50 protein-coding genes and 1 pseudogene (1 of these 51 cut by a window edge) are annotated in these 57,671 nt (G+C 58.2%); 31 read left to right on the top strand and 20 right to left on the bottom strand.

From position 1 onward, the window contains the following. Positions 1–5 precede the first annotated feature (5 nt). Positions 6–536 carry a chorismate lyase gene (locus QCD60_RS09640; RefSeq protein ID WP_279784676.1) on the top strand — a complete coding sequence of 177 codons (531 nt, stop codon included), beginning with the start codon at positions 6–8 and terminating at the stop codon, positions 534–536. A 79-nt stretch (positions 537–615) separates the two neighbouring features. Then, a complete protein-coding gene (gene ubiA / locus QCD60_RS09635; RefSeq protein WP_279784674.1) occupies positions 616–1,476 on the top strand; it encodes a 4-hydroxybenzoate octaprenyltransferase in 861 nt (286 codons plus the stop codon). Between the two features lie 84 nt (positions 1,477–1,560). Here ubiA and cysQ read toward each other — a convergent pair whose 3' ends face one another. Both cysQ and QCD60_RS09625 read right to left on the bottom strand, forming a co-directional pair. Next, a complete protein-coding gene (cysQ, locus tag QCD60_RS09630; RefSeq protein ID WP_279784672.1) occupies positions 1,561–2,427 on the bottom strand; it encodes a 3'(2'),5'-bisphosphate nucleotidase CysQ in 867 nt (288 codons plus the stop codon). Positions 2,428–2,466: 39 nt separating this feature from the next. Next, the gene (locus tag QCD60_RS09625) at positions 2,467–2,949 is read right to left on the bottom strand and encodes a GNAT family N-acetyltransferase (RefSeq protein WP_279784670.1); all 483 of its coding nucleotides are present in this window, start codon (positions 2,947–2,949) and stop codon (positions 2,467–2,469) included. Between the two features lie 229 nt (positions 2,950–3,178). Between QCD60_RS09625 and yrfG the strand changes: the two genes are divergently transcribed. The 10 genes from yrfG to QCD60_RS09575 all read left to right on the top strand — a co-directional run bounded on the left by yrfG (position 3,179) and on the right by QCD60_RS09575 (position 14,693). Then, on the top strand, positions 3,179–3,841 hold the full coding sequence (gene yrfG / locus QCD60_RS09620; RefSeq protein WP_279784668.1) for a GMP/IMP nucleotidase: 663 nt from the start codon (positions 3,179–3,181) through the stop codon (positions 3,839–3,841). An 88-nt stretch (positions 3,842–3,929) separates the two neighbouring features. Next, positions 3,930–4,343: a ribosome-associated heat shock protein Hsp15 gene (hslR, locus tag QCD60_RS09615; protein WP_104155473.1), complete on the top strand. Its 414-nt coding sequence runs from the start codon at positions 3,930–3,932 to the stop codon at positions 4,341–4,343. Positions 4,344–4,479: 136 nt separating this feature from the next. Continuing rightward, positions 4,480–5,370, top strand: coding sequence for an Hsp33 family molecular chaperone HslO (gene hslO, locus QCD60_RS09610; protein ID WP_279784665.1), 891 nt, complete (start codon positions 4,480–4,482; stop codon positions 5,368–5,370). Between the two features lie 303 nt (positions 5,371–5,673). Further along, positions 5,674–7,236, top strand: coding sequence for a phosphoenolpyruvate carboxykinase (locus tag QCD60_RS09605; protein WP_279784663.1), 1,563 nt, complete (start codon positions 5,674–5,676; stop codon positions 7,234–7,236). A 202-nt stretch (positions 7,237–7,438) separates the two neighbouring features. Beyond that, positions 7,439–7,918 carry a hypothetical protein gene (locus tag QCD60_RS09600; protein WP_279784661.1) on the top strand — a complete coding sequence of 160 codons (480 nt, stop codon included), beginning with the start codon at positions 7,439–7,441 and terminating at the stop codon, positions 7,916–7,918. A gap of 377 nt (positions 7,919–8,295) precedes the next feature. Then, positions 8,296–9,942, top strand: a complete 1,647-nt coding sequence (locus QCD60_RS09595; RefSeq protein ID WP_279784659.1) for a methyl-accepting chemotaxis protein — start codon at positions 8,296–8,298, stop codon at positions 9,940–9,942. 371 nt (positions 9,943–10,313) lie between these two features. Next, positions 10,314–11,576 carry an ABC transporter substrate-binding protein gene (locus tag QCD60_RS09590; RefSeq protein ID WP_279784657.1) on the top strand — a complete coding sequence of 421 codons (1,263 nt, stop codon included), beginning with the start codon at positions 10,314–10,316 and terminating at the stop codon, positions 11,574–11,576. Between the two features lie 94 nt (positions 11,577–11,670). Beyond that, the gene (locus QCD60_RS09585) at positions 11,671–12,621 is read left to right on the top strand and encodes a sugar ABC transporter permease (RefSeq protein WP_279784655.1); all 951 of its coding nucleotides are present in this window, start codon (positions 11,671–11,673) and stop codon (positions 12,619–12,621) included. Beyond that, entirely contained in the window at positions 12,614–13,489 is an 876-nt protein-coding gene (locus QCD60_RS09580) for a carbohydrate ABC transporter permease (protein WP_279784653.1), read from the top strand. Before QCD60_RS09585 ends, QCD60_RS09580 begins: the two co-directional genes overlap by 8 nt. Positions 13,490–13,574: 85 nt before the next feature. After that, positions 13,575–14,693 carry an ABC transporter ATP-binding protein gene (locus QCD60_RS09575; protein ID WP_279784651.1) on the top strand — a complete coding sequence of 373 codons (1,119 nt, stop codon included), beginning with the start codon at positions 13,575–13,577 and terminating at the stop codon, positions 14,691–14,693. A 126-nt stretch (positions 14,694–14,819) separates the two neighbouring features. Here QCD60_RS09575 and QCD60_RS09570 read toward each other — a convergent pair whose 3' ends face one another. Then, on the bottom strand, positions 14,820–15,827 hold the full coding sequence (locus QCD60_RS09570) for a bile acid:sodium symporter (protein ID WP_279784649.1): 1,008 nt from the start codon (positions 15,825–15,827) through the stop codon (positions 14,820–14,822). A 171-nt stretch (positions 15,828–15,998) separates the two neighbouring features. On the opposite strand from QCD60_RS09570, the gene QCD60_RS09565 reads away from it, so the two are divergent. The 3 genes from QCD60_RS09565 (at position 15,999) to QCD60_RS09555 (ending at position 18,423) form a co-directional block, all read left to right on the top strand. Beyond that, complete coding sequence (locus QCD60_RS09565; RefSeq protein WP_279784647.1) at positions 15,999–16,778, top strand: helix-turn-helix transcriptional regulator; 780 nt, start codon at positions 15,999–16,001, stop codon at positions 16,776–16,778. A 106-nt stretch (positions 16,779–16,884) separates the two neighbouring features. After that, positions 16,885–17,244, top strand: a complete 360-nt coding sequence (locus tag QCD60_RS09560) for a glutaredoxin (protein ID WP_279787904.1) — start codon at positions 16,885–16,887, stop codon at positions 17,242–17,244. Between the two features lie 192 nt (positions 17,245–17,436). Continuing rightward, positions 17,437–18,423, top strand: a complete 987-nt coding sequence (locus tag QCD60_RS09555; protein WP_279784645.1) for a hypothetical protein — start codon at positions 17,437–17,439, stop codon at positions 18,421–18,423. Here QCD60_RS09555 and QCD60_RS09550 read toward each other — a convergent pair. Next, the gene (locus QCD60_RS09550) at positions 18,420–19,241 is read right to left on the bottom strand and encodes a transporter substrate-binding domain-containing protein (RefSeq protein ID WP_279784643.1); all 822 of its coding nucleotides are present in this window, start codon (positions 19,239–19,241) and stop codon (positions 18,420–18,422) included. The genes QCD60_RS09555 and QCD60_RS09550 overlap by 4 nt on opposite strands. Positions 19,242–19,551: 310 nt before the next feature. Between QCD60_RS09550 and QCD60_RS09545 the strand changes: the two genes are divergently transcribed. Beyond that, positions 19,552–20,382 (top strand): S1-like domain-containing RNA-binding protein, encoded by an 831-nt coding sequence (locus QCD60_RS09545; protein WP_279784641.1) that lies wholly within the window; start codon positions 19,552–19,554, stop codon positions 20,380–20,382. 60 nt (positions 20,383–20,442) lie between these two features. On the opposite strand, the gene QCD60_RS09540 is transcribed toward QCD60_RS09545, so the two are convergent. Both QCD60_RS09540 and QCD60_RS09535 read right to left on the bottom strand, forming a co-directional pair. Next, complete coding sequence (locus QCD60_RS09540; protein WP_279784639.1) at positions 20,443–20,739, bottom strand: hypothetical protein; 297 nt, start codon at positions 20,737–20,739, stop codon at positions 20,443–20,445. 316 nt (positions 20,740–21,055) lie between these two features. Then, positions 21,056–22,171, bottom strand: a complete 1,116-nt coding sequence (locus QCD60_RS09535; protein ID WP_279784637.1) for a sensor domain-containing diguanylate cyclase — start codon at positions 22,169–22,171, stop codon at positions 21,056–21,058. A gap of 236 nt (positions 22,172–22,407) precedes the next feature. Between QCD60_RS09535 and QCD60_RS09530 the strand changes: the two genes are divergently transcribed. The 3 genes from QCD60_RS09530 to leuE all read left to right on the top strand — a co-directional run bounded on the left by QCD60_RS09530 (position 22,408) and on the right by leuE (position 25,295). Then, complete coding sequence (locus QCD60_RS09530; protein ID WP_279784635.1) at positions 22,408–23,376, top strand: carbohydrate kinase; 969 nt, start codon at positions 22,408–22,410, stop codon at positions 23,374–23,376. 84 nt (positions 23,377–23,460) lie between these two features. Next, positions 23,461–24,660, top strand: a complete 1,200-nt coding sequence (locus QCD60_RS09525) for an AGE family epimerase/isomerase (protein ID WP_279784633.1) — start codon at positions 23,461–23,463, stop codon at positions 24,658–24,660. Between the two features lie 14 nt (positions 24,661–24,674). Next, positions 24,675–25,295, top strand: a complete 621-nt coding sequence (gene leuE / locus QCD60_RS09520; RefSeq protein WP_279784631.1) for a leucine efflux protein LeuE — start codon at positions 24,675–24,677, stop codon at positions 25,293–25,295. A 51-nt stretch (positions 25,296–25,346) separates the two neighbouring features. Here the strand turns inward: leuE and QCD60_RS09515 are convergent. From QCD60_RS09515 to QCD60_RS09495, 5 genes and pseudogenes are all read right to left on the bottom strand, one after another. Continuing rightward, a pseudogene (locus QCD60_RS09515) lies at positions 25,347–26,677 on the bottom strand (IS4 family transposase). 134 nt (positions 26,678–26,811) lie between these two features. After that, positions 26,812–27,060 (bottom strand): YfhL family 4Fe-4S dicluster ferredoxin, encoded by a 249-nt coding sequence (locus QCD60_RS09510; RefSeq protein WP_104155492.1) that lies wholly within the window; start codon positions 27,058–27,060, stop codon positions 26,812–26,814. Positions 27,061–27,206: 146 nt separating this feature from the next. Next, positions 27,207–27,695 carry a pantetheine-phosphate adenylyltransferase gene (gene coaD, locus QCD60_RS09505; protein WP_104155493.1) on the bottom strand — a complete coding sequence of 163 codons (489 nt, stop codon included), beginning with the start codon at positions 27,693–27,695 and terminating at the stop codon, positions 27,207–27,209. A gap of 237 nt (positions 27,696–27,932) precedes the next feature. Beyond that, the gene (gene rsmD / locus QCD60_RS09500; protein ID WP_279784626.1) at positions 27,933–28,562 is read right to left on the bottom strand and encodes a 16S rRNA (guanine(966)-N(2))-methyltransferase RsmD; all 630 of its coding nucleotides are present in this window, start codon (positions 28,560–28,562) and stop codon (positions 27,933–27,935) included. Positions 28,563–28,610: 48 nt separating this feature from the next. Next, on the bottom strand, positions 28,611–29,864 hold the full coding sequence (locus QCD60_RS09495; protein ID WP_279784624.1) for a hypothetical protein: 1,254 nt from the start codon (positions 29,862–29,864) through the stop codon (positions 28,611–28,613). A gap of 245 nt (positions 29,865–30,109) precedes the next feature. On the opposite strand from QCD60_RS09495, the gene ftsY reads away from it, so the two are divergent. The 5 genes from ftsY to QCD60_RS09470 all read left to right on the top strand — a co-directional run bounded on the left by ftsY (position 30,110) and on the right by QCD60_RS09470 (position 35,348). Then, a complete protein-coding gene (gene ftsY / locus QCD60_RS09490) occupies positions 30,110–31,528 on the top strand; it encodes a signal recognition particle-docking protein FtsY (RefSeq protein ID WP_279784622.1) in 1,419 nt (472 codons plus the stop codon). Next, positions 31,525–32,190, top strand: a complete 666-nt coding sequence (gene ftsE / locus QCD60_RS09485) for a cell division ATP-binding protein FtsE (RefSeq protein ID WP_104155497.1) — start codon at positions 31,525–31,527, stop codon at positions 32,188–32,190. The genes ftsY and ftsE overlap by 4 nt, the downstream gene beginning before the upstream one ends. Further along, positions 32,177–33,187, top strand: coding sequence for a permease-like cell division protein FtsX (gene ftsX, locus QCD60_RS09480; RefSeq protein WP_104155498.1), 1,011 nt, complete (start codon positions 32,177–32,179; stop codon positions 33,185–33,187). The genes ftsE and ftsX overlap by 14 nt, the downstream gene beginning before the upstream one ends. Before the next feature lie 332 nt (positions 33,188–33,519). Then, a complete protein-coding gene (rpoH, locus tag QCD60_RS09475) occupies positions 33,520–34,386 on the top strand; it encodes an RNA polymerase sigma factor RpoH (RefSeq protein ID WP_279784617.1) in 867 nt (288 codons plus the stop codon). A 104-nt stretch (positions 34,387–34,490) separates the two neighbouring features. Beyond that, the gene (locus tag QCD60_RS09470; RefSeq protein ID WP_279784615.1) at positions 34,491–35,348 is read left to right on the top strand and encodes a DNA ligase; all 858 of its coding nucleotides are present in this window, start codon (positions 34,491–34,493) and stop codon (positions 35,346–35,348) included. Between the two features lie 32 nt (positions 35,349–35,380). Here the strand turns inward: QCD60_RS09470 and QCD60_RS09465 are convergent, their stop codons facing one another. From QCD60_RS09465 to QCD60_RS09435, 7 genes are all read right to left on the bottom strand, one after another. Continuing rightward, on the bottom strand, positions 35,381–35,731 hold the full coding sequence (locus tag QCD60_RS09465) for a carboxymuconolactone decarboxylase family protein (protein ID WP_279784613.1): 351 nt from the start codon (positions 35,729–35,731) through the stop codon (positions 35,381–35,383). 122 nt (positions 35,732–35,853) lie between these two features. Next, a complete protein-coding gene (locus QCD60_RS09460) occupies positions 35,854–36,486 on the bottom strand; it encodes an exopolysaccharide biosynthesis protein (protein ID WP_279784611.1) in 633 nt (210 codons plus the stop codon). Between the two features lie 123 nt (positions 36,487–36,609). Beyond that, positions 36,610–37,251: a hypothetical protein gene (locus QCD60_RS09455; protein ID WP_279784609.1), complete on the bottom strand. Its 642-nt coding sequence runs from the start codon at positions 37,249–37,251 to the stop codon at positions 36,610–36,612. Positions 37,252–37,317: 66 nt separating this feature from the next. Further along, entirely contained in the window at positions 37,318–38,307 is a 990-nt protein-coding gene (locus tag QCD60_RS09450; protein ID WP_279784607.1) for an MBL fold metallo-hydrolase, read from the bottom strand. Between the two features lie 32 nt (positions 38,308–38,339). After that, positions 38,340–39,899, bottom strand: a complete 1,560-nt coding sequence (locus QCD60_RS09445; protein ID WP_279784605.1) for a PAS domain-containing methyl-accepting chemotaxis protein — start codon at positions 39,897–39,899, stop codon at positions 38,340–38,342. Positions 39,900–40,429: 530 nt separating this feature from the next. Then, positions 40,430–41,746, bottom strand: a complete 1,317-nt coding sequence (xylA, locus tag QCD60_RS09440) for a xylose isomerase (RefSeq protein ID WP_279784604.1) — start codon at positions 41,744–41,746, stop codon at positions 40,430–40,432. Positions 41,747–41,804: 58 nt separating this feature from the next. Continuing rightward, entirely contained in the window at positions 41,805–42,842 is a 1,038-nt protein-coding gene (locus tag QCD60_RS09435; RefSeq protein ID WP_279784602.1) for a galactose mutarotase, read from the bottom strand. 399 nt (positions 42,843–43,241) lie between these two features. On the opposite strand from QCD60_RS09435, the gene xylF reads away from it, so the two are divergent. From xylF to QCD60_RS09410, 5 genes are all read left to right on the top strand, one after another. After that, complete coding sequence (gene xylF, locus QCD60_RS09430; protein WP_279784600.1) at positions 43,242–44,258, top strand: D-xylose ABC transporter substrate-binding protein; 1,017 nt, start codon at positions 43,242–43,244, stop codon at positions 44,256–44,258. A gap of 89 nt (positions 44,259–44,347) precedes the next feature. Further along, positions 44,348–45,877, top strand: coding sequence for a xylose ABC transporter ATP-binding protein (locus QCD60_RS09425; protein WP_279784598.1), 1,530 nt, complete (start codon positions 44,348–44,350; stop codon positions 45,875–45,877). Next, positions 45,867–47,066, top strand: a complete 1,200-nt coding sequence (locus tag QCD60_RS09420; RefSeq protein WP_279784596.1) for a sugar ABC transporter permease — start codon at positions 45,867–45,869, stop codon at positions 47,064–47,066. The genes QCD60_RS09425 and QCD60_RS09420 overlap by 11 nt, the downstream gene beginning before the upstream one ends. 98 nt (positions 47,067–47,164) lie before the next feature. Beyond that, a complete protein-coding gene (locus tag QCD60_RS09415) occupies positions 47,165–48,370 on the top strand; it encodes a DNA-binding transcriptional regulator (RefSeq protein WP_279784594.1) in 1,206 nt (401 codons plus the stop codon). A gap of 212 nt (positions 48,371–48,582) precedes the next feature. Continuing rightward, positions 48,583–50,178 carry a PAS domain-containing methyl-accepting chemotaxis protein gene (locus tag QCD60_RS09410; RefSeq protein ID WP_279784591.1) on the top strand — a complete coding sequence of 532 codons (1,596 nt, stop codon included), beginning with the start codon at positions 48,583–48,585 and terminating at the stop codon, positions 50,176–50,178. A gap of 68 nt (positions 50,179–50,246) precedes the next feature. On the opposite strand, the gene QCD60_RS09405 is transcribed toward QCD60_RS09410, so the two are convergent. Further along, the gene (locus tag QCD60_RS09405) at positions 50,247–53,840 is read right to left on the bottom strand and encodes an EAL domain-containing protein (protein WP_279784589.1); all 3,594 of its coding nucleotides are present in this window, start codon (positions 53,838–53,840) and stop codon (positions 50,247–50,249) included. A gap of 286 nt (positions 53,841–54,126) precedes the next feature. Here QCD60_RS09405 and QCD60_RS09400 point away from each other — a divergent pair, with 286 nt between their 5' ends. After that, the gene (locus QCD60_RS09400) at positions 54,127–55,767 is read left to right on the top strand and encodes a PAS domain-containing sensor histidine kinase (protein ID WP_279784587.1); all 1,641 of its coding nucleotides are present in this window, start codon (positions 54,127–54,129) and stop codon (positions 55,765–55,767) included. Next, positions 55,764–56,417: a response regulator transcription factor gene (locus tag QCD60_RS09395; RefSeq protein WP_279784585.1), complete on the top strand. Its 654-nt coding sequence runs from the start codon at positions 55,764–55,766 to the stop codon at positions 56,415–56,417. The genes QCD60_RS09400 and QCD60_RS09395 overlap by 4 nt, the downstream gene beginning before the upstream one ends. Before the next feature lie 178 nt (positions 56,418–56,595). On the opposite strand, the gene QCD60_RS09390 is transcribed toward QCD60_RS09395, so the two are convergent. After that, positions 56,596–57,671: the 3' portion of an L-lactate permease gene (locus QCD60_RS09390; RefSeq protein WP_279784583.1), read on the bottom strand. The gene runs 601 nt beyond the window's last position; 1,076 of the gene's 1,677 nt are visible here — the last part of the coding sequence; its start codon lies off the right edge, out of view; its stop codon occupies positions 56,596–56,598.

The raw sequence follows: 57,671 nt of genomic DNA, 5'->3' as shown, positions 1-57,671 counted from the left end.
TTACCGTGTCTGATGCCCCCCCTACCTTTCTGGCTGAAGTCAGCTGGTTCGCTGAATCTCCCGCTGATCTGTCCCCGCCCCTACTGGACTGGCTCTGTGATCAGGGTTCCCTGACACGACGTCTGCAGGCGGTTGATCTCGATAGTTTTACCGTGGAAGTGGTGGCGGAGGCATGGCAGCCGCTGGATGCTGAAAGCGCCAGCTATATGGTGACCGCTGCAGAGCAGCGGGTCTGGGTCAGGGATGTCTATCTGCATCTGTTCGGTCAGCCCTGGGTTCAGGCCCGCACGCTGGTCCCGGCTTCTACCCTTGCCGGTCCGGGTCAGCACTTGCAGCGGCTGGGTGATAAACCATTGGGTGCGGCGTTGTTTCGTCATGGTCAGCCGGACCGCACTCCCTTGCAGCTAGGGCGAGCCAAAGCGACGGAGCAGGGGGAAGATTGGCTTTGGGGACGACGTTCGACATTTTTTCTGCAGCAGCATCCGTTGGTGGTGATGGAGTTCTTTTTGCCGCCGCTGCTGGAGCATCTACAATAGCCCGCGCTTCCCTCTCTGCCCGGCCCAGTCTTCATCGCTATCGTGGTCGGGCGGTATCGTCACCGCTGGAGATGTTTCCATGACTGACCGCCTGCATGCCTATATCCAACTGATGCGCGCCGACCGCCCGATCGGTACTTATCTGCTGCTCTGGCCCACCCTCTGTGCCCTCTGGCTGGCAGCGGAGGGCATCCCGCAGCGAGCCAATCTGCTGATCTTTGTGCTGGGGGTATGGCTGATGCGCTCGGCCGGTTGTGTTATCAATGACTTTGCTGATCGGCGGGTAGACGGCCATGTGGAGCGTACCCGAAATCGGCCACTGGCAACGGGGCGGGTATCCGGCAAGGAAGCAGTGATCCTGTTTGTGGTGCTGTCCCTGATAGCGTTCGGTCTGGTGTTGCAGACCAACAGCTATACCATCGAGCTGTCATTCGTCGCCCTCGGGCTGGCGTTCTGTTATCCCTTCATGAAGCGCTTTACTCATCTACCTCAGGTGGTGCTGGGCGCCGCCTTTGGCTGGGGGATTCCCATGGCGTTTGCCGCGGAAAGTAACCATGTACCCTTGATCGGCTGGTTGCTGTTCCTGGCCAATCTGACCTGGACGGTCGCTTACGACACCTTCTATGCCATGGTGGATCGTAATGATGATGAGCTGATTGGAGTGAAATCCACCGCTATCCTGTTTGGCCGCTATGACCGTCTGATCATTGCCGTGCTGCAGGGCATTACCATCTGGTTGCTGGCGGTGATTGGTGAGCTGGCGGGGCTGGGGAGCTGGTACGGCTGGGGGCTGGTGATTGCCATCATATTGTTTGTCTGGCAGCACTGGCACACCCGTCATCGTGAGCGTCAGGCCTGCTTTCACGCTTTCCTGCATAACCACTGGGTAGGCATGGTGATCTTCGTGGGGCTGCTGCTGGATACCTGGCCGACGCCGTAACCCCGTCAGACAGGCTCCTTCCTCCTGATCAGCAGACACCACTTCCGGTGGTGTCTGTTTTCCCTGATTCGCCGGGCTGGCCCGTTACTGACGGTGCTGATGGTCAGGATGCTGCCCGGTAATGCCGGCCAGAATCTCCTGCCAGGGCCGTTGCGTGTCGCCAACAGCGATAAACGACGGGTTAGTCAGGTGTGAGCGCTGATTGTAGCGGAGCGCCTCGAAGTGAAAATCCATCAGGCGACCGCCCGCGGCCTCCAGCACTGCCTGGGCGGCTGCCGTGTCCCATTCGGATGTCGGTTTACCGCGGACATAGACATCCGCCAGCCCCTCGGCAATCAGGCAGAGCTTGAGTGAGCTGCCCATGGTCGTCAGGGTGACCGGCGCCAGCTTTTCCAGCCGCTCTGTTACCCAACTGTCCAGCGTATCCTGATGATGGCGGCTACCCAGCTGGGTCAGGGCCTTGTAACCCAGAATGGGTCTGACACTCAGCGGGTGTTGCTTACCCTGACGGGTCTGCTTGTAGGCGCAGAGGGCAGGTGAACCGGCTACGCCGGGTGCCCCCACATAGGTGCTGCCGCTAACCGGCACATGCACCACGCCCAGCACCGGGCGCCCGGCATCAATCAGGGCAATGTTGACGGTAAATTCGTCATTGCGCTTGAGAAACTCCCTGGTGCCGTCCAGCGGGTCGATCAGCCAGTAGCGTTGCCAGCGCTGGCGTTGTTCTGCCTCGGGCAACCGCTGTTCTTCACTGAGCAGCGGGATGTCGGGGGTCAGCCGTTGCAGGTTAGCCTTGATCAGGTCATGAGCAGCGACATCGGCTTCGGTCACGGGGGACTGGTCATCCTTGTGCTGCACCTGCACATCGGCCCGCTGGTACACCGCCATGATGGCCTTACCGGCCTCGCGGCTGATGCTGAGCAGGTGGGGGATGAGCTCCAGTACGTCCATAACAGTCTCCCTGGCAGTGAAAAAGGTAAGGCAGTGGCTTCAGCTGTTGGCAAAGTTGAGCAGTGCATCGCCCGTCAAACGGTACAGCACCCATTCATTCTGGGGCTCGGCGCCAATGGATTCATAAAAGCCGATGGCCGGGGTATTCCAGTCCAGGACTGACCACTCGAAGCGGCCACAGCCACGGGCGACCGCCTGTTGGGCCAGATGCTTGAGCAGTGCCTTGCCTGCGCCCACCTGACGATAGGCCGGAGAAATATACAGATCTTCCAGATACAGGCCATTGCGACCGAGCCAGGTGGAGAAGTTGAAGAAGTACACAGCATAGCCAACGGGCTCGCCATCCACTTCACAGATCAGGCCGTGGGCGGTGGCGTCGTCAGCAAACAGACTGGCTCGCAACTGCGCTTCGTCGGTCAGTACTTTGTCTTCGGCTTTTTCATAGATCGCCAGCTCGGTAATCAGCTGCAGAATGGTGGCGGAATCGTCAGGAAGTGCCTCGCGGATGTGAATACGGCGCATTCGATTTTCCTAAGGGCTGTGGGAAAATAGCGGAGGTCTGCTCCTGCAGGCAGGGTGACCACGATGGGGGGAATTATCCCATGCGACTAAAGTGCAGGGGAACCCTTTGCCGGTGCGCTGTAAATGCAGGTCGCACCGTTTTACAGTGAATACGCTAACGATGACGTCTAACAACAGTGCTGATTCGCGAGGTTAACCGCCGTGGACAGTCCTGGGGAACCCTTGATTTATGCTTGACTGGACGACCATTGATACGGTGCTGCTGGACATGGATGGCACCTTGCTGGATCTGCACTTTGACAGCTATTTCTGGCTGGAGCATCTGCCCAGACGCTATGCCGAAATTCACCGGCTGTCGTCTGAAGAGGCGGCCTCCATTCTGAATGAGCAGATCATGGCACAGCAGGGCACGCTGAACTGGTACTGCGTCGACTACTGGAGCCGCGAGCTCAATCTGGATGTAATGGCTCTCAAACAGGAAGTGCAGGACAAGATTGGCTTTCGCCCGCACGTGCAGGGCTTTTTGCGCGCGCTGCGCTGTGCCGGAGTGCGGTCGGTCATTGTCACTAACTGCCATCCCGATCTGGTGCTGATGAAGTTCGGCAAGACCGGGCTGGATCAGCTGGTGGATGAAGTGCTGATCTCCCACTCCTTCGGCAAGCCCAAGGAAGACCCCTCGTTCTGGCGTGATCTGCAGCAGGTCGAGCCGTTCAACCCGCTGCGTACGCTGCTGATTGATGACAGTCTGCCGGTGCTGCGTTCGGCCGCGACCTTCGGCATCGCCCATTTGCTGACGATCGGACAGCCAGACAGCCAGCAGCCGGTGCGCAAGATTGATGAGTTTCCGGTGCTGCATTCCTTCCGTGATATTCAGCCCAGTAATGATGAGTAAGTAGGCTGGTCGTCAGCCTGTTTTTTGCTCGCTTTGCCCCCATTTATAGCGGCATACGGCAGTTTTCCTATTTACATAACGAGGCACGATGAGCAAGAAAGATATTGCCCAGGATGATGAGGGCGTTCGTCTGGACAAATGGCTGTGGGCCGCCCGCTTCTTCAAAACCCGTAATCTGGCCAAGGAGGCCATTGAGGGGGGCAAAGTGCACTATAACGGGGCAAAGGGGAAGCCAAGCCGACTGGTGGAAGTGGGGGCACAGATTAATCTGCGTCAGGGCTGGGACGAAAAGACAATCGAAGTGCTGGTACTGTCTGACCAGCGGCGGCCTGCGCCAGAGGCGCAACTGTTGTATCAGGAAACGGCAGACAGCGTCGAGCGCCGTGAGCGTGAAACGGCACAGCGCAAGGCCAACTCGGGGGCGCTGGTCAGCGACCACCGTCCGAGCAAGAAAGAGCGGCGGCAGATTGTACGGTTCAAGTCCGACGTCTTCTCTGGCTGATGCCGGGCAACGGCGAGCCATGCCGGCGGGCATGGTATACTGCGGCCTTTATCTAACGACACCAGGCTCCAGACCTGGAACCTGAAGGAAAGCCGCCAGCCTAATCAGGCTGAATGGCTTTCAAGCGAGACTGTGCATGAGTAATCCCGATCAGATTCAACGTTTTCTGTTTGATGACACCCAGGTGCGTGGCGTCGTCACCGGCCTGCAGCAAAGCTATCAGGCGATACTGGCGCGCGATAGTTATCCACGTCCGGTGCAGTTGCTGCTGGGTGAAATGATGGCCGCCTGTGCTGCCATCAGCACCATGATGAAGTTCGACGGACGGTTGTCGATCCAGGCCCGTGGAGAAGGGGCGCTGAGTATCATTCAGGCAGAATGTGATAATCAGGCCGATATTCGCGCTATTGCCCGCTGGCAGGGTGACATCAGTGATGAGCTGCCACCGCTGCAGCTGCTGGCTGAAGGCGGGCGTATGGCGATCACCATTGAGCCTGCCAATGGTAAACGCTACCAGGGTGTCGTAGCGCTGGAGGGGGATACTCTGGCGGCCTGCCTCGAAGGCTATTTCAGCCGTTCCGAACAGTTGCCAACCCGCTTCTATCTGACTGCTGATGGCAAGGATGCAGCGGCCGTGATGCTGCAGGCTCTGCCTGAACAGAGTCATCAGAGCCGCGAAGAATATCAGGAAGACTGGGCACGTCTGACGACACTGGCAGATACCCTGACGCCAGAAGAAATGCTGGGCCTCGACAATGAGACCCTGCTGACCCGCCTCTATCATGAAGAAACCGTGCGTACTTTCCCGGCCATGGATATGCGCTTCTACTGCGATTGCAGCAAGGAGCGATGTGGTGCGGCTCTTGCAACCCTGGCTCGTCAGGAGCTGGATGAAATCTTTGAAGATGAGCCACTGATCCGCGTGCACTGTCAGTTCTGTAACGAAGAATACTGCTTCGATCAGGCCGACATAGAAACGTTGTTCAACCCCAACGCCAGCCAGGGCGATCCGGGTGTGCTGCACTAATCCCTTCAGCTGACCCGTCTGGCCGCTCTTTGGTGTTTTGGGTGAGTGGTGGGCGGATCACTTCAGCACCTGTTTACTCTGTGGAAAGCCTATGTGGTGCTGTAGCGATGCAGCACCACAACGGCAAAAATGGGCAAGTATTACCACTTTATTGCGGCATATTTGCTCAACCTTAATACAAAGAATTGTGGCATAATGCCGCACCAAAGCCCTAACTGACGCCAAATAATGGCAAGCAGCCGTCAGGCTGACTTAAAAAACACAGGGCAAAAAAGGCACTCAACACCTAGGGAAGTCACTAGCATGTCAAAAACGCTTGATGAGACCAACAAGCTCATTCACTGTAATCTTGCGCCTGCCAAACTGATCGAATTCGCCCTGCGTCGTGGCGAAGGTCGTCTGTCCCACTCCGGTGCTCTGGTAGTGGAAACCGGTAAGCGTACTGGCCGTTCGCCGATGGATCGCTTCATCGTAGACGAACCTTCCACCAGCGATCTGATCCACTGGGGGGCGGTCAACCGTCCTTTCCCTGCCGATAAATTCGATGCGCTGTGGGAGCGGGTTGAAGAGTATCTGGCGGATCATGAGCGTTTTGTTTCCTATGTGCATGTGGGTGCCGGTGAACAGCACTACCTGCCCGTGAAGATGACCACCGAGACAGCCTGGCAGAACCTGTTTGGCCGTTGCCTGTTCATCAACCCTGACAACTACAACCCCAAGACCAAGGAAGAGTGGCAGATCATCAATGCCGCTGGTTTTGAGTGCGTGCCCGAGCGTGATGGCACCAACTCCGATGGTACCGTCATCATCAACTTTGCCAAGCGCAAGGTGCTGATCGCCGGTATGCGTTACGCCGGAGAAATGAAGAAAGCCATGTTCTCGGTGCAGAACTTCCTGCTGCCAGAAAAAGACGTGCTGCCCATGCACTGTTCTGCCAACGTCAGCGACGATAACGAAGTAACCCTGTTCTTCGGTCTGTCCGGCACCGGAAAAACCACCCTGTCTGCTGATCCAAGCCGCTACCTGATTGGCGATGACGAGCACGGCTGGGGCAAGGGCGTGGTATTCAATCTGGAAGGCGGTTGCTATGCCAAGTGCATCGACCTGTCCGAAAAGAACGAGCCTATCATCTGGAATGCTATCCGGTTCGGTACCGTTCTTGAGAACGTTGTGCTGGATGACGACCATGCGCCTGACTATGCCGACAGTTCACTGACACAGAACAGCCGTGCCGCCTACCCGCTGGAGCATGTCGACAAGCGCACCGAGACCAACATGGCCGGTGAGCCCAAGCACATTATCTTTCTGACCTGCGACCTGACCGGTGTCCTGCCTCCGGTATCGGTGTTGTCTAAGGAAGCGGCTGCCTATCACTTCCTGTCCGGGTACACCGCACTGGTCGGTTCTACCGAAATGGGATCAGGCGGTGGCATCAAGTCCACTTTCTCTACCTGCTTTGGTGCGCCCTTCTTCCCACGTCCTGCCGGTGAGTACGCTGAGCTGCTGATGAAACGCATTGAAGAGTTCGGATCGAAAGTGTATCTGGTCAACACAGGTTGGACTGGTGGCTCTTACGGTACCGGCAAACGTTTCAGCATTCCGACTACCCGCGCCATTATCAACGCGATCCAGACCGGCAAGCTTGACGGCGTTGAAACCCGCCGCCTGCCTGGCATCAACCTGGATGTACCGGTTGCGGTTGAAGGCGTGGAAACCCGTCTGCTGAACCCCAAAGATACCTGGGAAGACGCTGGTAAATATGACGAAACTGCAGCAGGTCTGATCAAGCAGTTTGTGGATAACTTCGTTGCCAAGGGCTTTGAAGTGTCTGCCGAGGTGCTGGCGGCTGGTCCTCAGCTGGACTAACGCGCAGCCCTGTGGCACAAAGAAAAGGCTTCCTTCGGGAAGCCTTTTTTGTTTATGCCGTGCGTCAGTCTGCGTGCGCTAAACACTGAGCCGGAAGGAGGGCGTATGTACAGGCCCCTTCGGTATCCATGGTCTGATCGAAAGTCTGTTGCCGGTCTGCCTGGTTGTGGATCATCCCGCACAGACTCAGAGGAGTCCTGAAATGAAATTAGCTCTGGGGTTTGTCACCCTGATATTGAGTGCCAGTGCGCTGGCCGCTCCGTCCACACCTCATTGGCCCGCCCGGCCTGCCTCTATCGAGCACAACGCGATGGATCAGGGCTGGGAAGCAACCAGCGAACAGCTGGAGCAGCAGTGGCAGCAACAACGTGAAGCCCGCTTATGGATTCCCGGTAAAGCCGGTCGTCTGGGGCGTGATCTGGCTGCTAAGGTCGAATCGCTTGGCGAGCATATCCATCTGGCCAGTTCTGCCGCAACAATGGGCACTCCGTCGACGGGTAAGACCAAGATCACGGCAGGGAAAAGCAGCACTAGTGACAATTCCGCATCCGATGACAGCAGTGCTGCCCCTGTACCACCGCCTCAGGAAGGCAAGTCCACCAGTTCCGGCAGTGATGGCAGTTCGTCCAGCCAGTCTACCGGGGAGAAAATGCCGACGTTTTCCATACCGGTTAATTCGTGAGACGCCGGCGCAACCGCCCGGCCTGCTCGTAGCAGACCCATCCTCTGTCATTCTCTGTGGGGGTCCCCAAGACCGTGAGGGCACCCCTGGCTCATCTTCCAGTGTGTCGTCAGGACGGCACAGATTGGCGTCGCTGTGGTCGTACACCCCGTGGACTTTTTTACAGGTAGCAGAGTGCTGTTACTGAAGCTGTGGGTTGGCGCCATTGGAGTGGTAATTGTCTGTTGATTCAGGGCCCGGGTAATTGGCGTAGACAGCGCCAGCCCCTATAACGATGAGATAGTAGCTGCTATATGAAGGGCTGCTTTGTCCTGAACAACGTATTGACGTATCACAACAGGGATGTACCTCAACACACAATAACAAGGGTGGCTGTCATGTCCTGGTTTACCAATCTGCGTATTCGCTGGAAGATTTCTATTCCACTGTTTGTCACATTACTGATTTCCCTCGCGATCACTTTTCAAAATAGTCTGGCCTTCCGTGATCTGACGGACAGGGTGTATCACAGCACGGTCGAGTTTCTGCCGGCGGTGCAGCTGCTGCTGAACGCTGACCGCGACATGTATCAGGCGCTGGAAGGCGAGCGGGGCGCGATTGTTGCTGAGCCGGGGTCCGACACCTACAACGCCTTCATCAAAGAATTCAAAGAAAATGTCGGGCAGGTCAAAAAGCGCACCGATCAGTTCGGCGAGCTGATCAAGGATCCGGACGCGCGTCAGCAGCTTAAACACTTCCAGACAGAACTGCAGCGCTGGCAAAAACAGGCGGAACAGATCATCAGTCTGTCTGCCAGTAGTGATGCCGCCAGTCGCCAGCAGGCGGTTGCGCTGAGTTTCGGCGACGGCCGGGCGCTGTTCGACAGCACCCGCGACTTACTCGATAAACTGGTGGACTGGACGTCAGAAAATGCCGACTTTATCGGCCAGAACGCCATGATTCAGGCGCAGTCGTCGAGCACCAATCAGCTGGTGGGCGGCCTGATCATCTGTGCGCTGCTGCTGATCATCAGCATCTTTTTACCGCCCATGGTGACCCGTCCTCTGCAGAAGGTGCAGCAACGTATTGATGATATCAGTCAGGGTGAAGGGGATCTGACCGCTCGTGTTGAAGTGCGTAGTGGCGACGAAGTGGGCCAGCTGGCCAGTGCGTTTAACCAGTTCGTTGGCAAGCTGCACGGCATTGTCAGCGAGGTGGTCAGTCAGACTGGCAGACTGACACAGGCAGCGGAAGAGTTGCGCCAGACGGCGGGCAAGGCCAGCAGCATTTCGGTAGAGCAGAATGCGGCAGTGGAGTCCATTGTTGCCGCGGCGACTGAGATGAATGCGGTGGTGACCCACGTAGCGCAGAGTACTCAGGCAGCTTCCGATGAGGCGAATCAGGCGGACAGTCATTCTCAGCATGGTCAGAAGGTGGCCAAGTCGACCCTCGACAGCATGCAGCAGCTGCTGGGGAATGTAGAGAACGCGGGTTCGCAGATTCGCAATCTGTCCAACGATGTCGCACAGATTTCGTCTATCCTGGGCATCATCCAGAGTATTGCCGAGCAAACCAACCTGCTGGCGCTCAATGCCGCCATTGAGGCAGCCAGGGCTGGTGAGCAGGGACGTGGCTTTGCGGTGGTGGCCGATGAGGTGCGCTCGCTGGCCAGTCGTACCCAGCAATCGACACAGGATATCCACGCCATGATCGAGCGCCTGCAGGTGGGTGTGCAGGGAGCGGTCAATGCCATGGAGCAGGGCTCGCATCAGGCACAGGGCACCGCAGGACATGCGGGAGAGATGGAGCAGGCGCTGCAGGCTATCGCGCAGGCCATTCGCCATATTCGGGATATGAGCCTGCAGATTTCCACCGCTTCCGAGCAGCAGAGCAGCACCACGGACGATATTACCAAGCACATCACCCATATTGGTGATCTGTCCCGTGACAATGCCCGCGAAGCGGAAAATGTGGCCAGTGCCAGCCAGCATCTGACCGAGCTGTCGACGGATTTAAGCCGGGTATTGGGGCAGTTCCGTCTTTGAAACACAGGCGCGGGTATATCAGAGATACATGCTGATCAGCCAGAAGCCGACCGCTGACCCGCCGTTCCAGACAGCCGCCATCGCGCGGCTGTTTGTATTTGTGTGTATGGAAGGGGGTTATCCGGCAGGGCTAACAGGGCGCTTTCCCTAGTGATATCAGTGTTTTTCTGAAATATTACATGCTCGTAATATTTGGATAATGTTATGTAGGGTTATATAACTCGAGTTCTCTCAGTGCCTTGTCTACCTTCTACTGACGCTCTCTCACATCGACTTTGCCGCATGACACCCAAGTGCCTGCAGGCAGGGCAGAGCGAAGTAAAAGCAAATCAAAAAATCGTTCCCGACAAGAATAACACAGGGGTAAAACCATGATTCGATTGAAGCCTGTCGCCCTGGCTATGGCTCTGGGTCTGTCTTCTCTGTCTGCCGTCTCCGCTTTCGCTGGTGAAGTAGAAGTACTGCACTGGTGGACTTCCGGTGGCGAAGCCAAATCGGTTGCCGTACTGAAACAGCTGCTGGAAAAAGAAGGCCATACCTGGAAAGACTTTGCCGTAGCAGGGGGGGGCGGTGATAGCGCCATGACCGTACTGAAGTCTCGCGCTGTGTCTGGCAATCCTCCTACTGCCGCCCAGATCAAAGGTCCTGAAATTCAGGAATGGGGCGAGCTGGGATTCCTTGCTGATCTGGATGACGTGGCCAAGGCCAACCATTGGGATGAGCTGCTGCCCAAAGTGGTTGCCGATGGTATGAAGTACGACGGCCACTACGTGGCAGTCCCTGTCAACGTTCACCGCGTGAACTGGGTCTGGGGTAATCCGGAAGTGCTGAAAGCCGCCGGTATTGACCACATGCCGACGACCTGGGATGAGTTCTTCGCTGACGGCGACAAGATCAAAGCCGCTGGCTATATCCCGCTGGCCCACGGTGGTCAGGACTGGCAGGACGCTACCATTTTTGAAGCGGTCGCCCTCTCTCTGGGGGGTGCTGATTTCTACCGTAAAGCCTTCGTTGATCTGGATGACGATGCACTGGGCGGAGAGACCATGGTCAAGGTGCTGGCTACCTACAAGCGCCTGAAAGACTACATGGATCCTGACGCACCCGGTCGTGACTGGAACCTGGCCACCGCCATGGTGATCAATGGCAAAGCGGCCTTCCAGATCATGGGTGACTGGGCCAAGGGTGAGTTCGTCAGCGCCGGTAAAGTGGCAGGCAAGGACTTCCTGTGTTCAGCCGTTCCCGGTACTGCCGATGCCTACACCTACAACATCGACTCCTTTGCCATGTTCCACGTGAACAGCAACTCTCAGGAAGAAGCACAGAAGGCGCTGGCCCGTATCATCATGGAGCCGACCTTCCAGGAAGTCTTCAACCTGAACAAAGGTTCGATCCCCGTCCGTCCTGATATTCCCCGTGACAAGTTCGACAGCTGCGCCATCAAGTCGATGGACGACTTCGCTGCCGATGCCAAATCCGGCACCCTGGTACCTTCCATGGCCCACGGTATGTCCACCACCTCCTACGTCAAAGGCGCTATCTATGACGTAGTGACCAACTACTTTAACGACGCCAACATGACTGCCCAGCAGGCAGCTGAGCGTCTGGTTAAAGCGGTTAAAGCAGCGGGCTAAGCCAGCGCACGAACCGTGGTGTTTGTGCACCACGGTTCGGATCTCTGCTACCGGGCCTGCCCAGGCCCGGTTTCCGAAGTAAAAGGTGACTCCTATGTCAAATAACAATGCTGCCCTGAAATCCGGGGCGGACGGTCTTGTGCAGCCTGCAGCAGCCCCCGGCCGCTTCAGTAATCGCCTGCAGGACTGGCTGCCACAGATTGTGCTGGCCCCGTCTTTCCTGATCAGCCTGATCTTCGTCTACGGCTTTATTATCTGGACCGCGGTACTGTCGTTTACCAATTCACGCATGCTGCCGAATTACAGCAAGTTTGTCGGTTTTGAGCAGTATGTTCGCTTGTTCGAGAATGATCGCTGGGCAGTGGCAGCCACCAACCTGCTGATTTTCGGCAGTCTGTTCATGCTGATCTGTCTGCTGCTGGGTGCCTTTATGGCGGTACTGCTGGATCAGAAAATCCGTCAGGAAGGTGCTATTCGTACTATTTATCTCTATCCCATGGCGCTGTCTTTTATTGTTACCGGGACTGCCTGGAAATGGATTCTCAACCCGGGCCTCGGTCTGGAAAAAATGATGCATGACTGGGGCTTCACCAGCTTCACATTTGACTGGCTGGTCAACCCTGACATGGCTAAATACACCCTGGTTATCGCCGCTGTCTGGCAGTCATCCGGCTTTGTGATGGCGATGTTTCTGGCGGGCCTGCGCGGCGTGGACAGCTCCATGATCAAGGCGGCACAGCTGGATGGCGCATCCATGCCCACTATCTACCGCCGCATCGTGCTGCCATGCCTGCGCCCGGTGCTGTTCAGTGCGGTGATGATTCTGGCGCACATTGCGATCAAGAGCTTCGACCTGGTCATGGCCCTGACCGGTGGTGGCCCCGGCTACTCCACTGACCTGCCTGCGACCTTTATGTATGCCCATGCCTTCACCCGCAGCCAGATCGGTCTGGGGTCGGCCTCGGCAATGATGATGCTGGCTGGCGTGCTGGCCATTCTGGTGCCCTATCTGTATTCCGAGCTGAGGAGCAAGCGTCATGACTAATACGCGCCCTGTCTCCACCGGCGAGCGTCTTGCCCGTGCTGGTATCTACGCCATCCTGATCGCGGCTGCGCTGGTGTACCTGTTGCCGCTGGCGGTCATGCTGCTGACCTCGGTAAAAACACTGGATGATATCCGTACTGGCAACATCCTCAGTCTGCCAGTGGAAATTGTTTTCGATGCCTGGGATAAGGCCTGGTCCAACGCCTGTACCGGCGTGTCCTGTAACGGTGTCAGCGGCTTTTTCTGGAACTCGTTCCAGATCGTGATCCCGGCGGTGCTGATTTCCACTTTCGTCGGTGCCCTCAACGGCTATGCGCTGACCAAGTGGCGCTTCAAGGGCAGCGAGCTGTTTTTCGCCCTGATGCTGTTTGGTTGCTTTATTCCGTTCCAGGTGGTGCTGCTGCCGATGGCGCAGACGCTGGGCTATGTAGGTCTGGCCAATACCACCACCGGGCTGGTGTTTGTCCACGTGGTTTACGGTATTGCCTTCACCACGCTGTTCTTCCGCAACTTCTACGTCGGCATTCCTGATGAACTGGTGCTGGCGGCCAAGCTCGACGGTGCCGGCTTCTTCACCATTTTCTGGCGCATCCTGCTGCCGGTGTCGGCGCCCATTATTGTGGTCTGCATCATCTGGCAGTTCACCCAGATCTGGAACGACTTCCTGTTCGGCGTCGTGTTCTCCGGTCAGGACACCAAACCGATAACCGTGGCGCTGAACAATCTGGTCAACACCACCACCGGGGTGAAGGAATACAACGTCGATATGGCGGCGGCAATCATCGCGGCATTGCCTACACTGGTAGTGTACGTCGCTGCAGGTAAATACTTTGTACGAGGGCTGACTGCCGGCGCGGTCAAAGGCTGATGGCTGCGCTCCGGTGGCTGCTGGCGCACAGGCACAGCAGCACCGGCACGGTAGCTCACACAAGAACAAATAGGGGTTAAGAGATATGTCCGCACTCGAAATCAACAAGGTTTTCAAAGATTACGGCAAGGTGCGCGTCCTCAAGGACATCAACATCAGCATCGATTCCGGCGAGTTTCTGATTCTGGTCGGCCCGTCCGGTTGTGGTAAGTCCACCCTGATGAACGCCATTGCTGGTCTGGATGACATCACCGCCGGGGAAATCCGTATCGGTGGTGACGACGTTACTCATCGTTCACCCAAGGACCGTGACATTGCCATGGTATTCCAGTCCTATGCGCTGTACCCGTCCATGAGCGTGCGGGAAAACATCGCTTTCGGTCTGGAAATGCGCAAGGTCGCCAAGACCGAACGTGATCAGGAAGTGGAGCGGGTGGCCAAAATGCTGCAGATCGAGCATCTGCTTGACCGCAAACCTGCACAACTGTCTGGTGGTCAGCGTCAGCGTGTGGCCATGGGCCGTGCACTGGCGCGTAAACCGAAGATTTATCTGTTCGACGAGCCACTGTCTAACCTGGATGCCAAGCTGCGCGTGGAAATGCGTACCGAGATCAAGAAGCTGCACCAGCGTCTGGGCACCACCATCGTCTACGTGACCCATGATCAGATTGAAGCCATGACTCTGGCTGACCGTATCGCGGTAATGAAGGATGGTGTGGTGCTGCAGCTGGATACGCCACAGAACATTTATGACAACCCGGTCAACATGTTTGTGGCGGGCTTCATGGGCTCACCGGCGATGAACTTTATCAAGGCGCCGCTGGTGAAGCTGGATCAGGGTTATGGCGTCAGCCTGACCAATCAGGCCGGTGATACCTACGCACTGCCCGTACCGCAGGCAAAACAGGGTTCGCTGGATGGCTGGCTGAACAAGGAAGTGATTCTGGGCCTGCGCCCTGAGCAGATCACCCATGTGATGCCGCACCGTCAGTCCGAGCCGTTCTGCCATACCCTGCCATGCCGGGTAGAAGTGGCTGAGCCGACCGGTGCCGATACCCTGATCGAGATTTTCTTCAACGGTCAGGAAGTGGATGCCCGCATCGAGCCCCGCAGCCAGGCGCCGGTAGGCCAGTTGATGGAGCTGATGCTGGATATGACCAAGGCGGTGCTGTTTAACCCAGAGACTCAGGACCGTCTGGCCTGATGATGTGCGGCTGGCCCGTCAGGGTCAGCCACTGTGACCGGTATTTCCTGCTGGTAAGACATTGAGAGAGCCTTCACCGCGCCCTGCTGATATCCCGAGGCAGCGCGCGGTTTTTTATTGCCTTATTCAGCCTGCTTCGGGCTGTCGGTCTGCCAGTGCAGAAGCTGGCGTTTCCTTCCGTGCACCGTATTTCTGTGCCAGTACCGCACAGGTCATCAGCTGAATCTGATGGAACAGCATGATGGGCAGCAGGATAGCGCCAACACTGCTGGCGGCAAACAGTACCTGTGCCATGGGTACGCCACTGGCCAGACTTTTCTTCGAGCCGCAGAATACCAGCGTAATTTCATCTTCCTTGCTCAGACCCAGCAGGCGCGCTACCCGCGACGTTGCAAACAGTACAATGGCCAGCAGCACGATGCACACCACCACCAGACCGAGCAGCGCAGACAGTGGCAGCGCATGCCATAACCCTTCAATCACGGCGGCACTGAAAGCGGTGTAGACCACCAGCAGGATGGAACCCTGATCGACAAACTTCAGCTTGGCCTTGTGCTTGTCAACGAAGCTGCCAATCACCGGACGCAGCAGGTGGCCAGCCACAAAGGGCAGTAACAGCTGTTCGACGATCTGCCAGATGGCGCCCAGCGTCGAGCCGGTGCTGCCTTCCGCACCGAGAGTGATCTTCACCAGTAACGGCGTGACCAGAATCCCCAGCAGGCTGGAGGCGGAAGCGCTGCACACCGCAGCGGGGATATTGCCGCGGGCCATGGACGTAAAGGCGATGGCGGACTGCACGGTGGCGGGCAACGCACAGAGATACAGCACGCCCAGATACAGATCATCGGTGACCAGCGGAGACAGCACGGGCTTCAGCATCACGCCAAGCACCGGGAAGAGCACAAAGGTACAGGCGAAAATCACCAGATGCAGCCGCCAGTGGCCAGCACCGGCGAGAATGGCCTGACGTGACAGCTTGGCACCATGCAGGAAGAACAGCAGGGCAATCGCCAGATGGGTCAGGCTGGTCAGTGCGCTGGCAACACTGCCTGAGCAGGGTAGCAGGCTGGCGGTGAGCACGGTGGTCAGCAGGGCCAGGGTAAAGTTATCGGGCAGAAAGCGGGGTCGACTCATGGTGACGATCTCTTGGCTGTGCAGTGGCGCTTCTATTCACCGCCGCCGGTCTGGCCGGTGGGCTGGTCTGTTCGTCACTGGCCGGTCACCGGCTGTGATTTCAGCTGACAGAAGCATGGGCGCTACCTTACTCTTGACGCTCTCTTCCGACTAACGCCAGAAAGCCAGAAAATGTCGATAAACGGACAACAGCGTCAGGTCCCTGAACTGCAGCAGCTGCCGCGGCCGCTTTATGCCCGGGCTGAGTCCCTGTCCAGCGGTGCCTGGACCCCACTGCATCAGCATCCCTGGATTCAGATTTCCTATGCTATTCAAGGGGTGCTGAATGTGCAGACCGAGGCGGGCAGCTATATTGCACCCCCGCAGCGTGCGATCTGGATTCCGGCCCATACCGCCCATGCAGTCTTCAATTCCACCCGGGTGGAAATGCGCAGTCTTTATCTCGACCCTGCGGTAGTGCCCGCTGATCGCCAGCATTCGCGGGTATTGGCGGTGACGCCGCTGATCCGGGAGCTGATCCGCAGTTTCACTGCCTTGCCGGTGGAGTATCAGCAGGACGAGGCTGAAGGGCGTCTGGTGCAGGTGCTGCTCGATCAGCTGCTGCAGGCGGAAGAGGTGGAGCTGTCGTTACCGATGCCGACCGACAGCCGTCTGCGTACGCTGTGTGAAACCCTGCAGGCTCAGCCTGACGACCGCCGTAGTCTGAGCCAGTGGGGCGTGCAGCTCGGTGCTTCGGAGAAGACGCTGGCGCGGCTGTTTCAGCGCGAGACCGGCATGACGTTTCGCATCTGGAGACAGCGTCTGCGTCTGCTCAGTGCGCTGACGCCACTGGAGAGCGGTTGCAGTGTGACCGAGGTGGCACTGAGCTGCGGTTATGAGTCGACATCGGCGTTTATCGCCGCATTTCGCCAGACTTTTGCCTGTACGCCGGGGGAATTTTTCCGCAATTGAGTGGTCGAAAAGCAACCAGTTCTTAGGCTAGACTGGCGGTTTTTTCGCTGCCTCAGGCATGAAAGGCAGTGATGCTGAGCTTTGTAGAGGAGAGGTTGTTGTGTTGATGAAAGCCCTGCGTCTTGGTCTGGGTGAGCTGGTTATTCTTGGCGATCTGCTGACGCGCCCCCGCAAAATGCACCGTGCTCCGGAGCAGCAGGCAGCAGTGGCAAGTGCTGCTGGTCAGCTGGCGTTGTATCAGTTCCGCGCCTGCCCTTTCTGTGTCCGTACCCGCCGTACCATGCACAAACTCAACCTGCCGATTGAGCTGCGTGATGCTAAAAATGACCCCGAACACCGTCAGGCGCTGGAGCAGGGCGGAGGCCGCATCAAGGTGCCCTGTCTGCGTATTGAAGAAAACGGTGAAACCCGCTGGATGTACGAATCCAAAGACATCATCAGCTATCTTAATCAGCGTTTTGCCTGAGGCACTGCGCAGGCCCACTTTTGCTCTGGCATGACCGGTCATTACCGGACATGCCTGTCCTCCGCTCTTCTGCCTGTCCGCAGACCGATGCACAGTCGTTACATTTTTTATTCCAGCTTTGTTCTGAGTTGCCGATAACTCCCTGACAAACCGCTGACACGAGCAGCGGTACCACGTCTACGGGACCCAGGCATGTCGATTTCATCGTTGTTCAACTCGTTCAACCATCTGCTGTTCAGCCGCGAAAAAACGGCGAACGCAGCCATGGCTGTGCGTCGCGATGGCGTTGAAGGTCAGAGTACGTCCGGCGCAGATGTCATTAACGATCAGGTAACGGTCTCCAGCGAGGCCCAGCAGTTGTGGCAGAAACTGCATGAACAGCAGCAGGGTACGAGCTGGGGAAGTCAGTTCAGTAGCCGGCAAAGTGAACAGCGGAAAGAAGCCGCCCGAGAAAAACTGGCCGATATTCAGCAGCAGATCAAGGTGCTGAAGCGCCTGCTTGCGACCCTGACTCCGGAAATGGCTAAGGGGATTCTGCGGCAGCTCAAACAGCTGGCCCAGCAGTTGAAGCAGGTAGCCTCGGTGCTGAAGGAAGACAGTGGTAGCAGCAGTACTGTCGTAATGGGGTCGACCAGTGCGACAACCACCAGCAGCAACACAGACGGTACAGGTCAGGCCTCGGTGGCCGAAGCTGAGCAGGGGATGCGCCAGGCAACCGCTGCCGCGACGGAGCAATCGTCATCGACTTTGTCAGAGGATGATGCGGAGTCGTCTGAGGATGCCGATAGTGAGCCTCAGTGGCCGGCTACCCAGAGTGCCACACGGAGCAACGACCGCCAGCGTCAGCAGGATGCACAGTCATTACAGGAGGCGGCGCAGGAATTGCGCCAGCTGTTGCGGCGGGTCCGCCAGTTATTGCGTCAGGATGATCAGCGTGCGCAGAAGGACATGCGTGAAGCAGAGGCACTGCTGCGCAAGACCGGCGAAATGGTCAATAGTATGCAAAAAGACACTGTCGTGAGTCAGTCCGACAGCGAAGACTTACCACGATCGCTGGCTTCTGGCAGTGGGAGTAGTGCCGCTAGCGCCTCTGGTGGCAGCGAGTCCGGTCTGGCACTGGGCGCCGTGGCAGGTGCTGGTTCTCTGGCCATCACCGTCTCCGGCCAGCCGACCGGTTAATCCTGATAACGCTTGGCCAGCTGCTCTGTGGCCCTGTCTCTGATTTCCCCCAGATGTTTCCATAACGCTTCTGCCAGTTGTGAATTGCTGGCATAAAACTGATGGCTGAACATCAGAAAGTAGTCCTTGCTGCTGACCGGCGGGGCAATCTTTTCAATATCGGTAATTTTCGCACCTGCCAGATAAGCATCGACGACGATGGCCTGAGCCACATAGGCATCAAGGCGGCCGGAGCGCAGCTTCTGGATATTCTGAGCAGTGCTGCGGGCTTCCTCCACGTTTACGCCCTGCCGGCGCAGGTCCGCGACCACGGAATAGCCAGTATTGGCACCCAGCGGCGTGCTGAGATGACTGAACTGGCTGCCATCCCAGCTGACCTTGTCGTGCATCCGGCGATATAAAACGTAATGCAGTGTCGCCAGCCGGCGGCTGCGATCAGGTTTGCCCTCTAGCAGTGGATAAACACCACTGCGGATGCGGTCGCTGTTATAGGAGTAGATAAAGCCTCCGTCCACATGACCTTCTTCCATTTCACTGAGCACCCGTCGCCCGGGCATACGCAGGAAGTTAACCTTGATACCGAGATCGGCTGCGGCCTGCTGAATCAGTTCGACGGCGATGCCGGGAGGGTTGGCAGGCTCGATGCCATTGCCAGCCTGATACGGAAAGGATTCGATGTCCGCGTAGGCCAGTGTCAGGGTGAGCGGTACCGCCTGTGCTGTGGGCAGCAGACAGCAAAGCAGGGTCAGGCAAAATAAGGCAGGTGGAAGCAGACAGAGTGGCCGTTGACAACTACGCTTGAGTAAAGCTGACAGCATGACGGGTCTTCCCAGGCAGTCGATCGGTGTTCCTTTCTGAATGCGGGCGCTGCAGGTGGCATGGCAGCGCAGCGAACGATCATAGGTAGGCCATCTTCCTTTGAACAGCACACTGGGTATGTACTCTAGCAAAGGGCGCCAATAGCGCACAGAGTGGCGTGATTATGTGTTGACTGCCATCATGCCCGCCCGGTATGACGGATTTGCTACGTTCTGCCGTGTCTGCTGCCACGCTTTGCATTAGACTTAACCTCTTTATTCAGTGCCGCGCGTCAGCGCTGGCCAGTTTCTCTTACAGGTAAGACGTTTCATGGTTCAGATCGGTCGCTTCAACCGTCTCAAAGTGATCAAACAGCTTGATATTGGCGTGCGTCTGGATGCCGGTAGCTGGGGCGATATTCTGCTGCCCAAGCGCTATGTGCCCGAGCAGTGTCAGGTAGGAGACGAGCTGGAGGTCTTTATTTATCTGGACTCTGAGGATCGTCTTATTGCCACCAATCAGCGGCCCAAGGCGCAGGCAGGCGAGTTTGCCTGGCTGTCGGTGGTATCGGTCAGCCGTATCGGTGCTTTCCTTGACTGGGGGCTGCCGAAGGACCTGCTGGTACCGTTTGCCGAGCAGAAAGCACCGATGGAAGTCGGTAAGTCCTACCTGGTCAGAGTCTTTGTCGACAGCAGTAACCGTCTGGCAGGCTCCACCAAGATTGATCGTTTTCTTGATGACACGGGGCTCGGGCTCAAGCCGAAACAGGAAGTGCGCCTGCTGATAGCTGATCGCACTGAGCTGGGCATGAAAGCCATTGTAAATCATCGTTACTGGGGACTGCTGTACCAGAACGAGGTATTCCGTCCGTTACGCAAAGGCCAGCGGGTCAAAGGCTATATCAAGCGTATTCGCGAGGACGGCAAGCTGGAGCTGTCTCTGGAGAAGCCCGGCTATGCCAGGGTAGAAGGGATTGCCCAGCAGATTCTGGACAAGCTGCAAGCCAGCGGTGGCTTCCTGCCGGTGAGTGACAACAGTACACCGGAACAGGTACAGGCTCATTTCGGCATCAGTAAAAAGGCGTTCAAGCAGGCCATCGGCGCGCTCTACAAGCAGCAACTGATTGTTATTGAAGATCAGGGTATCCGCCTGCCAGCCTAGTGAGGCTGAGCCTGCCGGACAAACCACTACTGGTTTGGCCCGGCGGGCCAGTGAGCGGCGTCAGGCTGCATCCAGCTCGCTGCCCATATCTTTCTCATCTTCAAGATAGGTGTAGTCGCCATCGACCACCCCGGCATCCCAGCCCGTTCGGATATAGCTGGGGTCGCTCAGCAGCGAACGCGCCTTTTCCACATCATCCAGTCGTAGCAGAAAGAACACATTATTAGGCTCATCGACAGTGCGCCACAGATTGAGCAGGTGCATACCTGCGCTGCGGCGTTGGCCACTCAAGGTATCGAACACAGACTTCCACTGGTAAAAGTCAGTTACCCGGTTCCGGCAGAGTAAAAAGATCATGCAGTTCCTCCTGCAATCCTGGCCCTGAAAGCAGCTCCGCATAACGCTGGTTCATTCGTTACTGCCGGCTCCAATAGGTTTTGAAGTAAACAGTATTCGGTGAGACCAATGCGCACTGTGCGGAGTCCTCTTGGTATTTGCAACTGCCTTTTGAAGTTAACCCGGCGACTGGATGTACAGCCTGAATGAACCGTCGTGGGATAACGCGCCACCTCTCTAACTATAGGGGTAAGAATTCGTAAGCCAAACTCACTGTGGTGTCAAAGTCCATCTCCTTTACGATTTGGCTGATGACGTAGCTACAGTACAAACGTTCTTAGTGTTCCTGCAGGCCTGTCCAGTGTACGACGCAGTTACGCCCTTGCTCTTTGGCCCGATAAAGTGCGTGGTCGGCATGACTGATAAAGGTCTGGATGCTGTCTCCCTGTGCCAGTGTCGCCACGCCGATGCTGACGGTGACCGTCCTCAGCGTCCAGCTATGCGCTGCAATACTGGCCCGCAGACGTTCAGCGATACGCTCTGCATCCAACGTGCTGGTGCCCGGCATGATGACAGCGAACTCTTCCCCGCCGTAGCGGGCAACCAGATCATAACTGCGGGCATTGTTTTTCAGCAGTCCCGCAACTTCCTGCAGGGCAATATCCCCTTCGCTGTGACCAAACACATCATTGAATGACTTGAAGTGATCCACATCCACCAACAGCAGCGATACCAGAGTACGGGTGCGTACGGAGCGTTCCACTTCTTCACTCATGCGTGCATCAAAAGCACGGCGATTGAAGAGACCGGTGAGGCTGTCGGTCAGGCTAAGCGTGCGCAATTGCTGATTGACCTCTTCCAGTTCGAGCTGTTGCTGCTGCAATAGCTGTTGTTGCTGTTCCAGCTGACGTTGACTGTGATGCAGATGATCGGCGCTGTCCTGCTGGGCATGAATGACTTTGCGCAGTTCCAGCTGAGCCATCACCTGTCGCGCCAGCGTCGCGAGAGCGTCACGCTGGTCATCGCTGAGATCGCCGGGCTGGGTATCAAATACACAGAGCGTACCCAACGCTTCACCACAGGGGGTGATCAGCGGAGCGCCAGCGTAGAAACGAATGCGGGGTGGGCCGATGACTGCCGGGTTACGCTGGAAGCGTGGATCCTGCAAAGCATCCTTGACCACCATGATGGTATCGGGGTTGAGAATGGCATGAGTGCAGAAGGAGTCCTTACGTGAGCCTTGACTGGCATGATGGCCAAAGCGTGATTTGAACCACTGTCGCTGACTGTCTACCAGCGAGATGACTGAGGAAGGCGTATGACAGATGTAGGCAGCCAGACGGGTCAGATCGTCATAGGCCTGCTCGTTCAGCGTGTCGAGCACGCCATAGCTGTACAGTACCTGCAGACGATGGGTTTCGCTGGCAGGTAGGATCATCGCGCTACTGTTCATGATCAAGGCTGCGTAGTCTGTTCAAAATCTATACAGTTTATAGTCTAGCAGCCTTTGTGCCGAAGGCGATGCTGTTGTCATTTTGTTCATACTCAAGCCGGGATGGCTCTGCTATGATGCGTGGCAGTCTGAATGAAAACGTTTTCATTTTTGCGGTGAAATACTGCTGACAACCCTCCAGGTATTAACAGCGCGTGAGCCCGGCGGCTCTGCGTAGAACAAGGACAACAATCGCTATGTGGCCAGTCTGGTGTTTTGGTGAAGTGCTGATCGACTTTCTCAATATTGGTGCCAGTGAAGAGGCCGGGCTGCGCTTGCCCGAGCTGCGCCAGTATCCGGGCGGTGCCCCGGCCAATGCGGCTGTGGCGGTGGCCCAGCTGGGTGGTCAGGCAGGTTTTATCGGTCAGGTAGGCGATGACGCCTTCGGGCATTTTCTGCTACACGCACTGCAGCAGAAAGGTGTCGATATCTCGCGCACGGTGATCCATCCGACGGCGCCGACACCGCTGGCTTTTGTGCTGCTGGACGCCAATGGCGAGCGCAGTTTCGAGTTCCTGCGACGTGACAGTGCGGATGTGCTGTTCCGCCCTGAGCAGTTTCTGCCGCAATGGTTCCAGGGGCAGGGCATTCTGCATCTGTGCTCCAATACCCTGACCGAAGCCGCTATTGCGGCGACGAGCATGCATGGCGTGCAAAAAGCCCACGAAGCCGGCTGGTGGGTGACCGTCGACGTCAACCTGCGTGCCAACCTGTGGCCCGGTAAGCAGATTGATGTGGAACGTGTACATGCTCTGTGCTGTGCGGCTGATGTGATCAAGATTTCCCGTGAAGAGTTGCAGGTGCTGGGCGGCGAACCGCGTGTGGCTCAGTGGTTGGAGGCGGGTTGCAGGCTGGTGCTGGTCAGTGATGATGGTAATCCGTTGTATTTCGCTACCTCGGCCGCTCATGGCGGTCTGAGTGGCTGGGTGACCGTACCAAAGGTACAGGTCGTCGATACGACGGCGGCGGGTGACAGTTTCAGTGGCGCGGTGCTGTATGCGCTGGCCCGTTGCCTGCCTGAGCAGCCAGCATTGCTGAGCGACGAGCAGGCATTGCGGGCGGTGATTGGCTTTGCCATTGCCTGTGGTGCACACACTGTACAACGCAAAGGCGCCTTTCCGGCATTGCCACAGTTCAATGATGTCGCTGCTGCCTGGCAGCTGTAACACCTGCACTCATAGCGCATGAGCAGCAGCCCTTTCAGCTCGCCAGTGAGGCAGGCCAGGGCTGCTGTGGCACAGGAGCAGAGTATGCAACAGGAATTCACCATGGACTTTTTTAATCCTGAACACCTGCGCGAGCATATCGCTCGTACCATGGCGTTTTATCATCCCGCCTGCATCGATGATCAAGGTGGCTTTTTCCATTATCTGCGTGACGATGGCAGCATTTACAACCGTGGTCATCGCCATCTGGTCTCCAGTACCCGCTATGTCTTCACCTATGCCCAGTATGCCCGCCACTTTCAGGCGCCGGAGTATCTGCGCTGGGCCCAGCATGGGTTGGATTATCTGCAGCAGTCGCACTATCAGCCTGATTATCAGGGCTATGCCTGGACCTTGCAGGATGGTCAGATCGAAGACAGCACTAACCACTGCTACGGCCTGGCCTTCGTCATATTGGCCTACGCGACCGCATTGAAAGCCGGTATCGAAGAGGCACGCGACGGCCTGTATCGCGCACATGAGCTGCAGACCCAGCGTTTCTGGGAGCCGCAGTGGCAGCTGTATGCCGATGAGGCGGATGCGCAGTGGCAAGTCGGCGACTATCGCGGCCAGAATGCCAACATGCACAGCTGCGAGGCACTGATTGCCGCCTATGAGGCCACCGCAGATAAACAGTTCCTCGAGCGGGCGTTACAGGTGGCGGAAGCTATCTGCGTGCGGCAGGCGGCACAGGCCGACGGCTTGGTGTGGGAACACTATGACCGTCAGTGGCAGGTCGACCTCGACTATAACCGTGATAATCCCCGTCACCTGTTCCGCCCCTGGGGTTTCCAACCCGGCCATCAGACCGAATGGGCCAAGCTACTGGTGTTGCTGGAGCGGTACGCTCCGGAGCATGACTGGCTGCTGCCCAAGGCGGAATTTCTGTTCCTGACCGCGGTTGAGCATGCCTGGGACAGGGAGCACGGCGGTCTGGTCTACGGCTTTGGCCCTGACTATCAGATCTGTGATGGCGACAAGTATTTCTGGGTACAGGCCGAAAGTCTGGCGGCCGCCGCGCTGCTGGGGCAGCGGACAGGTGATCAGCGTTACTGGCAGTGGTATGAACAGATCTGGCAGTACAGCTGGGAGCACATGGTGGATCATCGCTATGGCGCCTGGTATCGCATTCTCAGTCGTGATAACCAGAGCTATTCCGATGAGAAGAGCCCGGCAGGCAAGGTGGACTATCACACTATGGGAGCCTGCTACGATATGATCTGGGCCTTGCAGAACCGCCGTTGAGTGAGAGGTGCATCATGGCGTTTATGGGCATTCATGACTTGTGGAGCTTTATTATTGCTGTGCTGGTATTTCTGGCTATTCCCGGACCCGGCACCTTCGCCCTGCTGACCGCCAGTGGCAAGCACGGTGTGCGGGGCGGTTATGCTACCCTCGGCGGGCTGATTCTGGGTGATCAGATTCTGATGTGGCTGGCAGCGGGAGGTGTCGCTGCCCTGCTGGCGGCGAATCCTACCCTGTTCAAAGGAGTGCAGTATCTGGGGGCGGCCTATCTGGTATGGATCGGTATTCAGTTACTGCGCAGCCGCGGAGAAACGGCTACCGGGCTGATCAGGTTACAGCCCGGACATCTGTTCCGTCAGGGCATGCTGATCACGCTGCTGAACCCTAAAGCCATTGTGTTTTACATGGCTTTCTTTCCGCTGTTTATTGATCCGGTCGCGCATCAGGGCATGCTGACCTTTGCCACCATGGCTGCACTGATTGCGTTGCTGTCTCTGGGCTACTGCTCTCTGCTGATCTTTGCAGGCACTGCCATGCGTACCCGGGTGCAGCGTCATCGCTTTTTAAGTCAGTGGCTGCAACGGCTGGCGGGTCTGTTTCTGGTCGGGTTCGGTATTCGGCTGGGCGCGGGCTGAGCCTTCCCTGAGTGTTAGCAACAAAAACGGGCCTCATGGGCCTAATGCCAGTCAGTTAAGCTGACTGGCATTTTTATTTCTGGTCGGATACTTGGACGGCTTGGGCTTGACCACCCGCGGGTAACTGCGCTCCTCACGTCGATGAGGCAGGACGTAGTGCATGGCCGAAGCCTGTAGTTCAGCCAGGTAGCGAGGGATGTTCCTGGATGATTCAAAGAGACCCCGTTCAAGAAGCCCAGGATCGCCCAGGTGCAGGCGGTGAAACTCATTTCGCAGGGGGAGATGCCAGGGCAGTGGCGACTCATTTCCAGCATTTGATAACGCAGCAGATTGTACCCCAGCAGTACGCCCCACAGCTCTTGTTCAATCATCTCCGGCGTTTTACTGCGCAGTGTGTAGTGACCCGCGAGCATGCCTTGCTTCATTTCTCGATAGCCCAACTCGATTTCCCAACGCTGGCTGTACAGATCCACGATGTCATCTGGCGGAAAGCGCAGAGGATCGATCATCGAAGTCAGTACTTGCCGGACTTTGCCCTTGATGGTCTTGCTTAATAACCTGGCCTGTAGCGTGTCGGGCAGCTCGGGCCATTGCTTACGCGCCTGCGGCGAGGTCTTCAGCGAGACGATGGCATCCTGGCGCCCCAGCTTGTATAGCACCTCATATTGAGCATCCTTGCGCAGCGGCAGTAGCCAATGGCGCTGAGTGCCTGTTTGTTGCCAGCGATGAAGAAGCCCCAGCGAATAGAAGCCACGGTCGAACAAGGTCAGCGAGTGATCGGGTGTGCTGTCGATCAGTTGTTCGGCCAGCTTCATCTCGTTGCTGTGATAACCGGCAAAAGCACTGCTCACCAGCATGTGACTGGTCAGTTCCATCTGGCAGACCATGCGCACTTGGGGATAGCCGGTATCGCCATGCTGGTTACTGGCACTGCCATAGTGCTTGCGGTTGTCGTCCGTATCCGGTGTGCGCCAGACCACGCCATCGACACTGAGCAGGCGCAAACCCGCCCAGGTGGGGTGATTGGCGCTGGCATGCCAGCGTTGTTGCGTCAGGGAAAAGACTTCTCGCACCGCCGCACTGCCCAGGCGCTGCCGACCTTGCACGATGGCACTGGGTGCCACCAGTGGCCTCTGCCCAGGCAGCATGATGTCCATACGACTCGCAGCATCCCAGGCCGACATCCGGCGAAACAACGCCATGGCGATCACGCACCAGATCATGGACTCAAGAGGGAGGCGTCGCTTACGTATGGTCGCCACTCCCGCCGTTTCCAGTGCGGTGCTGACCAGGTCTGGATCAAGCAGCGCCCCCAGTTCATCAAGGGCGTGAGTAGTAGAAGCGGCTTCGTGAGTCAGTGCCAAGGCGCGGGACAGTCGCATAAAAAATCCGATGCTCAAAACAAGCATCGGATTTTCGTTTCAGGGCGCAAAAGGTCAAGCTGTTGGGCTTAACTGACTGGCATTCGCCTCATGGGCCCGTTCTTGTTTCTGCTGATACTGTGCGCTGGTGCCGATCAGGCCTGGCTCAGGTGCAGGTATTTCTGATACAGCTGGTCGTGGTTTTCTACGTGGTCGGGGTCTTTGGGAATGCAATCGACCGGGCAGACCTCAACACACTGCGGGGTGTCGTAGTGACCTACGCACTCGGTGCATTTGCTGGGGTTGATCTCATAGATCTCTTCGCCCTGGGAAATTGCTTCGTTAGGGCACTCCGGCTCGCATACGTCGCAGTTGATACATTCGTCGGTAATTATCAAAGCCATGGCAAATCCTCACTGGTTGTCAGCTAGTCGGATGCGCAGCGCGCTGTCCGTTGCCGTTTTCTAATCAGGTTCTGTTTATGATCCTGGCTCATCACACTGACAGGCAGCGCTGGCCGGATCTGTAATAGTGGGTGGTGCTTGATGAACTACTTGTGCAGTTCATTGATATAGGTGCGCAAGGCCTTCGCCACGGAAGGATGCACAAATTTCGAAATATCTCCTTTCAGGGTGGCGACTTCGCGCACCAGCGTCGAGGAAATAAAGGAATACTGTTCGGCAGGTGTCAGAAACATGCTTTCCACCTGAGGGGCCAGTACACGGTTCATATTGGCCAGCTGGAATTCATATTCAAAATCTGACACGGCACGCAGCCCTCGCAGAATGATATTGGCGTTCTTTTCTTTCAACAGGTCCGTCAGCAGACAGCTGAAGCCGCAGACGCTGACGTTGTCGAGGTGAGCCGTCACTTCCTTGGCCAGATCGACGCGCAGATCATGGGGCAACAAAGGACGCTTGCGCGGGCTTTCTGCCACGGCAACCACCACATTCTCGAACAACCGGCTGGCCCGCTCCACCAGATCGGTGTGGCCGTTGGTAATCGGATCAAAGGTGCCGGGATAGATGACAGTATTCATGTCGTGAGTCCACACTGCTGGCCAGAATACATTCTGGGGGCCTGTTTACGTGCACGGCGGCAGGTTGATCAGAAGAGCCGAAAGGCGTGATTGACGCCTCTCCGGCACCTTATGGCACCTGCGTTCAAGGCAGCGCGGCCGTGGCACGGCGCTGAGCGGCCAGATACTAGCCCAAATGGTGCTGGGGTACAACGCGCCGGAAGGGCCTATGCTGCGCTGCAGGAGGCTGGTCAACCATCACAGGGCGGGCGAGTCGCTGCCACCTGTCTGTCGGTGATAGAGCGAATAGATCACCTGCCCGGCCTGTTTCTGCCGGTGCAGCTGCCAGCTGGCAGGGAGCTGTGGCTGTAATTCCTGCTCGTGCTCGACATAGATCATTGCGGCATCCGCCAGCCAGCCCTGTTGTTCCAGTGCCTGCGCCGCAGGCTCCAGCAGCTGACGCTGAAAGGGGGGGTCAAGAAACACCAGATCGAACTGGCTGCTGGCTGGTTGCTGTAGCCAGTCCTGAGTCTGTGCCTGTTGCACCTCCGCCTGCCGGCAGTTGAGTAGTGTCAGGTTGGCCTGCAACTGGCGGGTAACAACCTGAGCATTATCAATAAAGGTGACCCATTCAGCGCCACGTGACAGGGCTTCAAAGCCCAGGGCGCCACTGCCGCTGAAGGCGTCCAGACAGCGACTGCCGGGCACCCAGCTGCTGAGCCAGTTGAACAGGGTTTCCCGCACCCGGTCGGTGGTCGGGCGCAGTCCGGGCACATCCGGAAAGGCCAGCTTACGGCTACGCCACTCGCCCGCGATAATGCGCAGTTGATTGCGGGCAGCTCCGGCCTTGGGGGAAGAGGGAGTGTTGCGTGCCGGTGTTCTTGCCATGGGAAATCAGATGCTCAGTCAGTCGGTGAAAAGGGCAGGGCGGTCATTTCAGGGATGCACCGTCGCTTCGCCGCGCGGTTGCCTGGCCAGCTGTGTCAGCAGTTGCAGGAATGCCTGACGTGGCTCATCTGCCTGTTGCTGGTCCCAGACCTTTAATACGCTCAAGGGTTGGCCGCGATGCCATGCCAGGGTCAGCCATTGTGCCAGAGTCAGTGGATCCTGCTCCAGATTTTTGCGCTCGGTGGCCACTTGCCTGAACAGGGTATCCAGCTGCTGTGAGTCAGGCTGCTGCTGTAACAGTGGCTGCCATTGTGGTGGGGCTGCCTGCAGATCGCCTTCCCAGCTGAACAGCACCACCGGTTGTTCACTGGAGCGCCAGGGGCTGACCTGTAATTGGTGTTGCTGCCCCAGCTGCGTTAGCCACAACAATAGCAAGGTACGCTGATAGGGATCCGCCTCTGGCAGGGGGAGGGCCATGGCTGCCTGCTGGCGCAGCTGTGGCCGCTGCAGGGCCAGCGGCTCCGCGCGGGCTGAAGGCAGCGTCGGTGCGGCTTGTGTCGCCCTGGCCTGCTGCGGCAGTTTGGCGAGCAGTTGCTGTGCCAGTTGCTTCGCCTGAGACTCGTCGAGATCGCCGAGCAGCAGCAGTTGCTGTGGTGCTGTTTGCCAGAACTGGCTGACAAAATGATCAACCGTTGAGGCATCGACAGTGGCCAGGCTGGCGCGGCTGCCATACAAAGGACGGCTGACAGGGTGGTCCGGATAGAGCGCCATCAGGCTGCCCTGTATGGCCAGTGCTTCGCCGTGGCTGGCCAGCAGGTTGGCCTGTGCCAGCAGGCGCAGACGAGCCTGTTCTGTGTGCTGCTGATCGTCTGCTGCGGGGCTAAAGAGTTGTTGCAGCCCGGCGATGGCCTGCTGGCGGTGATCCTCGTCATCCGGCAGTTGCAGCTGGATCTGCCAGTGTTCCTGCGTAAGCTGGGTGGAAAACGCTATCTGACGGTCGAGGAACCAATGGCTGGCACCTCCCGGCAAGCGCTCCTGCAGCATGGTGTCTGCAAGGGCGGCCGTACCCGCCTGTGCTTCTGCTATGGCACCGGGGGCAAAACTCAGGATCCATACCTCACTGCCTTTGTTGTCATGATGCAGAGCCCGCACTTCGGTACTGCCCTGTTGCCACTGCCAGGGAATCAGGGCAGCAACGCGCTGACGCTCATGCCAGTTGAGCAGGACGATGGTGATGGCCACAACCCACAGGATGACTTTCAGATAGGTACGGTTGAACAGGGGCTGGTAGGCTTCGGCCATGAACGTGTTACCTCAGGCATTATGACGGGCATGCTGACGTGTTCATCTTCTGCACGGATTTGTGACAGCAGCCAAGGGCTCCTTTACTATATGCCCCAATCTGACCCGATCTGTCAGCCTTTTCTGCGCCAGTCAGGCGTATTGTCGTGAAGGTGCAAGGTTGTGATGCGGTCTTTTCACTACGTATGAGTGCCCCTGGCGTCACTGCATATGTCGAGAACTATCTGGAGTAAGTTGAAAAACTCATGTGGGACAAACTGAAAAAATCGCTGTTCGGCAGCCGCAAGAGTAACGAGGCCGAAAAACGTAACGACGCCGAAGCAGTGGTCGTCGAACAAGAGCAAAGCCCGGTACCGCAGGCTGATGCTGAACCTGCTCTGGTAAGCGAAGCCAGCCCCGCCATCATTGCTGAGCCAGCAATAGCAGAACCAGAGGTTGCAGAGCCGAAGATTGTCGAGGTCGTGGTTCAGCAGGTGGAGCCTGCGACAGTCAGCATTGAGCCAGCCCCTGCCGCTGAGCCTGCTCCCCTGGTGCTCGATGCGGTTGAGCCGGGCGTGGCAGCGCAACCCGTGCATGCCGTGACCGTCGAGGTAGAGCCTGCGGAGGCGGTGGTGCAGGTTGCTGTCGAACCCGAACCCGAACCCGAACCCGAACCCGAACCCGAACCCGAACCCGAACCCGAACCCGAACCCGAACCTGTTGCCCGTATGGTGGAGCAGGAGAAGCCGAAGTCCAAACTGGGCTTTTTCGAGCGCATCAAGTCTGGCCTGTCGCGGACCAAGGCCAATCTGACTGAAGGTCTGGCGTCGCTGTTTCTCGGTGCTAAGCAGATTGACGATGATCTGCTGGAGGAGCTGGAAACCCAGCTGCTGCTGGCCGATGTGGGGATGGAAGCGACACAGAGCATCATCAAGCGTCTGACCGAGCGTGTCAGCCGCAAAGAGCTGAAAGATCCGCAGGCACTGTTTGGTGCACTCAAGGAAGAGCTGCGCGAGTTGTTGCTGGGTGTTGAGCAGCCACTGGTCATCGACAGCAGCCATCGGCCGATGGTCATCCTGATGGTGGGTGTCAACGGCGTGGGTAAAACCACCACCATTGGCAAGCTGGCGAAGAAGTTCCAGAGCGAAGGCAAGAAGGTCATGCTGGCGGCGGGGGATACCTTCCGTGCTGCGGCCGTGGAGCAGTTGCAGGTATGGGGGGAACGCAATCACGTGCCGGTCATCGCCCAGCACTCCGGTGCTGACAGTGCCGCGGTGATCTTCGATGCCCTGCAGGCCGCCAGGGCGCGCGGTATGGATGTGCTGATTGCCGACACGGCCGGACGTCTGCAGAACAAACAGCATCTGATGACTGAGCTGGAAAAGGTAGTGCGTGTGATGCGCAAACTGGACCCGGAAGCGCCCCATGAAGTGATGCTGGTACTGGATGCCGGCACCGGTCAGAACGCCATTTCCCAGGCCAAGACCTTCCGCGAAGCGGTCGGCGTCAGTGGTATCGCGCTGACCAAGCTCGATGGCACGGCCAAGGGCGGCATCATCTTCGCAATAGCCAAGCAGTTTGAGCTGCCGATTCGCTATATCGGTGTGGGTGAAGGCATTGATGACCTGCGTCCGTTCCAGGCCAATGAATTTGTCGATGCACTGTTCGAGCGACCCGCCTCATGATTCGATTTGATCAGGTCAGCAAGCGCTATCCTGGAGGCCATCAGGCGCTGTCGGCGGTCAGTTTTGCCATTCGTCGTGGTGAGATGGCCTTTCTTACCGGCCACTCCGGTGCTGGTAAGAGTACGCTGCTGAAACTGATCATGCTGATGGAGCGTCCCACCGCCGGACAGGTCTTCATCGGTGAGCAGAACCTCAACCACTTGCCTGCTTCGCAGATTCCTTATCTGCGGCGGCGCATTGGTGTGGTGTTCCAGAACCACCAGCTGCTGTTTGATCGCAGCGTTTTTGAAAATGTGGCGGTGCCGCTGCATATCAGCGGCTATGACCAGCATGACATTGGCCGGCGGGTAAGGGCGGCACTGGACAAGGTGGGGCTGCTCAACAAGGAAAAACTCAATCCCATCGCCCTCTCCGGCGGTGAGCAGCAGCGTGTGGGTATTGCTCGCGCTATCGTCAATAAACCTGCAGTGATTCTCGCCGATGAGCCGACCGGTAACCTGGACCCGGAATTATCGGCGGAAATCATGCGGCTGTTCGAGCAGTTCAACCAGGTCGGCGTCACCATGCTGATTGCCAGCCATGACCTCCGGCTGATTGCCCGTATGCATCACCGGGTGCTGACCCTGCAGAACGGAAGAGTGAGTCAGGATGCGCAACTCTGAGACACGCCAACGTCAGCGCCCGACTGCTGACACCCGCCGTGCTACTGCTGGTGCGGTATCCCATCGTGTGCACTGGCTTGACCGCTTGCGCGCCTGGGGGCGGCATCATCGCCAGGAAGCGGGGATCAGCCTCGGCAAGCTGCTGCGTCAACCCTTTGCCAGCATGATGACCCTGCTGGTTATTGCCATTGCCCTGGCGCTGCCTGCCTTGCTGTATGTGGTGCTGAACAATGTCAGCCAGCTGAGTGGTGAAGTCGGGCAGTCGACCCGTATTTCCGTCTATCTCAAAGACAGCGTCGAAGAAGCCGAAGGCGAGTCACTGGCGTTTGAACTCAGTCGTGATGCCACCTGGCATGATGTGCGCTACATCTCCAAGGAACAGGCACTGAAAGAGTTTCAGGCGTTGTCAGGGCTGAAGGATGTGCTGGCCGGGCTGGACGAGAATCCGCTCCCTGCTGCCATCGTGCTGGAGCCCAGCCGTCAGCTCGGGCCGCTCGAAGCGCAGCAACAACTGAGCAAACTGCAGGCGCTGCCGGAAGTAGAGCAAGCCGAGCTGGATCTGCAGTGGGTGCAGCGGCTGCATGCCATTCTGGATATCGCCAAGCGGGTCGTCGTTGCCCTGTCGGGCTTGTTTGGCGTAGCGGTGCTGCTGGTCGTGGGTAATACCATTCGGCTGGCCATCGAAAGCCGCCGCGAAGAAATTGTAGTGATCAAGCTGGTCGGCGGTACCGATGCCTACGTGCGTCGTCCCTTCCTTTATACCGGCCTGTGGTTTGGTCTGTATGGTGGCCTGTTAGCCTGGGGGCTGGTCAGTATGGCGCTGTTCTGGCTGGAACAGCCGGTGACCGCACTTGGCTCACTGTATCAGAGCTCCTTTGTCCTGGCAGGGCTGGATGCCGAGGCCACCCTGATTCTGATCAGCGGTGCGGTATTGCTTGGTATTCTGGGCGCATGGCTGGCCGTCGGGCGTCATCTGACGGCCATTCAGCCGACGTGACCGGCAGCCTGAAACAACTTGTTATCCATGGAGACGCTCACTTGCAGGGCAGGCGATTAGACTGAACGCTATTCAGATTTTCGTCTGGCCTTTGCGTCTTTCCTGCGTCAGTTGACCAACATGCTTTGACGTAGATGCAAGGCGGGTCGATGACATCGATCTCCGCGGCTGACAGGGGCTTGTCAACGTCTGAAGGATGCGTTAAAAGTGTGTTCCGCTGTCCCCGGGCCACCGAAATGGCCGGGTAAAAGGTAAGGAACCAACAGGCAATGCCTGTGTCTAAATGACAGCAATGCCTGATCTGGGTTGAAATTTGAGTTAGAGGTGAATCCATGAGTCGTAGTCTTCTGCCTGTTGAGATCATGTCCCCGGGTCGCAACCTCGAGGGCTACATCCAGGCTGTCAACGCGATTCCGATGTTGACCGCTGACGAAGAAAAGCAGCTGGCCGAGAAACTGTTCTATGAGAACGATCTGGCTTCTGCTCAGCGGATGGTACTGGCGCACCTGCGCTTTGTTGTTCATATCGCCAAAAGCTATTCCGGTTATGGCCTCAATCAGGCTGACCTGATTCAGGAAGGCAACATCGGTCTGATGAAAGCGGTGCGCCGTTTTGACCCCAGCGTGGGTGTGCGTCTGGTGTCCTTTGCCGTGCACTGGATCAAGGCCGAAATGCACGAGTTCATCCTGCGCAACTGGCGTATCGTCAAAGTGGCCACCACCAAGGCTCAGCGCAAGATGTTCTTCAACCTGCGCAGCGCCAAGAAAAAGCTGGCCTGGTTTACCAACGATGAAGTGCATTCCGTCGCTGACAGCCTGGGCGTTGATCCTCAGGTGGTGCGCGAGATGGAAGGCCGTCTGACCGCGCAGGACATGGCGTTCGATGCCGGTAATGACGACGACGATGACAAGGCCTATCAGGCGCCAGCTTACTTTCTGGAAGACAAGCGCGCCGATCCGGCTCGCCAGCTGGAAGAAAGTGACTGGGAAGAGCACGCCAACGAAGGTCTGGACCGTGCACTGGAAATGCTGGACGAGCGCAGCCGCGATATTCTTTACAAGCGCTGGCTGTCTGAAGACAAGTCGACGTTGCATGAGCTGGCCGCCGAGTACGGCGTATCTGCCGAGCGTATTCGCCAGCTGGAGAAGAGCGCAATGAAGAAACTGCGCACTTCCATGGAAAGTGTGATGGCCGCCTGACGGGCCAGCGCTAATACCTGAGTCACCCCGCCCTGTGCGGGGTGACTTGTTTCTGGGCCCTGAGCAGGGAAATGCAGGGACCAAGAAGGATCAAGGAGGACATCATGTCTGCTTTATCACTACGAACCTGGGGGGCGCTGACCCTGGCCGGGCTATCACTGTCGGCATCACCACGCCTGTTGCTGGCCGCCGATACTCCACCGCTGATGCTGGCCAACAGTTTCAGCCCTCATACCGTGCTGGCCAATTACTGGATCAGTGAAAAACTCGATGGTGTGCGCGCCTATTGGGATGGCAAGCGCCTGCTGAGCCGCAGTGGCAATGCTATTGAGCCACCGTCCTGGTTTACCGCCGGGTGGCCGCAACAGCCGCTGGACGGGGAGTTGTGGATGGGGCGTGGCCAGTTTGCTGCTCTGTCAGGTACGGTGCGCCAGCTGCAGGCCGATGATAGTGCCTGGCGCAAGGTGCATTTCATGGTCTATGACCTGCCAGCCTGGCCGGGCGACTTCAACCGCCGTGATCAGCAACTGTCTGAGGTGATCAAGGCCATCAATCAGCCCTGGGTACAGCATGTGGAGCAGCAGCGGGTCAATAATCTGGAAGAGTTGCACACCTGGCTCGCCAACGTCGAACGTGAGGGCGGTGAAGGGCTGATGCTAAAACGCGGTGAGTCGCTGTATCACGCCAGCCGCAGCGATGATCTGCTCAAGTACAAACGCCATCAGGATGCGGAAGCCGAAGTGATTGGCTACATCCCCGGCAAGGGTAAATACACTGGCATGGTCGGTGCCCTGCTGGTACGTAATCAGGCGGGGCTGGAGTTTCGGCTGGGCAGTGGCCTGAGTGATGCCGAGCGCCGGGAGCCGCCACCGCTGGGCAGCCAGATTACCTATCGCTACGACGGCACCACCAAGACCGGGGTGCCGCGCTTTGCCCGCTTTCTGCGAATGCGCATAGAGTAGCAGTTCCGCTTCGAGCGATCGTTGATGAACGGTCAGTCGGATCTGGCTGACAGTTCATCGACGGCTGATAACGCATGGCTGCCATAAATCACCGAAGGGCCGCCGCCCATCATGATGGCCACATTGATGGTCTCTACCAGCTCTTCACGGCTGGCGCCTGCCTTCAGCGCTCCCGCCACATGATCACCAATACAGCCGTCACAGCGGGCGGCGATGCCGATCCCCAGCGCAATCAGCTCCTTGTATTTACGTGACAGCGCACCTTCTGCCAGCGATGCCTTATACAGATTGGCAAACGCCGTCATGGTATCGGTGCTGGCCTGCCGCAGCTGGCTGCTGTACTGGCGCTGGTCCTGATTGATCTCTTTGTAGCTCTTGGCCATGTTCATCTCCTGTGTCGGTATGAAGGTGGGTACAACATTGCACGTACACTGTCGGAATTTAATTTAGAAAAGCCTAATGTAGTCTTTGTGTGTGTGATGACCTTGATGCAGCTCAGGGATGTTCATGACTGCCACCAGTGATTGAACATATAAAGCGCAGATTCCACCATGGCCCACAGCAATCCATAGACCCAGAACAGACTGGCAGCACTGAGGGCAATGCCCAGCAGCAGTAGCAGGCCATCACGCTCAATCATCGCCAGTGCCAGCAGTACCAGTGCCCAGGCCGGTGGCACGTTGCCGAAGGGGATCGGCAGAATCAGCACGACTGCCAGGATCAGGCTCAGTAACCCCAGCCAGCGCTCCGCCTGTCTGCAGGTCAAGGCTAACCAACGCGGACGTGTCAGACGCTCGATGCGTGCCAGCCAGGGACAGGTAGTGCGGCACAGACGCTGGAAGTCGCGATTGCTGAGAGAGCGGCGGCTGAGCCAGCCGGGCAGCACCGGAGCTGGGTAGGCCAGCAGCAGTTGCACGGTAATCAGTGCCAGCGGGATACCGGTCAGGGTCGACAACCCGGGAATACCGAGGGGAATGCAATTGGGCAGGGCAAACAGCAGGAGCAGTAAGCCGAAGGAGCGGTTGCCAAGGCCGCTGCATAGCTCTGCCAGACTCAGGCGCTCACCCTGATGGGTGCTGGCCAGTAACATTAGCAATGATGAGGTGCGATGGGCTGAAGAAGAGTGAATGCTGTCCATGCCGTGACTCAGTAGACCAGGAATAGGCTGATGGTACTGCATGCAGGATAGCGCAACAGCGAGGCGTAACCGACTGATAAGGCTGTTAAACGTTGTTAAGACGCGTTATTTGAGGCGAGGCTGTCAACGCTGGCCGCGGAAGCTGTCCAGATTCTTGCGCTCCGCATCCATCTCATAGCCGCTTGGCAGCGTAAACAGACTGTCTGGTTGTTCACCGCGCTGAAAGCGGATCATTTCGTAGACCACATTGGCACCGATGCGATTGCGCATCACCGCACCGTCGTAGCTCAGGCAGGCATTGATGGGTGTGGTGACAGGCTGGCGGTTGGCAGTGGTGAGCTGCCAGTTGATACAGGGTTCACCTGCGACCATGCGGGTGTTACTGCTGTTGCCTTCGAGCTGACCGCTGTTGATCAGAACCGGTGGAATGAGGCTTTGTGCCATGGTGAGATCAAGCGGCGTGGTTTTCATTTCCTCCTTGCTCAGACTGGGGCCGACGGAGAATATCCAGCCCTGCGTGCTGGCAAAGTTGAGGATCATCACCGTGCCTTGGCCCTGACTGTCGCCCAGTGGCGGCAGTTCCAGCCGCAGCCGGTCACGGCTGGCGTAGACCTTGATGTAGTAGTAGCCCTTGCCCTGACTGATTTGTGCCAGACCACTGAACTCGGCGCTGGGATTGGGCAGGGGCAGTGCCCTGGCCTGCGTGCTGCAGAATGCCAGCATCCCGCTCAGAATAACGGTAGGAACTGCCACAAGCCTGACCATGCCAACGCTTCCCTGGGGCTGGGGAGAGTTCCCCGGCAACCCCAGATGTAACGGCCGCAGGACGCTCTAACTTGAGGGGCGCAATGAGCTGACTGACAACTGCAGCTGTTTGTCCAGATGCAGCAGGTCGAAGTCATTGGCCAGCCACAGACTGCCTGCATAGTACTGGCGTGCCTCCTGCTCTATATCGGCAATACACGGGCTGCGGCTGCCATAACCGTAGCGGGCACTGAAATGACTCAGGACCAGATGAGGCAGTTGCTGCCCGGCGGCAAAGCGTGCTACCCGCGCCGCATCACTGTGGCCTGCGGCCGGGCCGACCTTGTGGTGAATATCGACGGTAAAGGTGGCTTCATGCACCAGCAGACTGGCACCCGCGACCGCTTCGCTCAGGCAGGACGGTTCATCGTTGTCACCGGCGATCACCACCGCGCGTGGCTGGCGTGGCGCCAGCAGATAATCATGGCCATTCAGCTGCCGGCCGTTGAAGTTCAGTACGGCACCCTTGAGCAGCTGATGCCACATCGGCCCCGGCGGGATCTCTTCAGCCCGCAGCTTGTCGATATCCAGCTTGCCTTCGAGTTGACGCTCGCTGAAGCGATAGGCATAGGACGGCACCCGGTGTGACAGCGGAAAGGCATCAATAGCAAATTCAGGGGTGATGATCTGTTGTGTACTGCTGGTGCCGGCCAGCTCTTCCACGGCAATAAAGTCGATGGCATAGGTCAGCCGCAATTCGGTCAGCTGCTGGTAACAGTCAATCAGTGGCTTTATTGCCGCCGGAGCGATGATGCGTAGCGGCTGCTTGCGGCCACTGAGTGCCGCACTGGCCAGCAGGCCGGGCAGCCCGTAGCAATGATCGCCATGCACATGGGTAATCAGCAGAGTATCCAGTTGTGCCAGCGACAGGGGGGTATGCAGTATCTGATGCTGGGTGCCTTCACCGCAGTCGATCAGGCACCAGGATTTACTGCCCGCCCGGCGCAGAGCGAGGGCGGAAACATTGCGGGCTTTGGTGGGGGTACCGGAGGAGGTACCGAGAAACAGCAGTTCCATAGCGTGGCGGATATTCCCTTTTAACAAACAATTTAGCGGGTAAAACGGCTAACCAGATTACGCAGATCCTCCGAGGCGTTCAACAGATCCAGTGTGGCGGTGTTGGCAGCACTGGCCTGACTGACGCTGTCGCCGGCCAGAGAGGAAATACGGGTGACCTGCTGATTGATATCTTCGGCGACATGGGCCTGCTCTTCGGTTGCCACGCCCATCTGCTGGCTCATATCGCTGATACGGCTGATGGAGGCCAGAATCTGCTCCAGCGCCTGACTGGTCTCTTCCACCTTGAGCAGCCCCTGATCAGCCACCTGCAGGCCGTCCTGAGCGGTTTGCACTGCCGTAGTAGCGCCATTGCGCAGGTTCTCGATGATTTCATGAATATGCTGGGTGGAGGACTGGGTACGGTTGGCCAGCGAGCGGACTTCATCGGCAACCACGGCAAAGCCCCGGCCCTGTTCCCCGGCGCGGGCCGCCTCGATGGCGGCATTCAGGGCCAGCAGGTTGGTCTGCTCGGCAATGGTGCGAATGATGTCGACGGCCTCAGTAATCTTCAGGGTATGGCTGTCCAGCTCATTGACCGACTCGCTCATATTTTTGACCTGATCAGCCAGCTTGCTGATGGCCTGCAGTGTGACTTGTGCCACCTGCTGGCCCTGGGCTGATGTGGTGGCCGCCTGCTTGGTTTCCTCGGCGGTCAGCTGGACGTTTTCTGCCACTTCGTTGATGGTGGCAGCCATCTCGTGCATGGCCGACGCGCTCTGTTCTGTTTCCCGCTGCTGGGTGTCGAGGGAGCGCAGAATCTGCTGATTGAAGGCACCTGCCTCTTCGGACTTTTTGGCGACATAGTTAGCTGAATCACCGATACGTCCAAGAATGGTACGCAGGCGCGACTGCTCACTGATCAGCGCCATTTCCAGCATGCCGAAGCTGCCCTTGGCTTCGGTATAGGTCTGGGCGATCAGGGGGTCGGTAAAGGAGTTCTTGGTAAAGCGCAGTGCATGGGTCAGTTTGCCCAGCACCTTGCTGACACAGAGTGCGCCGCTGCCGATGGTCAGTATCAGCGTCAGCGGGGCACTGATGGAGGCAGGCAGATACCAGGTGCTCAGCAGGCTGATGATGCCCATCAGCGGCACAAACCAGTACTGGCCGAGCAGATACATAAAGGTGGAGTGGCTGGTAGACTTGCCCTGGTTGATTCGTTCGTACAGCGCGGCCGCCCACTTTTTCTGATCGGCACTGGGTTGTGCCCGCACGGACTCATAGCCGACCACCTTGCCTGCCTCAAGGATGGGTGTGACATAGGCATCTACCCAGTAGAAGTCACCGTTTTTGCAGCGGTTTTTGACAATCCCCATCCACGGTTTGCCAGCTTTGAGCGTCGTCCACATATGCTGGAAGACACTGGGTGGCATGTCAGGATGGCGCACCAGATTGTGTGGGGCACCAATCAGCTCTTCGCGAGTGAAACCACTGATTTTGATAAAGGCTTCATTGCAATGAGTAATTTGGCCTTTTAAATCAGTGGTAGAGATCAGTTGTTCGCTGGCAGAAAAACTTCTTTCTACATTATTTACGGGCAAGTTTTTACGCATAGAGACTGTCCTGAGGTTTCAGTCTTTGTCACGGCAATGGCTGTTCTGACAAAGTGCTGGCCGCATGTGGGAATACGGCGCATTAATATTCAGGCGCTGCGGAAATAGATCATCCGGGGGTTGTCACTGTGCACGTGCGGGAAATAATCCAAACACGGCCGGTCATCTGGCAAGCAACACTGGGAAGCCAGTACGTGACTGTAATTAGGGTGTAAGTGCCGGTATCACCTGAGTCCAGCGCAGCGGACTGTGTATTAGTCTTATTGAATATCCTTAAAAAAGCAAAGGACTCTTTCCATAAAGTGAACAGCTAGGGCAGGGCAGTCGTTCAATAATTGGCCAGGTTTCAGTTATCTATGTCGATTTGATCTTTAGCTTTTTTCTGCTAGCGCTTTTTACCCATGAAAAGCCTTATTGAGAAATACAATAGGGAACAATTGCAGAATCTATTTCTTAAAAGCGAAAGGCGGTATTACCACCGCCTTTGTTATTTCCGTAAAGTTATTTATCTGCCTGTCAGCAATAACGCGTTAATACAGGACGCGGTTGACCACGTTTTCCAGATATTCCTGCTGCCCGGATACGGGCTGCGGGTCCATGCTCGTATCCACTACCAGCTGCTGCAGTGATGACAGTGAATGTTCGCCCTGCAGGATCTGCTTGCCCAGTGGTGCACTCCAGCCACGATAACGATGAGCAACGGCATCGCCGAGCTGATCCTTCTCCAGCATTGCCGCTGCCCGTTTCAGTGACAGCGCCAGTACATCCATAGCGCCGATGTGGCCATGGAACAGGTCATAGCGGTCGATACTCATGCGCCGTACCCGCGCATCGAAGTTGAAGCCTCCGTTGACGAAACCACCGGCTTTGAGGATTTCGTACATAACCAGAGTATTTTCCTCGACGCTGTTGGGGAACTGATCGGTATCCCAGCCCAGCTGGGCGTCGCCACGGTTGGCATCAATGGAGCCGAAGATGCCCAGTGAAATGGCTGTCGCCACTTCGTGCTGGAAGGAGTGACCTGCCAGCGTGGCATGGTTGGCCTCGATATTCACTTTGATCTCCTGCTCCAGACCGAACTGCTTGAGGAAGCCGTACACCGTGGCACTGTCGTAATCGTACTGGTGCTTGGTGGGCTCCTGCGGTTTGGGCTCGATCAGCAGGGTGCCGCTGAAGCCGATGCGATGCTTGTGCTCCACCACCATCTGCATGAAGCGCCCCAGTTGTTCACGTTCCTGTCGCAGATCGGTATTGAGCAGCGTCTCGTAGCCTTCGCGACCGCCCCACAGCACATAGTTGACGCCACCCAGCGCATGGGTGGCCTGCATGGCGGCGCAGACCTGCGATGCGGCATAGGCGAAAATTTCCGGGTCCGGGTTGGTCGCCGCGCCCGCCATATAACGGCGATGAGAGAAACAGTTGGCGGTACCCCAGAGCAAGCGAACGCCGGTTTCTTCCTGCTTGCGTTGCAGCACTTCCTGCATCTGGGCAAAGCGGTACAGGTACTCCTTCAGTGAGCGGCCTTCGGGGAACACATCGACATCATGGAAGCAGTAATAGGGAATATTCAGCTTATGGAAGAACTCGAAGGCAATGTCGGCCTTGAGCAGGGCCAGTTCCATCTCATCACCGGCCTGCTGCCAGGGGCGGATAAAGGTGCCCTGACCGAAGACATCGGCACCGCCCCAGACGAAGGTATGCCAGTAGCAGGCCGCCATACGCAGGTGCTCGGCCATGGTTTTACCCAGAATGACCTGCTGTGGGTCGTAATGGCGAAACGCCAGGGGGTTGCTGCTGTCGGGTCCTTCGTAACGGACCTGTTCGATGGCATCGAAATACGCCGTCATGGTGATTCCTCTTCCGCTGTTGTTGTTTTGCTGGGCTGTCGTTTTGCTGGCCCGCGCGTCAGCCGCTGCGGGTCGTGAACTGGTAGCAGCTGTGCTGCCGGTAAGGGCGCTCCGGGGTATAGAGACAGTCGGCGGCCCGTGGGCTGTTGACCTGATCAGGCAGGGCCTGGGCTTCCAGACAGAAGCCAGCGTGATTGCGGTAGAGGCCCTGCCTGCCGGCAATGCCGGCCAGATAGTTGCCGGTGTAACACTGCAGCCCCGGCTGATCGCTGCTGACCCGCAGCTGGCGACCACTGTGCGGCTCATACACCAGCGCCACCTCACGCAGACCCTGACCATCGGGCAGCCAGCAATGATCCAGCCCGGCGCCCAGGCTTAACTGGCGCGGGCAGCCGGGCTGCGTCAGCAGCGCCAGAATACCGGCCAGCTGCCGTGGCTGGCGCAGGTCGAACGGGCTGTTATCCACCGCTTCTTCGCTTTGCGGGATCAGCTGTTCATCCACCGCCAGATAGCGCCCGGCATGAATCTGCAGCCAGTGCTGGCCGATGTCACCGCGGCGGGGCGCCAGATTGAAGTAGGGATGCGCGGTCAGATTCAGCGGGCAGCGGGCAGAAACCTCGGCCTGATAGTGAATATGAAGGGTGCTATCGACGATACGGTAAGTCACCTCCACCCGGACATCGGCCGGATAGCCGCTGCGGCTGGCTGGCAGCGAGCAGCCCAGACGCAGCTGCTGCGGACTGTGCTCCAGACACTGCCACCGCTGCGCATGCAGACCCTGATCGCCGCCGTGCAGATGGTTACTGCCCTGATTCTGCTGCAGCTGGATGGTCTGGCCGTCCAGCTCGAAGCGCCCGTGGGCAATACGATTGGCCCAGGGGCCGACAATGGCGCCGAAGTAGGCGCTGTCGTGGCAATAGTCCTGCAGCTGCGGGTAGCCCAGCAGTACGTCTTCCCATTGCCCATCACGATCCGGCACCCAGGCGGATAGCCAGCGTGCACCCAGATTACTGATGGTGCAGCGCAGGGCGCCGCTATCACTGTGCAGCTCGAAGCTTCGCAGGGTGGTGGGCAAGGTTTCAGCAGCAACAGACATCGCGTGTTCTCCTCAGATGGCTTTCATAAATGCGCTAACCGCAGTGGTCTCGCAATTACGCTTTTTCGGTTTGCCGTTGTGAAATTTCACCGTCTATGCGTGCCCGAACAGGCAACGAAAAAACGTAAAAGGGTTGTGGATTAGCACAATGGCAGAGCCCGGGAGCCGACGCTAGATTGAGGTGGCCAACCCATCCCCCGCTGCATCCGCCTTCTGCCCGTGGGCGCTGCAAGGGGGGATGGCAGGTTGTGGTCCGGCTCAGGCAGACACTGACGGTGTTGGGGAAAAACCAGATTCCACAATGTGGCAGATCCGCAGTCTCAATCCGCTGCTGCCTGTAACGACTGATGCCGCTAGTAACTAGATTCCGCAAATAACTACATGAACGAGGAATATGCGATGAAACCCATCAAGGCCACCCTCAAAGCCTCTGTTAAAGCGGTTGCCTGCGCTGTGCTGCTGGCCGGTGTGTCGGCGCCTGCCTGGTCGGCAGTGAAGATCGGCATGGCGATCGATGACCTGCGTCTGGAGCGCTGGCAGAAAGACCGCGACTTCTTCGTCGCTCAGGCCGAGAAGCTCGGCGCCAGCGTGGATGTGCAGTCCGCCAACGGCAACGAACAGACGCAGATCGCGCAGATCGAGAACATGATCTCCAAGGGCGTCGATGTGCTGGTGATCATTCCCTACAACGGCGAAGTGCTGAGCAATGTCATCGCCGAGGCCAAGAGTGAAGGTATCAAGGTGCTGGCCTATGACCGCCTGATCAAGAACGCCGATATCGACTTCTATGTGTCGTTCGACAATGAAAAGGTGGGTGAGATTCAGGCCGAGGCATTACTGAGCAAGCAACCCAAGGGTAAGTACTTCCTGATGGGCGGTTCGCCGGTGGACAACAATGCCCATATGTTCCGCGACGGGCAGATGAAGGTGCTGAAGCCCGCCATTGATCGTGGCGATATCACCGTGGTGGGTGACCAGTGGGTGGATTCCTGGCTGGCAGAAAATGCGCTGAAAATCATGGAAAACGCCCTGACCGCCAACCACAACCAGATTGATGCGGTCGTTGCCTCCAATGACTCCACCGCCGGTGGTGCCATTCAGGCCCTGCAGGCGCAGGGACTGGCGGGCAAGGTGGCGATTTCCGGTCAGGATGCCGATGTGGCGGCGCTGAAACGCATCATCGCGGGCACCCAGACCATGACCGTGTACAAGCCGATCAACAAGCTGGCCACCGAAGCCGCTACGGTGGCGGTGGCACTGGGTGATGACAAAGCGCCGGAATCCAACGCTACCCTCAACAACGGCAGCAAGGATGTGCCTTCCTACCTGCTTGACCCCATCGCGGTCGACAATCACAACCTGCAGCAGACTGTTGTCGCTGATGGTTTCGTCAGTCAGGCCGCTCTGGCCCAGTAATCCGCGCTTCGAGGTAACAGACAGACCGCCCTTTACGGGCCGGTCTGCGTTCCGTGACATGCAAACGGCTGGGTAAAAAGAGGTGTGCTATGGCTTTGCTGGAAATGCGCCGTATCAGCAAGACCTTTGGTCAGGTGAAGGCGCTGGATGGCATCGATCTGCAGTTGCAGGCCGGGGAGGTGCTGTCGCTCTGTGGTGAGAACGGCTCGGGCAAGTCGACCCTGATGAAGATTCTCAGTGGTGTCTATCCGAGTGGCGACTATGAAGGGGAAATCTGGCTGGCTGGTGAGCAGATCCGCGCCCGTGGCCTTCGCGATATGGAAGCGCTGGGCGTGGTGATGATTCATCAGGAGCTGACGCTGGTGAAGCAGCTCAGCATTCAGGACAACCTGTTTCTGGGGTGTGAACCTCATCAGCACGGTGTGCTCAATGAGGCCCGTATGGTTCAGCGGGCCTGCCAGCTGCTGCAGAGGGTACATCTGGATATCGACCCCGACACGCTGGTGGCTGATCTCGGCGTCGGCCAGCAGCAGCTGGTGGAAATCGCCAAGGCGCTGGGCAAGGAAGCGCGGCTGCTGATTCTCGATGAGCCCACCGCACCACTGACGGAGCGCGAGGCCCAGCTGCTGCTGGGGCTGATCGGCGAGCTGCGGCAACAGGGCGTCAGCTGCATCTTCATTTCCCACAAGCTCAGCGAAGTGAAGGCCATCTCGGATCTTATCTGCGTGATTCGTGACGGCGTACATATCGCCACCCGCGAGGCACGACAGCTCAGCAGTGACGATATCGTCACCCTGATGGTGGGACGGGAGATTCGCCAGCTGTTCCCCCGTGAGCCGCACGCCATTGGTGACGTGGTGCTGGAAGTGGGGCCGGTCACCGCCTGGGATCGTCAGCGGCCCGGTGTACAGCGGGTACAGAACGTCAGTTTCAGCGTGCGCGAAGGGGAGATTGTCGGCATCGCCGGGCTGGTAGGGTCTGGCCGTACGGAGCTGATGGAGTGTTTGTTTGCCAGTTATGAAGGGCGTTATCACTGTCCGCTGCGCCTCAGGGGACAGGCGCTACAGTTCAGGGACAACCGGCAGGCGCTGGCGCAGGGCATTGTCATGGTGCCGGAAGACCGCAAGCGCCATGGCATCGTGCCGATTCTCGGTGTGGGCGACAACATCACCCTGGCGGCATTGCCCACCCTGCGCCGCCACGGCCTGCTGTGCGAGGCCAGCGAAACCGTCGCTATTAATGACGGCATTCGCCGTTTGCGGGTCAAGACGGCGGCGGCCAGTCTGCCGATCAGCCAGCTCAGTGGCGGTAACCAGCAGAAGGCCATTCTGGCCCGCTGCCTGATGTTGCATCCACGCATTCTGATTCTCGATGAGCCCACCCGCGGTATCGACGTCGGCGCCAAGTATGAAATCTACAAACTGATCTACGAGCTGGCGCGACAGGGCATCGCCATTCTGATGGTGTCGTCGGAACTGCCCGAGGTGCTGGGTATCAGTGACCGGGTGCTGGTCATGCATAACGGTCAGTTGAAGGGGGATCTGCCCAATGACGGGCTGACCCAGGAAGCGATCATGGGCTGTGCCCTGCGACAGGAGGAGGCCAGCCATGCTGGATAAACCACACGTCACCCTGAATCTGGGGTCTGCCGCTGCGCCGGCATCGCCCATGAGACCCACGCTGCGGAGCCTGCTGCAGCGCCATCTGCAGCTGCTGGTGATGGTACTGGCGCTGCTGCTGATTGCCGTGGTGTTCAGCATCGCTACCGATGGCAGCTACCTGAGTGCCCGCAATGTCTCCAATCTGCTGCGTCAGACGGCCATCACTGGGATTCTCGCCATCGGCATGGTGTTCGTCATCGTCAGTGCTGAAATCGATCTGTCGGTCGGCTCAATGATGGGCCTGCTGGGAGGCATCGCCGCCATTCTCGATGTCTGGTTTGGCTGGCCCCTGCCGTTCACCATCGTGCTGACGCTGGCGGCAGGTTTGCTGCTGGGGCTGTGGAACGGCTGGTGGGTGGCCTACCGCAAGGTGCCGTCCTTTATTGTCACGCTGGCGGGCATGCTGGCCTTCCGCGGCATTCTTATCGGCATCACCGAAGGCTCCACCGTGGCGCCCACCTCCAACACCATGGGGCTGATTGGCCAGAGTTATCTGCCGGATGCCGCTAGTGTCGCGGTGCTGGCGGTGGCGGCGCTGGTGATACTGGGCTGGCGTCGCTACCAGCGCGGCTTGCGGCAGCAGCTACAGCTGCCGACACCTGCGATCAGCCGCGAGATGATGCAGGTCGGCGCGGTGCTGCTACTGGTGCTGGCAGGCGTGCTGCTGCTCAACAGCTACCGGGGCGTACCCACACCGGTGTTGCTGCTGATTCTGCTGATGCTGGCCGGTGGCTTTGTGGCCCGCAAGACCCTGTTTGGCCGGCATGTCTACGCCATCGGCGGCAACCTTGATGCCAGTCGTCTGTCGGGTATCGATGTGGCTCGTACCAAGCTGACGGTGTTTGCCCTCAACGGTGTGCTGGTGGGCGTGGCCGCGCTGATTCTCTGCTCGCGCCTCGGTGCCGGATCCCCTTCGGCGGGCAACTTTGCCGAACTGGATGCCATCGCCGCCTGCGTGATTGGCGGCACCAGTCTGGCAGGCGGCGTCGGCAGCATCTATCGGGCGGTGCTGGGCGCGCTGATCATGTCCAGCCTCGACAACGGCATGAGCATGATGGATGTCCCGACCTTCTGGCAGTACATCGTCAAGGGCGCCATTCTGCTGCTGGCGGTCTGGATGGACAGCGCCACGCGCAGAAGAGCGTGAGCATGTGCTGAACACGGCGTTGTCCCTGCGCCGGGCAGCTGCTGTGCCCGCTGGCTGCCCGCTTCCACTTTAATCCCTGCCTGCTACCCTTACAGGCCATGAATAACAACAAGATTGATCGGCGCATGTTCGAGAAGAAGTACCGCATCACCCTGCTGTTCAATGCCAACAAGGTCTACGACCGGCAGGTCATTCAGGGCATCGGTGAATACCTGCAGGCCTCCCAGTGTGACTGGGACATCTTTCTGGAAGAGGACTTTCTCTGTCGCATCCAGCATGTGCGGGAGTGGATGGGTGATGGCATCATCGCTGATTTCGACGACCCGGCCATTGCTGCTGCGCTGGCGGACTTGCATGTACCGGTGATCGGCGTCGGGGGGTCCTACATGGACGATGCCGATTATCCGGCGGTGCCCTATGTGGCGACCGACAACTATGCTCTGGTGCAGATGGCTTACCAGCATCTCAAGAGTAAAGGGTTGGAGCATTTTGCCTTTTATGGCCTGCCGGAGAACTCATGGAAGCGCTGGGCTCATGAGCGCGAGCGGGCCTTTGTGCATGTGCTGGCCAGTGATGGGTATCAGGGCGCGGTCTATCGGGGGCAGGAAACCAACCCGGAAACCTGGCAGTACGACATGAACCGTCTGGCCGACTGGTTGCAGCAGCTGCCGGCACCAGTCGGCATCATCGCCGTCACCGATGCCCGCGCCCGGCATATTCTGCAGGTGTGTGAGCATCTGAATATTCTGGTGCCTGACCGGCTGGCGGTGGTGGGTATCGACAACGAAGACCTGACCCGCTATCTCACCCGGGTGCCGCTCAGTTCGGTGGGGCAGGGCTGTCGGGCCATGGGTTATCAGGCGGCCAAGCTGTTGCACGGTGCCCTGCGTGGCCGTCACCCCGGCAGGGTGCGCAAACTGATCGCGCCCACTGCTGTCTTCGAGCGTCAGTCGACGGATTTCAAGGCGCTGAAAGACCCTTATGTGATTCAGGCCATGCACTATATCCGCCTTAACGCCTGCAAAGGGATCAAGGTGGAGCAGGTGCTGGATTACGTCGGTGTGTCCCGTTCCAATCTGGAGAAACGTTTCCGCGATGAACGCGGGCAGTCGGTACACAACGAGATTCACTTTGCCAAACTGCATCAGGCGCAGCATCTGCTGGCCGCGACGGACCTGCCGATTGCCGAAATCGCCGGTCTGTGTGGCTACCCCTCGATTCACTACCTCTACTCGGTGTTCCGCAAGCATCTGGAATCGACCCCACGGGATTACCGTACCCTGCACCGGCCGGTGGTGGAGTAGGGGGCTGCACTGGTCCGTCGTGTTGCCGCCAGTGTTGCCGAAGTGCAGTGCATATTAGGATGTCAGCATGTAGTTTGATGCTGGCACCACCCTTTTTATCCGTTCGTTATAATTCATAGTCACAAAAGTCATGTTGTGATTGTCTGGTCAGCATTACATGGGAGCGGTAAGCCGTACTGACCAGCGAAGCGTAAACGAGCGGGGTCATCACTATGCGTAACAACCAGCCAGTCACTGGCCGTCAGCTGGAGCTGCCGGCCAACGCCAATATCCTGTCTACCACTGACAGCCAGAGCCATATCACCTACGTCAATCAGGACTTCATCTCCATCAGTGGTTTCACCGAGGAAGAGCTACTCGGGCAACCGCACAATATGGTGCGTCACCCGGATATGCCCGCTGCGGCGTTCAGGCATATGTGGTCGACCCTGCAGGCAGGCAGTTCGTGGATGGGGCTGGTCAAGAACCGCTGCAAGAACGGCGACCACTATTGGGTCAGTGCCTACGTCACCCCCATCACCCGTGACGGCAAGATTACCGAGTATCAGTCGGTGCGGACCCGACCCAGCAACCATCAGGTCGATCAGGCCGAAGCCCTGTATGCCCGGCTGCGTGCCGGGCAGACACCGCTGGTCTGGCGGTTGCCCAAGCTTGGGGTCGCAGCACGTCTCTGTCTGCTGATCTGGGTGCTGTTACTGGCGGCGGCCGGTGCCGCGGTCGGCTGGCTGCATACGGCACTGCCCGGCAGTCTGGCACTGGCCGTGACGCTGGCGCTGCTGGTGAGTGGCGTCGTGCTGTGGCAGCTGGCACCACTGACAACTCTGCTGCAGCGTGCCCGCAAGGTGGCTGACAACCCGCTGAGCCAGCTGCTCTACACTGGCCGTGCCGATGAATGGGGCAGCATCGAGTTTGCCATGCGCATGTTGCAGGCCGAGACCGGCGGCGTGATTGGACGCATTGGTGATGCCGCGCAGCGGCTGGGGGGCTGTACCGACAGTCTGGTGGAGCAGATTGATCACTGCAAAACTGTCACTCTCAGCCAGCAGGGCGAAGCGGATCAGGTCGCCACTGCCGTCACGGAGATGTCAGTCAGCATTCAGCAGGTGGCAGGCAATGCCCAGAGCGCTTCGGTGGCGGCCAGTCAGATTGATGTGGATACCCGCCGTGGTCAGCAGCTGGTCAGTACCACCAGCGAAGCCATCGGCGCGCTGTGTGGCGAGATTGCACGGGCCGCCGGTGTGGTGCAGGAACTGGATAGCCATAGCCAGCAGATATCCAGAGTGCTGGAAGTGATCCGTGGCATTGCCGAGCAGACCAATCTGCTGGCGCTGAATGCCGCTATTGAAGCCGCGCGGGCGGGTGAACATGGCCGTGGTTTCTCGGTGGTAGCCGATGAAGTGCGTGCCCTGGCCTCCCGTACCCAGCAATCGACCGAAGAAATTCAGCAGATGATCGGCTCACTGCAGCAGGGGGCGCAACAGGCGGTACTGGCCATGAGTCGCAGTGGTGAGCAGGCCAGTGCGTCCGTCAGCATGGCGCAGGAAGCAGCAGCGGCGCTGTCGGGTATCGGGCAGGGTATGAGCGAGATTTCCGCCATGAATTTGCAGATAGCCACCGCCGTCGAGCAGCAGGGCATTGTCAGTGAGGATATCAACCGCAGCATTCTGAACATGCGTGCCGCGGCCGACAGTAATGTCAGCAGCAGCGAGAGTAATCGCTGCAATGCCAACTATGTGGCCGGGCTGAGCAGTGCGCTGCATCAGCTGGCCCAGCAGTTCTGGCTGAAGTCCAGCCAGCACGGTCAGTAAGGCTTTTCAGTAAGGTGTTGTGTGACCACTGCATCGAACCTTCCCCGCACGATGCAGTGGCTTTTTCATTACAGGTCGGGGCTGACTGCCACCGGCTGATAGTTGTCCAGCCACTGGGTCAAGCTCAGCAGCGGCATCGGCCGTGCCAGTCCGAATCCCTGAATCTGATCACAGCCCAGATGGCGCAGGATGCGCGCCTGTTCGTTGACTTCCACCCCTTCAGCGACAATGACCAGCTCCATGGCATGGCCCATCTGCACGATGGCGCGGACAATCTTGCGGCTATCGGCCTGCTCGTGCACATCGGTAATGAAGCTACGGTCAATTTTCAGGGTGGAAACCGGCAGCTGTTTGAGGTAACTGAGGCTTGAATAGCCAGTGCCAAAGTCATCCAGCGCAATGCTGACCCCTTTCAGCTGCAATGCCTGCAGGGCGGCAATGTTTTCCATGGGCTGGCGCATCATGACCGACTCGGTGATCTCGATTTCCAGCCGCCCCTGCGCGTGCGGATAGCGCTGCAGCAGCCGGTCGATATAGTCGACAAACTCTTCATCCTGCAGCTGCCGGCTGGAGACGTTGACCGCCACGGTCAGCGCGCCGTGCTGTTCGGCACCGATCTTGGCCAGGTCCTGACAGGCCTGTTCCAGCGCCCAGTAACCTACCTGTACGATCAGACCGCTGTCTTCCAGCAAGGGTATAAAGTCGGCGGGTGACACCAGCCCACGTTCCGGGTGCTGCCAGCGCAACAGCGCTTCAACACCACTGATCTCACCGTTTTCCAGCACCTGCTTGGGCTGATAGAACAGGGTGAACTCGCGCAGACGCAGGGCGCGGCGCAGCTCGCCCTGCAAGCGGATACTGGCCAGCAGCTGGGCTTTGTTGTCCAGCGCTGACTCATAGCGGAACAGCCGGCCGTTGCCCTGTTCCTTGGCCAGCTGCATGGCCAGATCGACATTGCTGAGCAGCTGGGTGGAACTGCTGCCGTCATCTGGGAAGTACACCACGCCCAGACTGGCCGTGATGAACACCTCGTTGCCATCGATGGCGCAGGGGGTGCTGACATAGTTGAGCAGGGTGCTGGCATAGAGGCTGAGGTCATTGCCGACCTGCTCCGGACGCAGGATAAAGGCGAACTCATCGCCCCCCAGTCGCGCCAGTGGCGCATCCTTGCCCAGGGTCAGCTGCAGCCGCTGGGCCAGCTGATACAGCAGCTGATCGCCGCATTCGTGGCCGAGGCTGTCGTTAATCTTCTTGAACCGATCAAGGCCGAGCTGGAACAGATAGAACGGCTGTTGCTGCTGGCTGACATACTGCTGCAGCTGGCTGTGGAAGCTGGTGCGGTTGCTGAGGCCGGTCAGATGGTCGAAATACGACAGTTTGCGCACGCTTTCCTGCTGGCGCCGGCTTTCGGTGATGTCCTCGATCACGGCGACAACCTGCAGGCCGCTGCTATGTTCTTCCAGCGGTGCGGCATCCTGACCTCTGTCCTTTTCCACCAGATAATGGCGGGCATGCAGCCAGCGCACTTCCTGTTCGGCCGTCAGCAGGCGGTACTCCAGTACCACTTCCTGCGGGTTGTCGCCCTGTGCCTGACCGCTGAACAGCTGCTGTAGCTGCTGCATCACGTAGGCTTTGTCCTGCGGGTGCAGCCATTGGCTCCAGACCTTGGTATGGGCTTCCGGATGATGCTGGTGGATGCCCATCAGCTGCTGGAAGGCCGGGCTGTAGTAGTCGAAACGCTGGCTGTCGACGTCGAAAATCCAGAATGCGCGGGCGACTTTCTCCACCACCTGACGGAAGCGCCACTCACTTTTCTGATGAGCGTCGAGAATGGTCTGCAGCTCGGTAAAGTCTTCCAGCGCCAGTAGCAGGTAACGCTCCTGCTGCCATGTCAGTGCTGTGACCTTGGCCCAGTGCCAGTAGCTGTTGCCGTTGAGCTGAGACTGCTGCTTGTGCAGGTAATAAGGGATACGCCCTGACATAACGGCACGAATACCGGCGGCAAGATCACGTGTTGCTTTGTCACCTTCGCTGCCCGCCTGTTCGCAGAGGGTGAGGAAGTTGAGCCCCTGCCAGTGGCTGGTAGTGGGGAAGAGCAGGGAGGTTTCGTCCCAGCGGCTGTTGGTGAGGACCACATTGCCGCGGCTGTCGAGCAGGCAGAGCTGTTCATCCAGCACTTCCAGAATCTGCTGTGCCAGCTGTGAGGGAGGCTGCTGGCTGACGGCTGTGGGGGTGGCAAAGTGCAGCGTGCCTTCGATGCAGCGCTGGCTGGTGCCTTTGCTGCTCCAGCCGCGCAGGGTAATGATGACGTCTTCGCCCTGCTGGCGCTGCAGGCGGAAGCGGCAGTCAAACTGCTCGGTCTGGCCGTTGAGTGCATCGCGCAGGGTGCTGAACAGGGGCAGGCGGTCAGCGTCGACGACCGCTGCCAGCATCTGCTTGACGTCGCCCTGCTGCTGGCGGCAGCCAAGCAGCTGGACGGCATGGGCCGACAGGGTAAGCAGGCCCTGGGCATCCAGCTGCCAGGTGCCGGCCCGGCAGGCCTGCTCCAGCCGTGACAGGCGCTGCTCGCTGCACTGCAGTTGCTGCTGCAGGGCCTGGCTGTCATGCCATGGCAACAGATACAGGCGGCGGTGCTGGCCGTCGGTACAGAGGCGCAGCTGCAGTTTGACCTGCTGGTTGTTCAGCTGCAGCTGGCAGCTGCCCTGCCCCTGCTGCAGACAATGCAGCAGGGCACTGTAATCCGGATGATCAAGCAGGTCGGGCAGCAGCTGCCACAGACTGTATTGCGTCAGCGCTGCAGGCTGACCGAACAGGGCATTAGCCGCCGCATTGCTGCGTACCACCGCGCCATCGGCGCCGAGCAGCAGAATACCTTCCTGCAGTTCATCAAATGCCAGGCAGGGAGGGGTTTCCAGATGATCGCAGGCCAGTGGCACCAGTTTATCGGTGACCACCAGATACCAGTGCCGGTGGCTGAAGCGAATGCGCATGATCCAGCCGTGCCACTGCTGCATCACACCCTGCGCATCGCTGCGCTGGGCCTGGATGCGGGTCGGCGTCGGGCCGGCCTGCTGCAGATACTGCCGAATGCTAGCCTGCCAGCTGTCTGGCCAGAATGACCACCAGGGGCGCCCCAGTACCTCTTGTTGATGACTGGCACCCAGCCGTTGCAGACTGACGGCGTCGACAAAATGCAGCCGTCCTTCTTCATCCAGCAGTTTGACGTCACCACGATGGGACTGCATCAGTGTCTGCAGCAGGGGCTGGCCATGGTTGCGCCAGTCATCAAGCTGGCTGGCAATGTAGCGTTGCTGCAGCAGCCCGTGCAGATAGCGGCTGAGGCCCAGCAGAATGGCCAGTATTACGGTCGCATTGAACGCCGCAATACTGGTCTGCGGCAGCAGTACGCTGATCAGCAATAACATCAGGGCCAGCACAAACCAGCGGCGTGACAGCAGTGGCGACATTACAATGAGGCTGGCAGAAAACAGGCGGGTTACCGGTGGCAGCGGGCTGTGCAGCAGGTACAGCAGGAGCATGCCGACGGCGACCAGAGCGATATTCAGGCTGAGAAGGACGCGGGACTGGCTGGCCGGTTGCTGTCGGGTCAGTTGATGCTCTATGCAGGCCTGCAGAGAAGGGAAGTTGTCAGTGGTGTGCAAGGTAGCTCCAACCGGTCGCGCCGCCCAAAAAAATAACTCCGTATGATGACGGTAAACAGGGTGGTACACGATAAGCGATTGCCCCGTAAGGATTAAGGAAATTCCTTATAAAGCGTCAGCGTTACGCGGATAGTTTTGTCGTGACGAAAGTATATGTTTATGGGCTGTTTGCCTGTAGAAACAGGACAGACGAGTGCTGCAAGGGAGGCTGCTCAGGACGTCGGTCACAGGATGTCATTCCCCAGGTCGCCCATTTCGTGTTTGGGGGCGCAAAAACGAGGCTTCCATGTCCTACCGCGATCCATCGGATAAGCTAGAACTGCTGCTGCAGCGTCAGTTGCATTATGTGCGACGCAGCCGTTGCGGGGTGCGCTGGCTGCCCTGGCTCGGCGGTGTGCTGCTGATCCTGCTGCTACTGGTACAGGAATGGCTGCTGCCGGATACCCTGTCGAGTGCACAGCACAGCTTGTTTGTGGTGCTGGCCGGGCTGACCCTGACTGCCCTGCTGTATCTGGGGATGACGCGGCTGGCTCAGTGTCTGGATAAGATCCTGCAGGGTCAGCGTGAGCTGCTGCAGCTGTTCTATAGCCATCCACTGCCTATGTGGCTGCAGCAGCAGGAGCGGCTACTGGCCGTCAATCAGGCAGCGTTGACCTTATATGAAGTGGATGTTGATCAGTTTGCCAGCCTGTCCGAACAGCAACTGCTGGGCGAGCGCCTGGCGGGCGACGAGAACCAGCCTGATAGCCTGCGGGTACTGACGCTGACCCAGCGGGATGTCCCCATCCGCCTGTGGGACGTGCCATTGCAACTGCAGGAAACGCCCAGTACTCTGCGCATCGTGCAGGATATGACCGCCTTTCAGCAGGCCCGGGAAGCCATTCAGGAGCGCGAACGGCGCTACCGGCAACTGATTGATTACCTGCCTGATGGGGTGCTGATCCAGCAGCATGAGTACATTCTGTTTGCCAATCCTGCTGCACAGCAGATTCTCAGTGGTCGCAGCAGTGCAACGGTGATGGGCCTGCCACTGTGGACCTTTATCCGAGAACAGACGGTACCCGTGGATCAGGTGCTGCCCAATGATGGTCGCTATATGGAGCGACGTTTACGGCGTCTGGACGGTACCGAATTTGATGCCGAGATTGCCAGTACACCGACGCTGGTAGATGGCAAACCGGCGATTCAGATGATTGTCCGTGATATCAGTGAGGCCAAGGCGCTGCGTACCCGGCTGACGGATGCCAATCACCGGCTCAAGTACCTGTCCGGCAAAATGCTGGAAATTCAGGAGCAGGAACGCAAGGCCATGTCGCGTGAACTGCATGATGAAGTGGGGCAGAACCTGACGGCCCTGAAGATCCACTTACAGATGGCTTCACGCCGTCAGGACAAGCCGGTCGACTGGCAGCAGCTGGTAGACATTGCCGACCGCTGTGTGCAGCAGATCCGCGACATGTCACTGATGCTGCGCCCCCCGCAGCTGGATACGCTGGGCTTGCAGGCCGCCCTGCAGTGGCACATGGACCGCCTGCGCGGCCAGTTACCTGAGCGCTCCAGTCTGCATGTGACTGCCACGCTGCTGGGTCTGTCGGATCACATTCAGGTGGCCCTGTTCCGCATCGTGCAGGAGGCATTAAATAACATCATCAAGCATGCACAGGCCCAGGTGGTGGAGGTGCGCCTGCAACACCGGGGTAATCATATTTCTCTTGATATTGAAGACGATGGCAGAGGTTTTGATATTAACGCTAACAACAATTCCAACCTCCAGGGCCATGCCAGCCCTCACCATCAGGCTGGGCTGGGCCTGATCAGCATGTCCGAACGAGCGGCTTTGCTGGGCGGCGAACTGCAAATTGTCACCAGCCCCGGGCTGGGTACCCGTCTGCACGTCACCATCCCCATGCATAAGGGGGCAGTATGAGCAGTGGCGATTATTCCATCGTGCTGATTGATGACCATGCGCTGGTCAGGGCGGGCATCCGGGTACTGATCGAAGAGTTGCCGGGTTTTACCGTCAGGGCCGAGGGTAGCTCGGTGGCTGAAGCCCGTCAGCTGCTGGCGTTGCACCAGCCCGATATTCTGCTGCTGGATCTGGCACTGAAGGACGGCAGTGGGCTGGATGTCCTGAAATCGCTGGAGTGCGAACGGGTGAACGGCAGGCCCTGGGTCATCATTCTGTCCATGTATACCTCGCGGGACTTTGTCGTCGGTGCCATTCGTGCCGGTGCCCGCGGTTATCTGCCCAAAGAGGCGGCCAGTGTTGAGCTGGAGCTGGCGCTGCAGAAGGTGGTCAACGGTGATCTCTATCTGAGTGCCGGGGTAACGGAAGAGGTGCTGCAACCCCTCTATGGCAATGGTAGCGAAACCATTCCGCCGTCACTGACGCCACGCCAGCAGGAAATCCTGATCTTTATTGCACAGGGGCTGAGCACCAAGGAAATCGCCTGGAAGCTGGGGATCAGCCCCAAGACGGTCGAGGCACATCGTCTGCAGATGATGGAGCGGTTGAATATCAAGGACATTCCCAATCTGGTGATCTATGCCATTCGTCAGGGGCTGGTCAGTATCTGATCATTTCCAGATCCGTGTTCACGATCTTGTGGACCGCTTCTGGCAGCGTTCTTTCCATCTATAGAAAGAACGCTGCAACAATTTCACGGACTCTTGTTGCACGGAATAGCCGACATAAAAACAAAAGCCCCGCGGTGCCATGCACCGCGGGGCTTTTGTGTTATTCAGGAACCGCGTCTTACAACATCAGCATGCCCAGCAGACCAGTAGCAATCAGGTAGTACAGGGTCGGCAGGATGGTACGACGCAGGGTCTGCCCTTCCTGACCGAGCAGACCGACCGTGGCCGAAGCGGCGACCACGTTGTGGATAGCGATCATATTCCCGGCCGCCGCACCCACCGCCTGCATGGCAACCATCACTACCGCTGACAGGCTGAGTGACTCGGCTACACCGTACTGGAACTGCGACAGCATCATGTTGGATACGGTGTTGCTGCCGGCGATAAAGGCACCGAGTGCGCCGATCCAGGCATCAAAGAAGGGATAGATATTACCCACCGAGTCGGCCACATAGTGGGCCAGCGCAATGGGCATGCTGGCAAGCTGCATGCCGTTGACGCCGGAGTTGATCATGATACGCACCATCGGAATGGTGAAGACCAGTACAAAACCTGCTCCCAGCAAGACACGGCTGGCTTCACGAGTGGCGCGGGCCAGTGCGGCGCTCTGCATACGATGCAGGAAGAAGGTGATGGCGACGACAATCACCATCAGCCCACCGGGCAGATAGAGTGGCTCGATGCTGGCGCTGATGCCCTGCTGATCAAGAATATTTTTCCAGCCAAAGCTCAGGCTTTTGGTCAGTGCTCCCAGTTCCAGAGCAGGAATGCGGGTCAGCACCAGCAGCAGTGCCACCAGCAGATAGGGCGTCCAGGCACGTAACAGACTCATGCCCGCCAGATGGCTGTCATCATGGTGGCCGTTACCATTGCCGTTGCTGAGTTTGCTGCTCCAGTCTGCCAGCCATTCGCTGCGTGGCGGGAAGTCCCATGTCGTTTTGGGTTGCAGGAAGCCGCGTTTGGCAGCGGGTACAACGATGGCCATACCGACCAGGGCTCCGATAATGCTGGGGAATTCAGGGCCAAGAAACAGCCCGGTCAGCATGTAGGGCACGGTGAAGGACAGCCCGGCAAACAGGGCGAATGGCAGGATTTCCAGCCCTTCTTTCCAGCTGCGGTTGGCACCGAAGAAACGGGTCATCATCACGACCATCAACAGCGGCATCAGGGTACCGACCACACCATGGAGGATAG

Source organism: Pokkaliibacter sp. MBI-7 (assembly GCF_029846635.1).
Classification (GTDB): Bacteria; Pseudomonadota; Gammaproteobacteria; order Pseudomonadales; family Balneatricaceae; genus Pokkaliibacter.
The sequence above is the reverse complement of the archived record's forward strand: the minus strand, read 5'-3'. Positions and strand labels throughout refer to the sequence as shown.

Bases quoted from the DNA above. Each gene is read 5' to 3' on its own strand.
- ubiA (WP_279784674.1), top strand. From the start codon at position 616: ATGACTGACCGCCTGCATGCCTATATCCAACTGATGCGCGCCGACCGC.
- cysQ (WP_279784672.1), bottom strand. From the start codon at position 2,427: ATGGACGTACTGGAGCTCATCCCCCACCTGCTCAGCATCAGCCGCGAG.
- QCD60_RS09625 (WP_279784670.1), bottom strand. From the start codon at position 2,949: ATGCGCCGTATTCACATCCGCGAGGCACTTCCTGACGATTCCGCCACC.
- yrfG (WP_279784668.1), top strand. From the start codon at position 3,179: ATGCTTGACTGGACGACCATTGATACGGTGCTGCTGGACATGGATGGC.
- hslR (WP_104155473.1), top strand. From the start codon at position 3,930: ATGAGCAAGAAAGATATTGCCCAGGATGATGAGGGCGTTCGTCTGGAC.
- hslO (WP_279784665.1), top strand. From the start codon at position 4,480: ATGAGTAATCCCGATCAGATTCAACGTTTTCTGTTTGATGACACCCAG.
- QCD60_RS09605 (WP_279784663.1), top strand. From the start codon at position 5,674: ATGTCAAAAACGCTTGATGAGACCAACAAGCTCATTCACTGTAATCTT.
- QCD60_RS09600 (WP_279784661.1), top strand. From the start codon at position 7,439: ATGAAATTAGCTCTGGGGTTTGTCACCCTGATATTGAGTGCCAGTGCG.
- QCD60_RS09595 (WP_279784659.1), top strand. From the start codon at position 8,296: ATGTCCTGGTTTACCAATCTGCGTATTCGCTGGAAGATTTCTATTCCA.
- QCD60_RS09590 (WP_279784657.1), top strand. From the start codon at position 10,314: ATGATTCGATTGAAGCCTGTCGCCCTGGCTATGGCTCTGGGTCTGTCT.
- QCD60_RS09585 (WP_279784655.1), top strand. From the start codon at position 11,671: ATGTCAAATAACAATGCTGCCCTGAAATCCGGGGCGGACGGTCTTGTG.
- QCD60_RS09580 (WP_279784653.1), top strand. From the start codon at position 12,614: ATGACTAATACGCGCCCTGTCTCCACCGGCGAGCGTCTTGCCCGTGCT.
- QCD60_RS09575 (WP_279784651.1), top strand. From the start codon at position 13,575: ATGTCCGCACTCGAAATCAACAAGGTTTTCAAAGATTACGGCAAGGTG.
- QCD60_RS09570 (WP_279784649.1), bottom strand. From the start codon at position 15,827: ATGAGTCGACCCCGCTTTCTGCCCGATAACTTTACCCTGGCCCTGCTG.
- QCD60_RS09565 (WP_279784647.1), top strand. From the start codon at position 15,999: ATGTCGATAAACGGACAACAGCGTCAGGTCCCTGAACTGCAGCAGCTG.
- QCD60_RS09560 (WP_279787904.1), top strand. From the start codon at position 16,885: ATGAAAGCCCTGCGTCTTGGTCTGGGTGAGCTGGTTATTCTTGGCGAT.
- QCD60_RS09555 (WP_279784645.1), top strand. From the start codon at position 17,437: ATGTCGATTTCATCGTTGTTCAACTCGTTCAACCATCTGCTGTTCAGC.
- QCD60_RS09550 (WP_279784643.1), bottom strand. From the start codon at position 19,241: ATGCTGTCAGCTTTACTCAAGCGTAGTTGTCAACGGCCACTCTGTCTG.
- QCD60_RS09545 (WP_279784641.1), top strand. From the start codon at position 19,552: ATGGTTCAGATCGGTCGCTTCAACCGTCTCAAAGTGATCAAACAGCTT.
- QCD60_RS09540 (WP_279784639.1), bottom strand. From the start codon at position 20,739: ATGATCTTTTTACTCTGCCGGAACCGGGTAACTGACTTTTACCAGTGG.
- QCD60_RS09535 (WP_279784637.1), bottom strand. From the start codon at position 22,171: ATGAACAGTAGCGCGATGATCCTACCTGCCAGCGAAACCCATCGTCTG.
- QCD60_RS09530 (WP_279784635.1), top strand. From the start codon at position 22,408: ATGTGGCCAGTCTGGTGTTTTGGTGAAGTGCTGATCGACTTTCTCAAT.
- QCD60_RS09525 (WP_279784633.1), top strand. From the start codon at position 23,461: ATGCAACAGGAATTCACCATGGACTTTTTTAATCCTGAACACCTGCGC.
- leuE (WP_279784631.1), top strand. From the start codon at position 24,675: ATGGCGTTTATGGGCATTCATGACTTGTGGAGCTTTATTATTGCTGTG.
- QCD60_RS09510 (WP_104155492.1), bottom strand. From the start codon at position 27,060: ATGGCTTTGATAATTACCGACGAATGTATCAACTGCGACGTATGCGAG.
- coaD (WP_104155493.1), bottom strand. From the start codon at position 27,695: ATGAATACTGTCATCTATCCCGGCACCTTTGATCCGATTACCAACGGC.
- rsmD (WP_279784626.1), bottom strand. From the start codon at position 28,562: ATGGCAAGAACACCGGCACGCAACACTCCCTCTTCCCCCAAGGCCGGA.
- QCD60_RS09495 (WP_279784624.1), bottom strand. From the start codon at position 29,864: ATGGCCGAAGCCTACCAGCCCCTGTTCAACCGTACCTATCTGAAAGTC.
- ftsY (WP_279784622.1), top strand. From the start codon at position 30,110: ATGTGGGACAAACTGAAAAAATCGCTGTTCGGCAGCCGCAAGAGTAAC.
- ftsE (WP_104155497.1), top strand. From the start codon at position 31,525: ATGATTCGATTTGATCAGGTCAGCAAGCGCTATCCTGGAGGCCATCAG.
- ftsX (WP_104155498.1), top strand. From the start codon at position 32,177: ATGCGCAACTCTGAGACACGCCAACGTCAGCGCCCGACTGCTGACACC.
- rpoH (WP_279784617.1), top strand. From the start codon at position 33,520: ATGAGTCGTAGTCTTCTGCCTGTTGAGATCATGTCCCCGGGTCGCAAC.
- QCD60_RS09470 (WP_279784615.1), top strand. From the start codon at position 34,491: ATGTCTGCTTTATCACTACGAACCTGGGGGGCGCTGACCCTGGCCGGG.
- QCD60_RS09465 (WP_279784613.1), bottom strand. From the start codon at position 35,731: ATGGCCAAGAGCTACAAAGAGATCAATCAGGACCAGCGCCAGTACAGC.
- QCD60_RS09460 (WP_279784611.1), bottom strand. From the start codon at position 36,486: ATGGACAGCATTCACTCTTCTTCAGCCCATCGCACCTCATCATTGCTA.
- QCD60_RS09455 (WP_279784609.1), bottom strand. From the start codon at position 37,251: ATGGTCAGGCTTGTGGCAGTTCCTACCGTTATTCTGAGCGGGATGCTG.
- QCD60_RS09450 (WP_279784607.1), bottom strand. From the start codon at position 38,307: ATGGAACTGCTGTTTCTCGGTACCTCCTCCGGTACCCCCACCAAAGCC.
- QCD60_RS09445 (WP_279784605.1), bottom strand. From the start codon at position 39,899: ATGCGTAAAAACTTGCCCGTAAATAATGTAGAAAGAAGTTTTTCTGCC.
- xylA (WP_279784604.1), bottom strand. From the start codon at position 41,746: ATGACGGCGTATTTCGATGCCATCGAACAGGTCCGTTACGAAGGACCC.
- QCD60_RS09435 (WP_279784602.1), bottom strand. From the start codon at position 42,842: ATGTCTGTTGCTGCTGAAACCTTGCCCACCACCCTGCGAAGCTTCGAG.
- xylF (WP_279784600.1), top strand. From the start codon at position 43,242: ATGAAACCCATCAAGGCCACCCTCAAAGCCTCTGTTAAAGCGGTTGCC.
- QCD60_RS09425 (WP_279784598.1), top strand. From the start codon at position 44,348: ATGGCTTTGCTGGAAATGCGCCGTATCAGCAAGACCTTTGGTCAGGTG.
- QCD60_RS09420 (WP_279784596.1), top strand. From the start codon at position 45,867: ATGCTGGATAAACCACACGTCACCCTGAATCTGGGGTCTGCCGCTGCG.
- QCD60_RS09415 (WP_279784594.1), top strand. From the start codon at position 47,165: ATGAATAACAACAAGATTGATCGGCGCATGTTCGAGAAGAAGTACCGC.
- QCD60_RS09410 (WP_279784591.1), top strand. From the start codon at position 48,583: ATGCGTAACAACCAGCCAGTCACTGGCCGTCAGCTGGAGCTGCCGGCC.
- QCD60_RS09400 (WP_279784587.1), top strand. From the start codon at position 54,127: ATGTCCTACCGCGATCCATCGGATAAGCTAGAACTGCTGCTGCAGCGT.
- QCD60_RS09395 (WP_279784585.1), top strand. From the start codon at position 55,764: ATGAGCAGTGGCGATTATTCCATCGTGCTGATTGATGACCATGCGCTG.